This is a genomic window from Levilactobacillus angrenensis (genome assembly GCF_003946085.1).
Lineage (GTDB): Bacteria > Bacillota > Bacilli > Lactobacillales > Lactobacillaceae > Levilactobacillus > Levilactobacillus angrenensis.
Window position 1 is genome coordinate 1 of the sequence record NZ_RHOB01000010.1, and the last position, 57,671, is coordinate 57,671.

Genomic DNA, 57,671 nt, shown 5'->3' on the forward strand with positions numbered 1-57,671 from the left:
AGTTTAATGCTTATAACGAGAAGTCTCTGAAGCGGATCCACCGAGGCTTTAAAGGACTCCAGGACACCTTGGAAGCATCATTTATTTGAGTTAGTTACATATTATATGTACGAAGGCATTTCATTTACACAAGATTCTTGACGCTACCTGTTTATGCAATGGTACACTAAACCTGCAATTTAAGAAACTAATTTGGAGGTGTCAAAATGGCTCAAGGAATGAATAAGGAGCAAAAAACGGCGTTGGCTACAAGCGCAACTGGATTGTTTTCTCAGTCTACCAGCACAATGCTATTATCCTTTGTTCTGGCATCAATGATTGCGAGCTTTCATATCAGTGGAGCAGCGGGTGGATTTATTTCTACGATTACTAATATCGGGATGCTAGTTGGTGGTTTGACATTCGGACCAATGGCGGATCGAAGTGGTCGTGTCAAGGTTTATGCTATTACTACGATTATTTATGCACTGGCAACAGGGTTAATGGCATTTGCGACGAATATTTGGATTGTTTACATTTTGCGGTTTTTGGTCGGCGTCGGTGGCGGCGGTGTGTACGGAGTCATCATGTCAATGGTTGCTGATGTGTTCAGTAGTAAGCAGAGAGGCCGAATTAATTCGTATGTAACTGTTTCGGGTCAGCTGGGAAGTATTGTTGCAGCGATTGCTGCGGCAATTTTGATTCCAATGGCTGGCTGGCGAAGTTTGTTTATTTTTGGTGCCTTGCCAATCTTACTGGGGATATTCGTTTACTTCAAAGTGCCAGAATCTTCAGAATGGAAGGCAGCTAAAGAAGTCGAAACACAGATGGAACAGATTACTTTACTAGATTTGTTTAAAAATGGAAACGCATCCAATACAATCAAGCTGACAATTATGGCCATTGTTCAAGTTGCCGGATACTTTGGTTTAATGAATTGGTTGCCGTCTATTTTACAACAAAAATCTGGATTGTCAGTGTCAGGTTCTTCCATCTGGATGATAGCGACTATTGTGGGAATGTCATTAGGAATGCTAGTTTTTGGCCAAATTATGGATAAAATTGGGAGTAAAGTAGCTTACTCAATTTTTCTTATCGCATCAGCGGTCTCAGTGTTCTTATACGCATTTGCGCAAACTAATGTCACATTACTAATCGGTGGTGCTATAGTAGGATTCTTTGCAAATGGTATGAATGCAGGTTACGGTGCTATTGTAGGGAATCTTTACGAGACAAAAATTAGAGCATCGGCTAATAACCTGATTTTTAATATTGGTAGAGCAGTTGGTGGATTTTCGGCTGTGGTAATTGGATTCTTATTGGATCATTCAACGATGGTTGTCACAATGGGTTTTCTTTCGGTGCTATATATCGTTTCATTCTTAACTGTATTGACTCTAAAAGAAAATAAAAAGGTGATTAATAATGAGTAGTGAACATTTAACGCATATTCAGAAAGGTGACCTAGGAGAAGTAACCCTAATCGTTGGGGATCCAGCGCGAGTTGATTTGATTTCAGAAGATTGGGATAAGAGAAGAAAGCTCGAGGATAGTCGAGAATTTGTATTGGTAGTTGGTGAATTTAAAGGCCATCAAGTTTCAATTTGCTCAACTGGGATGGGTGTAGGTTCGACAGAAATATGTATTATCGAGTTACTTGAGAATGATGCTAAGATGATTGTCAGATGCGGTGGATGTGGCTCATGGGATGAAAATATTCATCCAGGAGATATTATTGTCAATCGAGCGATGGTAAGGACTAAAGGACTTTTAGGAGAATATGTACCTGATGAGTATCCAGCGGTTGCTGACCCATTACTGGTTGATAAGATTTATCATGGTGCGGTTGCTGGCGGGTTTAAAACGTTTACAGGAATCGGCTTGACAACTGAAACCTACTTTTTTGGGCAATATCGACAGCCTGAAATTTCTGGAAGTAGTTTGAAAGTTGATGGCACTAAGATGGATTATTGGAAGAGCAGGGGTGTCATTAATGCGGAGATGGAATCAGCAGTTTTATTCTTGCTGGGTTCGATCTATCGAGTTCCTGTTGCTAATTGTTTAGTTGTTCATTTAAGTCGAGATACTTATACCTGGGAAGAGCCAGCCGATTACAATCGTATTCACAAGGCATCTGCAGAGACGGTTTTAAAATCAATTCTGGCATAAAGAATCGGAGGCTTAATGGGGATGGAAGAACAAAAATCATATCAAAGAAAGGTTCTGGCCTCTTCAATGTTGGGGCTGGGACTAGAGGGAATGGATGTTTTACTACTATCTTTTGCCCTCAGTTCAATCATTAGTGAATTTCACATTTCTTCTGCTGCAGGTGGGATGCTTCCGTCCATCACCAATATTGGTATGCTTTTAGGCGGTGTGTTATTTGGGTACATGGCTGACAAACATGGTCGAATCAAAACTTTTACGTACACTATTTTCATTTTTGCTATTGCCACGCTACTCATGGCCTTTGCTCACAGTATTGTAGAAATTTATATTCTTCGATTTATTGTTGGATTGGGTGCTGGTGGTGAATACGGTATTGGAATGGCGCTAGTAGCTGAGGTGTTTCCTAAGAGTCGTCGAGGACAGATGTCTTCGTGGATTACGGTGGGAGGTCAGATGGGAACGCTATTGGCAGCTGTTATTGCAGCGACAATAATTCCGCTTGCTGGCTGGCGTGGAACATTTGTTTTCGGAGTGTTGCCGGTAATACTAGCTTATTTTGTTAGAAGGCATTTACCGGAAACTAAAGCTTGGCAATCGACTCATAAGAAAGAACAAGAAACACATCAACATCCGCGTCTTAAGATTCTAGTCAAAGATCCTAAGACAACGGGGATTACATTAGGATTAATCGTGATGTCAACGGTTCAAATCGCTGGATATTACGGCTTGATGAATTGGCTGCCATCGTTACTGGAAAAACAACAAGGATTGACGGTTTCTGGATCATCAGTGTGGATGATTTCTACTATTATCGGAATGTCGATTGGAATGCTGTGCTTCGGTAAATTGTTAGATAGGTTTGGATCTAAGATAACGTACTCTACGTTTTTAATTATGGCTGCAGCTTCTATTTCGCTGTATTCCTTAGTTCACAATTCGTTGTTAATGCTAATAGTTGGAATGATTGTCGGATTCTTTGCGAATGGTATGAATGCTGGTTATGGTGCCTTAATTAGTAGCTTTTACCCAACTGAAATTCGAAGTTTTGCCAATAATGTAATTTTTAATACTGGTCGTGCAATTGGAGGATTATCACCAATTTTGATTGGTTATCTAATTGATAAGAGCGGATTTTCGGCGGCTTTACTATTTCTTGGATCGCTATATTTAATTTCGTTAATTGTTGTTAATTTGATTCCAAATCCTCTGGGAAAGAATCAAGTAAGTGATTGATAAGAAAGCAGATGTGGGCTATGAGAAGATTTGGCAGGGTAATCTTAATAGTCCTAGACTCAGTAGGAATTGGGGCTGCACCGGATGCGAAGCAGTTTGGCGATGTGGGGGCTGATACTCTAGGTCACATTAGTCAGTGTTTTCCTAATGGACTACAAATACCTGAGATGACGAGGTTAGGACTGGGAAATATTCGGACAGACAACCCTTTAAGAGGGATTCCAGTACAAAAAGAATTGATTAGTGTAGTTGGAAAGATGAAGGAAGTCTCAGCAGGAAAAGATAGTATTAATGGACATTGGGAGTTAATGGGAGTTCCGATTAGTAGACCATTAAATACTTTTCCAAATGGTTTTCCGACAAGCTTAATTGACCAAATCGAGCATTTCTCAAATAGAAAAGTTATTTTAAATCAGGTGTCTTCTGGTATGAAAGCAATCCAGGACTTTGGTGAACGGCAGAAGGCAGAGGGAAGCTTGATTATTTATACTACTGGAGACTCTGTGCTACAGATTGCAGCACATGAAGATTCGGTACCTGTGGAAGAGTTATACCGAATTTGTCGTTTCATCAGAACAATAGTGGATCAAAGTGAACTAACTGTTGGTAGAATTATTGCCCGTCCTTTCATCGGAAGAAATCGAAATAATTTTGAACGAAGTAATAATAGAAAAGATTTCTCAATGGTTTCCACTGAAGAAACGGTTTTAGATTTATTGACAGCTAATGGCATCTCAGTAACAGGTATTGGTAAAGTTAATGATATATTTTCCTCGCGAGGAATTGAACGAGAGATTCATACAAGTAGTAATTTAGAGGGAATGGATGAAACGATTCATGCAATGAGAATTACTTCTCAGGGATTTGTATTCGTTAACTTAGTCGATTTCGATTCTAAGTTTGGTCATTGTCGTGATGCCCAAGGATATGGTGAAGAACTGGCTAGAGTTGATAATAAACTAAAAGAGGTTCTGCAATTAATTACTGATAATGATTTATTGATTATAACAGCTGATCATGGAAATGATCCAACGTTTAAGGGAACAGATCATACTCGCGAATTTGTACCAATCATTGCTTATTCTAAAGAAGTTGTTGGTAAAAATATTGGTGTACGCAATACTTATAGTGATGTGGGTGCAACTATTTTAGATAACTTTAGAATTGACAACAAGGGATATGGAGAGAGTTTTTTAAATCAATTAAGTTTATAAATTATTCGATAAGCCGCCTATTGGTAACAGCTTTTGGTGTAAAGTTAGGATTTGAAAGTATAATTGGATTGAACGCTTGATAATTATCAATTTATTTATTCACTGAGCAGACTATACTTAATGATGTTGTGAGCGTGCTAGGCCAGCGGGTCCGGCCAGCCGAGTCACCGTTAGGGATTGACCGACGCAATTATGCTAGACTTTAAACGGCGCTGAACTCACCCAGAAAGGAAGTTTTACCCATGCCAATGATGCGCATTGATATGTTTCGCGGTCGGAGCAAGAAAGAAATCAAGAATATTTTAGACATTTCGTACCAGGTCGCCACCGAGGAACTCCATTTGTTGCCGCGCGACCGGTACCAAATCGTGACGCAACACGATTCTGAGGAAATGATCATCGAAGACGTGGGTCTGGGGTTCAACCGGACTAACAAGTTTCTGATGTTCAGCCTGACCTCGAGTCCACGCAAGGAAGCGGACAAGCAGCGTTTCTACGCGCGGCTAGTCAAGGAACTCCAGGAACACGCCGACGTCGAACCGGCAGACGTGATGATCAACATCGTCAGCAACACCAAGGCGGATTGGAGCTTTGGCAACGGTGAGGCCCAATTCTTGAACGGTAAATTAGATTAACAGCTAGTCAAAAACGGACGGTGGTCGCGGCAAGAAGTCGCGGTCATCGCCCGTTTGGTTTCGGAATAACTAAAGATTGAAGGTAACATCAACGCGGTAGTTTCCAGAACGACAGTGTTTTGTCCACGAAAATTAGTGAAACCAGGGCCTGCGTCAGTCAGGGTTCCGCCTGCTCTGGGGAACACCGCCAGGACTTCGTCACACAACGAGTAACCGCCACCGCATTTTCAAAAACGTACGTTCCCATTCCGTCTGAACTATGCTAAACTAAAAGAACGCGATTTTACAGAGAGGATGGAGAAGATGGCAACCACGATTTTGACGCCGGCGGAGAACCGGTTCTTACAACTGAGTCAACAGGCCTTGGCCTTGCCGGCGTTGACCCGGTTGATGCCGCTGTTGCGCGACCATCCGACAATCAAGGATAGCAGTGATTTTTTGCCACGGTCGGCACGCGAAGCCTTGCTGGAACAGCGAGTTGATTGGCTGAAATTAAGCAGCAGCGCCTGGAAATTGTTGGCGGACTCGCCCTACGTCATCAATCCCAGCAATCAGCGGTTGGACTGGCGACACTGTGCCTTGTGCCACAAGCCGGTGCGCTACGAATACCACGTGGTGTTGCGGGCCAACGGTCATAAGATCATCGTCGGCTCAGAATGCGTGAAGAAGTTCATGAGTGACGAAATGCAATACCTGATGACCATCACCACCGAAGACAACATTCACGCGGTCGCTCAGTACGATGACCTGACCGAACATTACCCGCAGGTCCCCGAAATTTTGTGGGACCCGACGGCCTTGCCGCATTTGCCAGCCACGCATCACCGGCGCCAGCGTTGGGTCCACAACGGAACGGCCCAGACAGTGACTGGGTATTTGCAACATCGGCAGACGACCCTACCCGAAACGCAGCTCCGGCCGTACCTCAGTGAATACGATACTCTGACCACCTTGAACCGCGAGGCGGCGATTGCGGCCGAACAAGCTGCCCAGCGGCGGGTCGACCGGGAACGCCAACTGGCCGAAGAAGAAGCCCAGGCGGCCTGGGACCATGCACAGCACCAAGAAAGTGCGGCCGTCCAAGCCTTACGCGCTGCCGCACCGTACCAAACGTATTTGCGACGAGTAGCCAATCTCATGGCCGAACACCTGCCGTTAGCGGCGTTCAAGGCGCAATTGGCCGCCGTGACCATGCCAGCGCAGTTGCAGAAGTTGGTCAACTCCTACCAATTAGGGGTGATGGCCACGGAATTTTCCCGCAACGGTCAGATCACGGCCGCGCGCCTGCAAATCGTGCCCCGCTACCTGGTGGCCGACTTGAATCGCTTGACCCAGCGCCGGGCGCGGCAACGCCAACGCGACTGGTACGATGATCTGTTCAACGCCGCCATCGGGTTTGACCTGACCGCACCAGACCGGCAACAACGGTTGGCCCAGCTCCAACAGCCGTGGGAAGGTCAGCAGGTGCCCGCGCAGGTCTATCAAGACTGTCAGACGTTGCGCGACCAACTAACGGCCGGCCAGTCGTTGCCGCGCACCTGGCCCAATGCCGTGCGGCAGGCATTTACGCAACGGTTGGCCCAACAGCCTACAACTGGCTGGGTGCCCGCCAAAAAGAATCACGTGACCCCGCCGCAATTACGTCAACTCGTCGCGGGTAAGGCGGACTTTTCAGCAGTGGCTACGGCCTACCATCGGCTGTACGCTTTGCCAGCCGAGGCTGAAGCAACCACGTTGTCGGCCCTGCAGCAGTATTATTTGCTGCTAGCGGATAAGCGGGCCGAACGGGAAAGTGTGACACATGCATTGGTCCAGAAATTGTTAGAGGATTAGTGAAAAGCCAGTGACGGCGGGGATGCCGGGTCGCTGGCTTTTTTAATTGTTCTAAAATTAGCATCACGCTGCCGAGTTTATCCGTTATTTTTTAAAGTGGATAGTGCTTAATAGTTTAGTGGGTGTTTTCGGTCATTGTGTACAGTGTTAATGGTTGTCCGCTACTCACTAGGACGACATATACTGCCACAATAGGCGTTATCGTGATAATAACGAATAGCGTCGTTTGTTAGACAAACTAAAAAATCTGTTGTCCAATTATTTTATTGTAAGTTCATTCACATTAATTTATAACCGCTATCAATCCCGAAATACCGGTGCTAAAGGGATTTTAAGTTTTATTTTAAAAAGTTAATGATTTTATTCGGAAAAGGGTTTACATATTGATTGCTTAGTCATATAATAATGATGTTACATAGTCAGGAAGATGTAACAGATAGTTAAAGCGTTGCATTTATTGCTGTTACACCATCTAAGCTGTGAGTTATTTGAAAGCCGCAACTGAGATAGCCGATAACCACAACTATCGTAGAATACTTGAAGGCTTGGAAACCTGTAGAATAATTAATACAAGAGGGGTGCTTTCTTTATGAAGAAGTCTATTAGCAGTATTTTGTTAGCAAGTGCATTGTTGTTAGGGACCATCGCACCAGTTGTTGCTAATGCGGATACAACTGGCGATACATCGGATGGTATTACTTTCAATCTGCCGAAGGAACCAGTTAACCCAGTTGATCCTACAGATCCTGGTACTGATGTTCCTGGTGGCGGTGGTGGTACTGACCCTTCCAAAGTCGGAAACCTAAAGTTCTTGTTCCTATCAAATAGTATGGATTTTGGTAAGTACGATGCTGAAGTTACGGCTGATGCAGCTAAAGCAAAGACTTATACGGTACAAACCATCGATAACTCAAACGGTAATTCTACAACCGATGCTATTAATGGTAGCAAGAATTTAATTACCGAAGTTTCTGATACGCGTGAGAGTAATGCCGGTTGGGATGTTACTGTAACTTCTGGTTCATTGAAGAATGGTGATAATACTTTAGATGGAGCTGAGATTAACTTCGATGGTACTGGTGTAACCACCAAGAGTACTTCAAACACAGAATCTGGTATTTCTGGTAACGCAATTAAACTACAAACTGATGCAGGATCAGATGTGCTGTATACAGCTCAGAAAGGTAGTGGGATGTTAACAACGGCCTTTCAACTGAATCCTGATGCGATTACGTTGACTTCGGTTCCTGCTAACGTTGCTTCTGGGACTTACACCGGTAATATCAATTGGACTTTGAATTCCACCCCTAAATCATCTGTTACCGAATAATATTTAATTAGAAAGGTGTTCATTGGGGAAATAATGAGCACCTTTTTATATACATAGAGCAGTGCAGTATAATAAAAGTAGATGTAAATTCACTGGGTAGAGGTGCGAGTATGCAAAAGTTGAAGAAGTTTTGTAGCATTGTTTTATTGACTATTGGGTTAATTATTTGTGGCACGTCAGTATTGGCAAGTGCTGCAACCCCGGGGAATGATGTTGGTTTTAGTGTTAAGGCGTTGTTGCCCAAGAATCAAATTGAAAAGAAGGATTCATTTTTCAATTTAAGGATGAAGTCTCAGCAGGATGAGCGATTACAAGTTAGAGTGTATAACACGACTAACCAAGATATTAAGGTGAAAAATGCAATTCATACGGCTTGGACTAGTTCTGCAGGGGCAATTGAGTATGTGAAGACAACTAAGGATTTCGACACTTCCTTACGTTACAAGATGAGTGATATTAGCAAGCTACAGGGGAAGCAGATCATTACGATCCCAGCTGGTGGTTCCAAACTAGTTACAGCTAAGGTTAAGATTCCTAGGACGGAATTTCAGGGAACAATCTTAGGTGGTTGGTATTTTAAGCGTGCTGATAGTAAGGTCATTAGCAATGTAAAGGGCGCTAGTAACATGCATAATCAGTATTCGTATGTCATTGGGATGATGTATACGATGGGTAAGAATCCCAGCCCAGTTATGCGCCTGGGAACGGTCCAAGCAGGACTAGCAAACTATCATCGAGGCGTAATCGCTAATTTACGCAATACGACAGCAGTTATTATTCCTAATCTGAAAATGAATACAACGATTACAAATCGTGATGGTGGTAGTGTTGTTAAACACCTTAAGCAAGATAATGTCCAAATGGCACCGAACACAACATTTAAGTATGGCATGCTGTACGGTGATCAACAATTGAAAGCAGGACATTACCATCTCCATATGGTTGTTAAAAATAGGGTTAATGAGTGGGTTTTTGATAGGAACTTTACGATTACGCAGGCTCAGGCCAACAAGTACAATAAAGCAGCGGTAGAAAGCTCAGGATTGAGTTTCTGGTTAATCTTAGCTTTGGGTGCTTTAGCCATGTTAATTTTAATTTTGTTGATTCTGTTGATTATTTACTTGATTCGGCGAAAAAAGAAACAGGATGAAGCGGACACTGAACGGAGTAAGTAGCCAGTGAAAGGAAAGGTAGGCGTTGAAAATGAGGAAATTTTACATGCAACTGTTGTTGGCGTTTACGCTAATGCTGGGGTTAAGCATGACAATTTCGACGCTTGTACAAGCAGATAGTACTGGTAACTCTAAAGTAGGTATTACAATCGTTAACAATCAAGTAACCACAATTAAAGGACATGCTGGTGATACAGAGATGCAGAATATTCCCGATGGCAAATCACCAACTCGTTCGTCTACTAGCTTACGAACGAGTCACGATGGTGATACGGCTTCTGGTCAGAGGGCAACTGGACAATCTCAAGTTGCACCTAGAAAGACGAAAAGATCTGCGATTCATGAAGTGGCTACAGCTATTGCGACGGGGCGGCTCCCACAGACTAGTGAGGTACAATCGCTATTAACTAATCTTGTTGGCATATTATTATTAATTGTGTTGGTTCTAGCAATGATTGTCTATCACCAGGCGCGACTATTACGTGAGAAGGGGTGAGTCAAGATGAAATTAAGTAAATTTTTGTTGCGGCTTGGCTTACTCGTCATTAGTTTGATAGCCATGGTGAATGTGAGGACTTGCAGAGCTAGTGCTGCTGTGAGCATTCCGGCTGGTAGTACGTCGATTGTGGGTAAGAGTGCAACGTATATTTCGAGCAAAGGTGAAGTGGTACCGGGTACAGAGTTAGCTGCGTATGCAACGGCTACATTTCCGACGATTCAGGATATTAGAGCAAATAATGTTTCCGCTGATGGACGTTTAACGACTAAAACAACTAAGATTTATTTGCTGATGTCTGGGACTATTGGAATGGATATGTATGGCATGTACCAGTATAAAACAGCGTATGGAGATGTTGTCACCGCTGGAGGAAAGACCTTGCGAAGCAATCCTAATGTAACCCCAACTAATTGGGTAAAAACACAAGGTTTCTCTTTCACGGTTCCGAGTAATGCGTATCAGGAAATTGATGTGAATCTGACGGATTTGAAAGATGAGTTGCCAATCTATATTGGTTTTGGATATACAATTAATTCATCAGTCGTAAAAACGTTACCTAAGTACTATTTTGCCAAAATTGTGACTGACCCTACAAAGTCGATGAAAGACATTACACTTGATGATATTTATAATAGTGATTCAACGATTAGTGGGGAAGGGGAGCCTAACGCAACAATGTCAGTGCCGATTAAGGGAACTGATGGCACGACGAAGACATACAGTGCTACGGCTGATAGTACTGGTAAGTTTACGATAGATTTGGGTGAAAAGTTGAAAGATATTGGCAATCCGGATTCAGTTACGGTGACAGAGGCAAACGATATGGGAGATACTAAGTCAGCCACCGGAAAAGTTCAGCAGCCTAAATTTCAAATTAAGAACGGTTCGCCAGTGACGATTTATCCAGACGATTTGGAGAATCATGTTTCTGGGAAGACTGATCAAGAGGTGTTACAGTGGTTGATTGACCAATCTGGTATGACAATTGTTGACGAAGCCAGTCCAGATACACCGTTGGATGAGAATGATTTTAAATTTTCTTCGACAGCAGCTGACTTGGCGTCTAAGATTAAGGCACTTGCAAGTGGTCAACTGACGAGTTTTGATGTAACTGCTCAGGACAGTAGCGGGGCTGGTACGTTGAATACGGGAACGCTGGATGTAGTTAGATATGATCCAGTATTTAACGTGGCAGGAAGTGATCTTAATTTTGGGGATGGTGTAGATGTACCGACTAAGCAGACATGGTTTGCACCGTCATCGATTAATGTGACAACTACAAATACACAGGCCTCCGGAACCAATTGGTACATTACTGCGAATGCTTCCGTCTTAAAAGATGAATCGGGTAATGAATTGAATGGCAAGTTGGTTTATGAAGACGGTAGTGGTAATGAAGAATCCCTAATGGATAATGCAGGAGTCATTGCCAGTGGAACCACGGGTACGACAGATTTGAAGGCGCACAATGTTGCAACGAAATGGGCAACGAATGAGGCATATACTAGCCAACCAGACAAACAAGGTATCTTCTTAAAGGTAGCCGCTAATCCATACACAGCGGGCGCTGAAAAAACGACATATTCAGGGTCCGTGACATGGGCAATCACAAATGCGCCAGGAAGTAATTCAAATTCTACGCAGAAATCTAGTAGTACAGTTGTTTCGGAACAGTAACACTAATACTAGTATCATGCCATGCATGTTACTCTGACGGTTGGCTTAGTTGGCGCAGACATCGACGACAAGGCCTCCTAAATAATTAAATAGCTTAGCGTGTGACGCTAAAAATGGCGGATCCGCTCATCAATTTAAGATGAGTGGGGCCGTCATTTTTGATGAGATGTCCAGTCAGTAAGATTGGAAAAAAGCGGTGATTTGAGAAAAACAACGTGCCAATCAGTCGAAATCAGTCTCACTTTTAGCTAGTTTGGCGTTTGAGGATTATTGTCGGCAAATCCGCCGCTACAACCAGTGGGACTAGATGATTAATGGCCTATCGTAATCTTTAAAGTCGTTAGATAACCACTGGTAACGGTCGTTATATAAACGAAAAGCGCTATAAATTATACTAGTGTAGGTCGATAAACGTTGATAAAATAGGCTAACAAACGCTTACAAGAAAAGCTTAGTGATTTCACTGTTTTTCTGTAAAATATATTTACAACCCTACCTATCGGCCCTATACTAACGTTGTTACATACTTAAAGAAGCGTAACAACCATCAAGGGGCGTTGCAATTCTTGAGGTGATCTAAATGATTGAGGTGCTTAGTCATGTGGGCTAGGTAATTTAGATGACGAGGTATTGTTTGTCACAGTGTTTTGGGAATCACAAATCAAAGGAGTGCGTTACATCATGATGAAGAAGACAGTAAGCAGTATTTTATTAGCTAGTGCATTATTGTTGGGGACGGTTGCACCTGTTGCGGCGAATGCGGCGGAGACTGATCCAACTTCTACTGGGAAAACGGACACACACGTTACGATGACGGCACCTAAAGACCAAACTAATCCAGTCGACCCAACTAATCCAAGTAAAGGTACTGATACCGATGGAACTGGGACGACGGATCCTGGTAATACTAATAATAACGGTGCCACAGTTTCTGGGCCATTAACCTTCTTGTACGTCACTAAAGACATGACCTTTAAGCCCGCTCAATCAGTTATCAGTGGGACGCAATCGATGGATGTTGATTCGATTCAAAAGAGTACCTTTATGAAGAATGGGACGCCTAATGAGAACTTCGTCACTGAAATCGGTGACTCTCGTGGGACGAACGAAGGCTGGTCAGTCAACGTTTCCAGCTCTCAAATGAAGACAGATGCTGGCGATGTCTTAGCTGGTGCCACGGTCGACTTTGACGGTGCGGGTAGCAATACCCAAATCACCAATTCCGCGACGGCTGATGGAATTAGTGCCAACAATGTTAGTTTGGACACGGCAACCAATGATCCAGCAACCATCTACAGTGCCGCTAAGGGTGCTGGTGCCGGTGCAACGGCCTTTCAACTAGGGACGGACAATATCCACCTGAGTAACGTTAAGGCTAACGCGACTGCTGGGACTTACAATGGGAGTTTGACCTGGACGCTGAGCAACACGCCAGCAAGTTCTGATGCAACTAACAACTAATTTTCAATTTGCGAGTGAAGGTGTCCATTAGGCTGAAAATGAACACCTTTTTCGCCTACATAGCGGGTGCCGTGAAATGAGCATCCCAGTAAAATTCTAACTAGGGTAGGATGTGTAAGCATGTCTGGATTGAAGAAGCTTCAACTCATAGTATTGATCATTGTTGGGGGGATTATCGGGTTACTGGCGCCAGTCGTGTCACAAGCGGCAGTGAACAATGACATTGGGTTTAATGTGGCACCCAAGATTCCCAAGAATCAAATTGATAAGAAAAAGACGTTTTTCGACTTGGCGATGAAGTCTGGTCAGACTGAGACACTGCAGACGCGAATCTACAATCTCACGGCACAAGACATTCGGGTCAAGTCGGTGGTCAATACGGCTTGGACGGGCTCGTCGGGGGCTATCAATTACGTCAATGCGGCGAAAAAATATGACCCGTCATTGCGCTACAAGATGGGCGACCTCAGTAAAGTTCAAGGGCCCGAAGTCGTAACGGTTCCAGCTAAGGGGTCGAAATTAGTAACGGTCAAAGTCAAGATTCCGCAGACTGATTTCAACGGCAATATTTTAGGTGGCTGGTATTTCGAACGGGTCGATCATAAGGTCACTGGTAATGTTAAGGGTGCCGGTAATATCACGAATAAGTATGCCTACGTGGTCGGGATGTCCTACACGATGGGACAGTTACCTAATCCTGATTTGAAATTAGGCAAGGTTGCCGCTGGGCTGAGTAATTACCATCACGGCGTCATCGCCAATCTGCGGAATCCTACGGCCATCATCGTGCCCAACCTAAAAATGAATACAACCATTTCCAATCGGGATGGCGGTAAGACGGTGCTTCACATGAAGAAAGACAACGTCCAAATGGCGCCCAATACCGTTTTCAGTTATCCGATGTTGTACGGCAAAACCAAGTTAGTTGCCGGTCATTACCGCTTACATATGGTGGTAAAAAACACGGATCGCACCTGGGTCTTTGACCGGAACTTCACGGTAACCAAGGCTCAAGCCAATAAGTATAATGCGGATTCCGTTGATAATTCCGGCATCAGCATCTGGCTATTGATTGGCTTAGGTGCACTGGGCATGTTGATTTTGATTTTATTGATTCTTTTGATTATTTACCTGATTCGGCGGCGTCGACGGGATGCTGCAGAAGCGGAAGATTAAGGTATGTCACGCGAAAGGGGGCGCTGACGGTGAGGAAAATACTTTGGGGATTAGTGATGGCGTTTACGTTAGCGGTTGGTATTGGTACTGGAACGTCAGCGCTGGCAACAACGGTTGGCGGAACCGGCGGCACGACCCAGACCAGTGTCACAATCAAGGCCAATCCCAATGCGACCAGGTCACAATCACCGACTGGCGAGGTTGGTGATGAGGGCGACGCAGGGGCTACGGTGATTCCAAACGGGAAAAAACTAACTGCGAAAAATCAAGGTCAGGCTGATTCGGCGGTAGCCAATAATCAACCAACCAAGCAGAAGTCGGCACCCGGCGCCGTGGTCACCATGGTCAAGGCAGGGTCAGCGGATCTGATGGCCGGCCGTTTGCCACAGACCAGTGAATCGCGAATCTTTTTGATGAGTGTCTTTGGCTTGCTGTTGTTAATCGTCTTGATCTTATCGACAATTGTCTATCACCAAGCGCGGCTACTGAAGGAGAGGGAGTGAGCCGAGATGAAGTTAAAGAAAATTTTACGACAGCTTGGCTTATTGCTGGCCTTTGTGGGGCTGGGGATTGGTATGGGCATAACGACTGGGTATGCGGCCCAACCGGGGACTGATCTGATGGGAGCAAAGGGGTCATACGAACAAAACCCCAACTTTATTGACGACGACAGTAAGAACTTCCGGGCAACATATCCTAGCCTTGAAAGTGTCACCGCTGATGGTGTCGTTGATGGGCGAATTACCAGTGCAACGAAGCATATTTATGTTTCGTTTTCTGGAAATGCTACAATCAAAACAACCTACTATGCTGATTCTCAGTTTACTAAGTTTTACGCGGATGTCACCACCTATGATGGGTCAACTGTTAGCACGGTAAATACCGGCTCTCCCAAACTGTGGTCATTGAGTTCTGGCAATACGGTTGCGCAGGCACCGTCTAGCTACATTACGATTCCGGTTGACTTTAGTAAGTTAGGGATTAGTCCGAGCTTGCCGATCTATATCGGGTTTACCTTTGGTGCTAAGAGTGACTTGTTTGGTGTTAATGTCATGGATTACTACAAAGCAATCACGTTGACAGCCAATAGCACGGCTACGGATGCAATGGCAGGTGTGACGATTAATGATGGGAATGATGTACCATCATCGAGTACCACAGTCAAAGGGACTGGCGACGCTGGCTTAACCGCCGTTCTAACGGGTGGCAACATTACAGCGGGTGATTACACGACAACGATCGGATCCGATGGCACGTACAAGTTTGACCTGGGTGGTAAGACCTTGAAGAGCTTGGGCGATCCGAGCACCATCAAGGTCACCGAGTACAACCAATTCGGTGATGCCAAATCCGCTACTGCCAACGTGGTCGATACGGTGCCGCTGACTATTTCGCCAGCGACAACCAGTCTGACGATTGACCCGGACGATTGGGCGGCCCACATTGCGGGCAAGTCGTCCACAGAGATTGCAACGTGGTTGGCTAGTCAAACCAACTTACAAGTCACCAAGCAAGGTGGCACCACACCGTTGACACAGGCCGACGATGGGTTGGCGTTTAGCACGGGAGATGACCTGTCGACGCTGACGGCTGGTGGCACGCAGACGGTCAATCTGAATGCCGCCGACAGCAATGGCGACAAGAGTACCACTCCCGCTGCGATTTCCGTGACCCGGGGCTTGGGAAAGCTACAGTTCGGCGATTTGAGCGAGCTGGTCTTCGGTGCTGGGGCGACGCTGGCGGTACCAGCGCAGTCAACGTTATTTGCACCGGGAAATTATCAGATCAACATTTCTGACTCCCGAGCAACTGGCTCCCCGTGGTATTTGAGTGCTTCGGCCTCGGCTATGACAGATAGTAGTGGGCACACGCTGAGTGGCGACGTGGTCTACGAAGACGGCCAGGGCACGACGACCAAATTAGACGCCGGCAATGCGGTGCCTGTCGCATCCGGCACGCGGTCCGGCAATTCGACTGACGTTGCGAAGGACTGGGCGCATGATGGCAATGCCTACACGAGTGACGAGCCCGCCGGCATTTACCTTGATGCCAAGCCTAATATCTATACCGGTGGCAGTGCAGCCAACGCCTATTCTGGGACCATCACGTGGTACCTGAATGATGTGCCGGGAAATGAATAGGGAAACTGAAGGTTGAGCGTTTGCAAACACGCCCCAGTCCCCAGCTGGCCAGACTTATCACCATTAAGCAAGCCATTAACACCACCTGCGGCAGCCAGAGATTCCGGCGCTGTGGGGACCGCCTGCGGCCTGAGAAACGGTCCTCCGGCTCGGTTTGAAGCCTAACAGAATTCGCCAGTCTCCAAACACGTCTCGCGCTGTAAGCTGACTCAAAACGTCAGCTAACACCGCTGTCACGGCTACCTCCGGTTACGATGGTTGGAAACCACTGAATGTGCGGTGATGTCGCTGGTGTGGTAATGTTTGGCCAGCTTAATTGGATATCCGACAGGTAGCCGTGAGTGAGTCAAATTTGGTCTCAGCCGTGGGATTTTCCAAGGGTTCTGTCTTGGGAAATGGCGTCTTTCCCACCGCGATCCAGACCAAATTTGGCGAACGGTAAGGCGGCCAGCACGCGACTACCCTATTATAGCGGTCATTATCCTTGTCACACTGAGGTTTTTTGCTATTTTCTAGCCTTTAACTGAGTAACTGAACAAATTATGAAAACGAGATCATCCGACAGGAGGCCTCGTTTTTTAGACAGCTTAGAGTTAAACCTTGGTCACGCCAACTGGTTTACGCGTAAAATTCCCCGGTGTCTGCGGATCGGCCATGTACACTGACGGATGAGAAGCGTATCCTTGCGAGTGGTGCTTTGACACTTAGACTGAATTGGTGTGTGCAAATCTAATGGATAAAAAATTATTTCAGGTTCATTTTGGCTCTCGTTTGGGAGTATCTTTTTGCGGATTCTGGGGGTTGTTTACCTCATACCGTGGCGCAGGCGCTGTTTAACACGGCGTATACGCCCTACGCGTTGTTCATTGCGCTGGGGACGGCGGGTGGCCTTCTTTAATGGGGAAGATAGTTTCATTAATTCCAAACACATTGCGTTTGCCGGCTTCGGCTTCATGAATGGTGGGATTCGCAACCCCTTTTGCAACCGTGACGGGCGCAACTTGCTCGGGCAAAGTGCCAGTTGTTTGGTGCTGTTCGCTAGTATGCCCGCGAGGCTTGGGGTATGATTAAGCCAAGCTAAGGGGGATGATCACGATGGAAAATGTTTTCAAACAACAACTCGTTAAGCTACGACAGCAAAATTTATCACAAGAACAGTTGGCCCACGAGCTCTTTGTCTCGCGGCAATCTATTTCAAAGTGGGAGCAGGGTGAAACCGCGCCTGATTTGGATACTGTCGTCAAGTTGGCCAATCTCCTGCAGGTCGATCTCAACGAATTGGTCGGTGGGCAGCCCGCCGCAGATGATTCGCAACCCGCCAAGTCGCGTAGCGTGTTACCGGAAGGCCAGCGCCCCATGAATGGCTGGGAGTTCTTTTCTAAAAATTGGTGGATGATCTTTCCACTACTGGCTGCTTTGGCATGGGTAGTGGCCATGTTTCAACATTAAATTTAATTATGATGCGATAGATTTTAAGTTGTCCGCTACAAGAAGATGAAATGTTAAAGGAGCAATACGTATGCCAACTAATGGAGAAGTTTGTCGGGAATTGAAGAAAACAGAGGTTGGACTCTCGTTACCAGATACAGAAGGGCACCGGCGAATGCTGCATTTGTCAGATTGTGGGTCGATTGTTTCTTTTAACCTTCAGTAAGGAAACTAATAAAGGAGTTGTGACCGCGGCCACGACTCCTTTTAACTTAACTTATTTTTGAAATAACTGTTCGCCAGCGCCAATGACCATGCCGATGGCCATGCCCCACATGGCGAGCATATCCTGATGGGTGGCGACGAGAATCAAGACCACCGCGTAGTACAGGGTGGCGACTGCCGCTTTTGCCCGGCGCCGCGACATTAGAGCGCCACAATCTTGCCGACCGCGATTGGCAAGGTGACGTGCGTAGAGTAATGGCCGACCGCGCCTTCAACCGTGTCTGGCAAGGTGACATCGTCGGTGACCCCGTGAATGTAGATGACCCGCTTGTCGAGTTCGAGCTCGCTATCGTTGAAGGTTTCCTTGAACTTCTTGTCCAAAGCAGCTAGTGGCACGACCTTGGTGTAGGCGAAGTAGCCGTTGGCGTCAGCGACGGGGTATTCGTCGTTGGGAATGTCCATTTCGTGCGGCGCGTCATTGAAGGGCACCATGGTGGTCCCAGACACGGCACCGGTTTCGGGGAGGTCCACGAAGCCATCGTGGTTCACGTCCTGGGCGCTGGTCGCGATTTCAGCAGCTTTGCCATCTGGAAATCCGTGGAAATGTTCCCAGTGTTGTAAGTTGGCTGGGGTGTCAAACATTTCGATGTTGATGGTCAGGCTGTCGCCGTTGATGGTGAACAGCGCGGTCCCATGAGCAGCGGTCCCAATTGCCTGTTCGTTAAGTGGCACGATGTTTGCTTGATAGATTTTCATAAGAAAAAACCTCCTCGAATTGATAGACTTAGTGTACAATGATTTTAGCAAATAAAAATTGATAATTATCAAGAAATGATGAAAGAAGGAAAAAAAGATGACGCATTCGCCATTTAAATGTGTGCAAGGGGCCCCAATCTTCAAGGGCCTGAACGACGCGGCCATTGCCGAGCTGGTCAAAATTTCCGTGCACCAACAGGCCGTCAAGAAGGGCACGGTGCTGTATGACCCGACGACCCAGCTGGACCGGATGATGATCGTGGATTCCGGGCGGGTCAAGGTCTACCAGCTCAATGAAAATGGCAAGGAGAAGGTCCTGTACATGTTGCGCAGCGGGGCCATCGACAGTGAGGCGGCGCTCTTTGCCAAACGCAAGCACTACAACTATGCCGAGGCCGTCGAGGATACCAAGATCTGCTCGATTGGTCGCGCGGACTTCCAGGCGTTGTTGCGGCGCGAACCAGAAGTAGCCTTCAACCTCTTAAATATCTTAGGTGACCGTCTGACCGAGTTGGAGTCCGTCAGCGCGTTGACGGGCAACCTGAAGTCCAAGAACCGCGTCTTGGCCTACCTTCAGCAGATTGGCCAGGAAAAGCAGACGACCGAATTTGACCTGCCAGTCAAGAAAAAAGAACTGGCCAGTTTCTTGGGCATCACGCCCGAAACGCTGAGCCGGCAACTCAGCCAGCTGGTCAGTGACGGTCTGTTGGCCATCGCTGGCAAGCACATCACTCTGCTGTGAAAAAGTTTGTGAAATTTCACAAGCTCATCATAGCACGCTTTCATGTTGGCCTTAATCAATTAGCTCAACTTTTCATCTTTCAACCTTCAGTTCCTTACGGTAAATTTCTCATGGGTTGCGGTAGGATGCTTAGACTATAAGTCCGTACCGTTTTCCAATCGGCTAGAACATATTAATTAGTTAGTTCGGTATATCTAACGATGCTTAAGATTAGTGTAGCCAACGGATTTGTCGGGAACACCCCCTCAGTACGTTTGGGCGCTCCGTGAAGAAACCAGGGCGCGCTAGATCGTTCAACTAATAGACTAAAGGTTGAAATTAGCATTAACGCAGCAGCTCCCGGAACGACAGTGTTTTGTCCACTAAAATTAGTGAAACCAGAAGCCTGCGTCAGCCAGAGATTCCGCCTGCTCTGGAGAACATCTCCAGCCTGAGGAGTGGATTTAGCGCAATACAAAGGGTCTGGGACAAAACATCCTAGACCCCTTTTGCGACAACTTTAAATGGCCGAAACGTGCGCCAAAAGGCAGCCGGTTCCGCTTAAAACTGATAACCAAACAATCCAAGCCCGGGATTATTCGGTTATCAGCCTTAATGCTCGCCGGCTAACCGCCTTTTGTCCACTCTCTTTATATTGCTAGATCATTTAACATTGATAATCAGGCGCTTATTCGCCGAGACGTACCGGCCGTTGGGCAACTGATACCGCGTGGTCAGCTTGTGCTTGACCAGCTTGGTGACGCGGATGACTTGGTTCTTGCGGTAGTGGTGCTTCTTGCCGGTCAGAGCCGCGGTGCGGTAGCTATTCAGGCCACGCAAGACCTTGATCTTTTTCGCGGGGGCGTGGTAGTAGGCGTTGCCAATCAAGGCCGCATTGGCCGTAATGTAGCCGGTTTGACCATTGGTCTTAGCACCAGGTGTGATGTCTTTCACATGATATCGTAAAGCACCAGATTTGGCATAGGCGACCCCGAGGATCTGAAACATCGGCCGCTGTGTCCGGGACGTTTGCGTGTACCAGTGGAGCCGCTGCTTAGCGGAAAAGGTTGGCGACTGGTAGAGGCCAATCTTATGAGTAGCAGTGATGATTTTGGCAGGCGCCTTGGCATGGTCAGCTGCTGGTTTGGCCGTCGGTTTGGGCGTAGTGGACTCGGCTGTGGCAGCTGACGCATTGGTCGTCTGACTACCAGAATTGTTAGCAGTTACCGTGTTCAGTGGCAGCGTATAGTTTTGCGTGAAAATCGCGTGGTCGCCACTATCATTTCGATCCAGTGACTGTGTGATAATCTGAAAAGAGAGGTCTTTGGTGGTTAACGGGACATGGGTCACCGTCAAGTTGTCATAGTCAGCTGGTGGACTAGCAACAGCACCCGTGTCGATGAACGACTGAAAATCGGTTTTTGATAAAAGCGCATTTAGATAGCCCGATTGACTGTCAAGGGTATTGAATAGGCTGAAATCCACTTTATCATCAGCGGTCATTTTCATCTGGTTGGGATTAGTGTTGGCGTTGAGGATGCTATGGAATTCGTTGGTGATGACCCCTAGTGCATCGAATTGATCGTGGTCAATTAGTGACTGACTAACGGTTGGGGAAAAATTGATTAAGACGATATTTTCAAAATCGGTTGAAGAATTTGGGAATGCGGTTGAGTAGTCTTCAAAACCAGCCAGTGGTAATTTGACCGTGGTGCCGGTGCGTTTTACCGTAGGCAGCTGCAGAGAAGCCGACGTCTGCTGGAACGGTGCATTCAGCACGGAAATGGGACTGGTTTCGCCTAAGTCGCGCTTGTACTGTACCCAAGCGGAGAAGTCGCTGATTTGATTGTCGTAGAGATTCAAGTAGCCAACCGATGTGGGGTGATCGCGAGAGACGGTTAAGATGCTAGACAAGTCATCATTCGTGAGTTGGTCGTTGAGCAGGGAGATGCGCCCCAGCGAGCTGTCCCGATTCTCCAGGAGGTCCTGCATGACTGATTGTAAATTCGTGCCGGATAAATTGGTCTGGTTTTCTAAGGTGAGTCCTCCCAGAACAGGCGCAACCCGCGCGAGTGGGGCGTAGTCGGTGAGCGGTTGATCAACGTCCAAGTAAACCCCTTTGAGATCAGCGAGCGTCGTGTCATCGGTTAGAGACGTTTTGCCAGTGAGTTTATCTTCCCAAATTTTTGCCAGTGCTGACCGGACGATTTGCGTATTCTTATCGGACGAATTGCTGGGAAACAGCTGGCCGATGGTTTGGTTTAAATCAACTGAATCTGCGCGGGCAGTGAGTGCGGCTTGACCACACCAGAGTGAAAAGATTAATGTACATAACAGAACGAAAAATTTTAAGTACTTGTTTCTCATCAGATACAACTCCCCTCCATAGTTTTGTCGCCTCAATTATAGTGGGTCTTCAGTGATTTTGTTAGCATTTAGTGTTAGTTAAAGCAATTAACATGCCTTACTGGAGGGTGAGCAAAAAAGGGCTAGCCATCAACGACTAACCCCGTGGTTCATGTAAAATATTTCCCAGTGAAATTCCTAATGAAGCCAGCGTTAACGGCCAGCTCAACGTGCAGGTGTACAGCCAAAAGTGGGTGGCATCGCTGGGTTTGAAGAAGGACAAAATCGACAGGCCAGCGCTGGCACTAACGGCGATAATTAAACCGAACATGACCAGTTGGCACAGTAGGCCGCCGTAAGTGGAGAAGCGGTATTTGTGAATGATGGCCGTGTCGTGGTCGATGTCGGGGGCACCATACAGCGTGGCGTTGATGGTCGGATTGTCGTAGCCGATGTAAAGCGTCACCAGCAACAGCCCCAGCACGTAGCTGTATTTCCACGGTATCAAGAGCAAGACGTGACCCGCCAGTAGACTCAGCTGACTGAGACGCAGTGCCCGGGTGGCGTCACCGTGGGCCAGTTTACCAAAGACCAGGTAGCCGCCTTCAAAGCCGATGAGGTACAGCGCAAATACCACGTACATCCCCGCCGTCCCAAAGTAAAAGTAGGCGAAGAAACCGTTGAACAGTAGCACTAAGCTCATCAAGAAGCCCCGGTTCAGCAAGCGGACCTTGTAGTTGGGTAGGACGTGGCGGTCGTTGTACAGTTCAATGGCAAAGACTACTAGGGCCACGCCAATCGTCGCCAGCAATAGCCAATTGGGCCAATTCAACTGCGTCTTACGCAGCGTGGTCAACACGGCGATGGCCGCAAAGCCCACCAGCGACAGGACCCACCGCCAACCTTGGTGCAGACCGTGGGGCTGGGCGGGGCGTTGCTGGTAAAAGTCGTTGGCAAAATTTTCCAACAACAGGCCACCAGGCAACGCGGCAAGATACAGCGCTGCCAGCACGCTAAACGTCAGCGTGTAGCTCCAGCCGGCCACCAGATCCACGGCCAGCATGACGCCCAGCCCCAGGAAAATGACCCAGTACAGGCGTTTCATTTTAAAATCCGTCAGCTGAGACAGGTGTAGCTTGACTGTCAAAAAGTAGGGCCAAATCGTGGCGGCGCTGTAGCCCCACAGTAGACTGCCGACGATGAGCCAGCCCACCGCATGGGTCATCGCAAACGTCAGACTACCCACGGCGCCCAACACTAGGCAAGCAATCAGGTAAGTGGTCGAGCGCAGGTGCAGGCGTTTGGTGTAAAAGATGCTGGCCGCCCGCGAAATGTAGAAGGCCACCAGGGCAATCAGGTACGTCTCGCTTTGGGTCTGTTGGTACTTCAGGAGCATTAAAATGTAAGGCAACATCAGGCCGATGTTCGCCAGAAAGTTTAGGGTACCGATTGAAAAGTCGATACCAGCTTGGCGGAGTCTTGGCACGCAATCATCTCCTTAATGGTTTTTTGAAATTGGATTATATGCTTACCTGAAAGTTGAAAGTCGCATTTATGTGGTAATTCCCGGAACGTTCTGTCCACCAAAACTTGTAAAAACAGGGCCTGCGTCAGCCAGGATTCCGCCTGCTCTGGGGAACACCTCCAGCCTGAGGAGCGGGCTTCCGGTTCGCTTTGAAGCCTGACAAAATCAGCCAGTCTCCAAAGTCGTCCCACGCTGTAGGCTGAGACAAAACCTCAGCCAACACCGTCGACACAGCTGGCTCCACCCTGGCTGCCTCCGGCGAAGAGTGGCGATTATCAGCAATACTGTGTTAGTCAGAGACTAGTTGCGAAATCAACTGCTAAATGGGGCTAAGTCAACCATTACTAGCACGCACACTTGTAGCCGAGAGTCCGCCCACCGCGTTCCAACCCATATTTGGCGGACGGTAGGCGGCCAGTCCTCACTAGGATGCTGTGAACGACTAATTTTTACGCCATGAGGCACGTGGTGACAATGTTTCTAGCTGATTTTCATCTGTCAACCTTTAGTTCTTTTACATAGTATAGCATTAATTCCCTGGCTGGCCGGTGATAACCACTGCTTGAGTGTGTGCCATTGAGACTAAGTTGGAGACACGGGTTGCCGGCGCCCTCAGCGTGCCAACTCATCTCTAGCGAACGGTAAGGCGGCCAGCATTTCAGGACCAACAACTAAAAACCGCCAGTCACGCAAGCGAGGAGCAAACGTGACTGGCGGTTTTACTTAATTTAAGGTAGGACTGTTACTTTTCCGAAGACGTCTTTGGCGTCAGACGTTTTTCGATGAAGGACAGGACCAAATCGGTGATGATCGCCATCAACGCGGTTGGCAACGCCCCGGCGAGGATGATAGCCCCACCGTCCGTGGCGTTGGTCCCACGCACGATGATGTCACCCAAACCACCAGAACCGATGAACGACCCAATGACGGTGATCCCAATCCCGATCACGAGGGCGTTACGGATACCGGCAATAATCACGGATAACGAGAGGGGAACCCGAATCGTCATCATGATTTGAAACCGGGTCATCCCCATCCCTTTACCAGCGTCCAGCACGTCGCTATCGACGCTAAGCATGCCAGTGTAGGTGTTTTTGATGATGGGTAGCAGTGAGTACAAGAAGACGGTCACGATGACCGTGGTTTGCCCCAGCCCTAAGCCTAACATCAGAATCGACAACATCGCCAGTGACGGAATCGTTTGGATCACGTTGGCAATCCCGATGATCACGGGTGACAGCCGCCGGTACTGCGAAATCCAGATGCCCAGCGGAATGCCGACGATGGCGCCCAACAAGACCCCATAGATGGAGACCAGGAATGTTTGATTGAACTGACTCAAGACGTACATCCCGTTATGACTAAAGTAATAAACGAGCTGACTCAATAGGCCCATGTCTTTCATTACTGGTTCCCCCCTTCAAAGTAGTGGTTTTTCTTCAGGAAATTGTTGGCGACCGTCTGGGGTTCTTCCAGTTGGTCATCGACTTGGTAGTTCAACTCCTGCATGGTCCGCAGTGAGATCTTGCCAACCAAGCGATTCAAGACACTTCGGAGTTGCGGATGCTCTTTTAAGATGGCGTCCGTGGCGACCGCGCTCCCATCATAAGGTGGGAAGAAGTTCTTGTCGTCTTTCAACAGTTTCAAATTGTAACTGGCGACCCGGCCGTCGGTGGAGTAGCCCAGGATGGCATCCATCTTGTCAGCGGACAGGGCGTCATATAACAACCCGGTTTGCATCGGCAGAACCGTGCCAAAGCTGTAGCCATAAGTTTTCTGAAAGGCCGGATACCCGTCGCCTTGACGGTTTTGCCAAATTTGGTCGATACCGACTTTCATCTTCGGTGCCAGCTTCTTCAAGTCACTCACCGTTTTGAGATGGTGCTTCTTGGCGAAGGCTGGCTTGACCATCCACGCGTACGTATCCGCGAAGCCGTAAGATTTGAAATAGGTCATTTGGTAACGTTTCTGAAATTCATTGACGACGATCTTGTTGACCTTGGCAGGATCCCGTTGGAATTTTTCATTTAAAATCGTGGTCAAATCCGTCCCGTTGAACCGGATGGAGGAGATGTCCGCCTGGTTGTTTTTCAGGGCGTTGAAGCTCACGTTCCCGGAACCCAAGTTGTTGATGATGGTGGTCTGTAAGTTCGTATAGTGACCAATCATTCCGGCGATGACGTAAGCCATGATTTGTTGCTCAGTCGTGTTCTGTGACGCGATGCGCACGGTGTTGTTGCCCGATCCGGCCAGTCCCGGTAGTGCACAGCCGCCCAAGGGCAGGAGTACGACCGCGACCAAGAAGCCGGCGAGCCATTTACGTAACTTTTTTAGCATAGCGGGCCTCCTATCGTAATTGCCGTGGCGTGACTGCCATTTCCACTTTACCCAATAAATAGTCGACGATTAACGCCAACAGGATAACGGGGATGGAGCCACCCAAGATCAGGTCAGAACGGTACAGGTTCAGCCCGTTGAAGATGAAATCCCCCAGGCCACCGGCACCGATGTAAGACGCCAGCGTTGCCCAGGCAATCACGTAGGTGGCGGACAGGCGAATGCCGGCCATGATGACCGGTGCCGCTAAAGGAATCTCGGCTTGAATCATCATTTGCCACCAGGTCATGCCCATGCCTTTAGCCGCGTCTCGCACAGTGGGCGACACGCCTTGCATTCCCAGATACGTGTTCCGCAAGATGGGCAACAATGAGTAAATGAATAATGCCACAATGGCGGGCGTCGACCCAATCCCAAAAATCGGAATCATGATTGCCAGTAAGGCCATGGCCGGAATCGTTTGGAGCACCCCGGCTAAGGTAATCACAAAGTTGGCCCCGTGCTTCATCCGCGTCAGCAAGATGCCCAGCGGTACGGCCACAATCACGCCGAGCGCTAAGGCCGCCGCCGAGATGTAAAGGTGTTGGCCGGTCTTACTGATCAGTTGTGTTCCGTAAGTCGCTAGAAAATGCATCATTGTTGCGAGTCGCCCCCTTCATCGTGGGTCGCGGCGGCATGGATGTCCGCGTTGATTGGTGAAGCCGGTGTTTCGTCAGCTTCTGGCGCGCCCCGTAAGGCATCATAGACGATATCGACTAAGGCCGTCCGGGTCACGATGCCGACCAAGTGCTTGTCTTTGTCGACCACGGGCACGTTTTTGACCCCTTGCTTCAAGATCCGGTCAACGGTGTCCCCAATCAGCGAATCGGCCTTCACGAAGAAGACTTGCCGGTTGGTGAAGTCACTGACGGTCGTGTGGGCGTCGGTGATCCGGTTGATGTCTTCCAAATCAACGTAGCCTTGCAGCGTGTCATCGTCGTCGGTGACCAGCAGTGTATCAACTCGCCGGTCATGCATCAGGTCAATGGCGTCATCGACCGTCTTGTCGGGGGTGATGGATACAGGGTTCTTCAGCATGATTTGGCTGACGGACAAAATGTTTGGTTGGGCCCGGATCAAGCGTTCCTCACCAATCAAGTTTGTGACGAATTCGTTGGCAGGGTGGCGCAAGATGTTTTCCGGCGTGTCGACTTGGACCTGTTTGCCTTGGCTCATGATGACGACCTTGGTCGCCAGGTGCAGGGCTTCATCCATATCGTGGGTCACGAAGATAAAGGTCTTGCCCAAGTCTTCCTGTAAATGCTTGACCAAGTCTTGCAACGATTCACGGGTGATGGGGTCCAACGCCCCAAAGGGTTCATCCATTAAAATGATCTCTTGATCGGCGGCTAAGGCCCGCACGACCCCGATCCGTTGCTGTTGCCCACCAGAAAGCTCGCCGGGATAGCGTTTCAGCATCTCGTCGGGCAGTTGGGCCAATTCGATCATCTTGTGGGCTTGTTCAGCCCGCTTTTCCTTGGACCAGCCGAGCAGCTTGGGTACCAGTTCGATGTTTTCTTGAATCGTCATGTGGGGCATTAACCCGATATTTTGGATGACGTAGCCGATGGAGCGCCGGAGCTTGACCGGGTCCATTTTAGAAATATCTTTATCGTTGATCTTGATGGTGCCAGATGTTTGCTTTAACATGCGATTAATCATCCGCATGGTCGTGGTCTTTCCCGAGCCAGAGGTCCCGATAAAGGCAATAAATTCGCCGCGACCGACTTGTAAGTTAAAGTCGTCAACGGCTACTTTACCATTGGGATATTCCTTACGTAGATGTTCCATTGATAGTAGCATAGATTAACCTCCTGTATAGTGGTGTTACACAACTGCGGTGGTGTCCCCGCAGAATAAAAATAACGATCGGTGTGCCGGGAGCACACAGCAAGATGGGCAGCCTGGAGACCGGTCGTATTTGAATTTTGTTTGGCAGTTACTCTTATTGTACACGAAAGCGCGGGGTTTACCAAAAGATAACTATTCCTTCTGTTGATAATCAGCTAGTATAAACGAATTTGTCAGCTGATGATATGCCCGGCATGCTAAGGGCGCGTAGGTATTTCGTTACGTTAACATATGAAAATGAGTTTTTAATAAGTAATTTCTTATTCATTTACACAGAAAACGTTGTAGATGGTGGATGGCCGTTGCCTGACGCGGGGGTGAAATTTTCTGAAAAAAGAGGTTGCCTTCGACCTACTAGAACCCTTTATAATCTTATTCATCATCAAAAGTGAAAGGAAGTTACGACCTTGAAACGACTCTTACTTGCTGGTGCCATCGATAGTGCCAGCCAACGACTCATCCAACAGCTGAGCGAAAATCCCCAGTTGGCGGTGACCGTTTACACTGCCAGTCAAGTAGACCTGCCCGATACGGTGACGGCTTTGACTGAAGAGGTGTTGGATGAAGGCGGCTTGAGCGCAGCCATGCTGGACCAGGACTTGGTCGTGGCGTTGGTGCCCACGATTCATTTGGCCCAAACGGCGCAAACCTTAGCCACGGCAGTACGTGCAACCGGCAATCCACAATTGCTCATCACGAAAACGGACGATATCGACGACCTCCCGCTGGCCGAACGTCAGGCCCGCCAAACATTAATGGCGGCCGGCGTCGCCTTTGACCTGGTGGAAGGGCTCGGCAGTGTCGGTAGCTTGCTGGGCATTCAACCCACTAGTGCACCGGTTTTTGGGCCGGATGAAGTGGGGCCTTTGGAACGGTTCGCGGAGTAGCTGCCTGGCCCTCTATAGATACTAACGAAATCCGGTGGCAATTTGTGACCGGTGGCGGGATGGTCTTAAATAATTCTTATGATTTGTGCCTGCCTGTTACTTACGAGAATACACACAAAAAGCCCCGCCGACCAGTCCATACAGACTAGCCAGCGGGGCTTTGAACGCTTATTTTAAGTGGGTGACCTAGGCCGTTTTTACCCGAGCTTTACGAATCTCAGGGACCAACCACCAGATCAGGCCCAGGTTGATCAACATCAGTAACGCCGTTGAGAAGAAGACCGCGTTGTAGTTGAAGACCCCGGCAATCCAGCCGCCCAGTAGCGAGCCCATCATATTACCGATGGCTTGGAAGGATTGGTTCCAACTGAAGACGGTTGAAGTCAGTTCGACCGGTGAGTTTTTGGTCAACAGCGTTTGAATTTCGGGGAACAGAGCCCCGTCGGAAATCCCGATCATGAAACGGAGAATCCCGAGCATCCAGACGCTGGTGACGAACCCTTGTGGTAGATACATCAGAAAGGCAAAGACATAGCCGAAAATCAAGACCTTACCAGAGCCGTGCTGGTCCCCGTAACGTCCCAGACGCGGGGAAGCAAAGATGTTTGAAATCCCTGGTAAAGCCGCGATAATCCCGGCGACCACGGTGATGGGGCCGACATTGTGCATCAGTTCCTTGACGTACAGACTGATGATGGGGGAAATCGAAATGTTCCCGAACTGTACGATCAGTGTGGAGGACAGCAGTACTAAGATCAGCTTGGGGTTGGGGAAGGCGGCCAAGGGATTGTGACTCTTGGGTCCGTCGGCTTTTTTGGTGACCGGCTTGAATTTTTCTTCAACCAATACCCAACTCATGATGAACGTCAAGAACAGTAGGCCCGCGGTGATGAAGAAGGTCAGGCGAATCGAGAAGACTTGCGCCAAGACCCCACCGATGACTGGCCCCAGTAACATCCCACTCGTGACCCCGGTCATCAGGGTGCTGAGTGAGGCACCACTGTGCTTTCGGGGCGTCTGAGAAGCGACCAGTGCTTGGGCGTTGGAAATGAATCCCGCGAAGACCCCTTGTAAGGCCCGCAACGCGACTAACTGCCAGACGCTGGTGGCAAATCCCATCAACGCCATGGCTGCTGCAGTCCCCAACGAGGAGCGCAACAGCATGAGTTTACGACCCTTACGATCGGCGACCATGCCCCACAGTGGCGAGGCAATGGCACTCACGAAGAAGTCGGCCGCGTAGACCAGCCCACTGTACATGGTGACCTGCGACTTGGTGTAGTCGCCCAGACTGCTAATGTATAACGATAGAAATGGCATGATTTCGCTAAAAGCCATGCCGGCAACAAACGTACAAAACCAGAGAACCCGTAAATTACGGCGCCATGGCCCGGACTCTCTTTCAGCTTCGTCCAAAATGGTTCAACTCCTTATAACCTGAAATGATTGGTGAGATTACCTAAAATAACGCAAACCAATCGTGATTTATTCGTTATGGTAACCCCACTAAGATACGCCCTTAACCCCGGAAGGTCAACATTGGCGACTTAATTGTATGCGCTCGCAAGTGTTTTAAATTCAGATGTGACAAGCGATTGAAAAATTTCTGTGATAAACAAACAGGCGTCGTCGGCACAACTGCCGCGACGCCTGTTTTCAGTAATCAAGTTAGATAAATGGTCAAGCTAATCTTGCGGGAAGTAATCGCCATCCGCAATCTTTTCCAGCAACCGTCGAGACGGGATGAAGAAGGCGGCGCCGGTGATTGGCGTACTGAAGTCTAGCAGCCGGTCGCTTTGGGTGAACATGTTGGTCAGCATGCGCTGGGTCACGGTAAAGTGCCGGGCGTAGCCGATGAAGTAGGTGCCGACGATGCCCTTGCCTGGTTCAGCAAACGGCACGTTCATCCGCACGATTTTATGTTCAACGCCGCCCTCATTGTCTTGCGAGGCGATGTTGTGGGCGTTGGGTAGCTTTTCGTCGTCTTCCAGTTCGCGGTCACTAAACTTGTGGCGACCGATGGCTTTTTCTTGGCCGTCGGTATTCAGTGATTTCCAGGCGTCCATGTTGTGCAGGTACTTCTGCGCAAAGGCGTAGGAGCCGTTGATGAACTCGGGGTCTTCTTCACCAATCAGCGCGTATTGCGTAGCGTCGGGGCCGGCTGGATTTTCCGTACCGTCGATGAAGCCGATGATGGCGCGCCCCTCAAAGTAGCGGAATCCCGGCGTTTCGTCGACGACGGTCGTCCAGCCGCGTAAAAATTCACGGGCCTGGTCCATCACTTCGTAAACGACCGCGGTATCCTTGGCGCGCACGTGCATGAACAGGTCGCCCGGCGTGGCGGGAGCCGTGTATTTCGGTCCCTTGACGGCTTGAAAGTCCACGAGTTCCTTGGGCACGTTGGCCGTTGGGAACAGCAGCTTCCAGGCCGTGGCACCAAAGCCAAAGGCGACCCGCAGATTCGCTTCAGGCGAACGAATCGCCATACTGCGCTCGATGGCCGCTAGCCGGTCGGCGAACTCGGCCAGGGCATCGCGGTCCTGGTCGAGGTGGTCGCGGTCAATGGTGTAAGTGGTAAACATGATATTATCGCCGGCGTCGCGGTAGACGTCTTGGGCATCAGCTGGGTTGATTGGCATGATGAAGTCCTCCTCTGTATTTTCAAGTGAAAACGTTATCAAAAATAGTATAGCACGGCGGCTAATCAGAAGGGTACCAAAAACTGTTATCGGTTGATAATTATTGACCAATAAAAATGACCGACCGTTAAGTGAATTAACAGTCGGTCAGGTGATTATTTCGTTTGAAAGGCGTGAATCCCTTGAACCAAGCGGTCGAGGCCGTCTTGGAGGCGCTGAGCGGGGCAAGCCACGTTGATGCGGACGAAGTCGTGACCGTCGCCACCGTAAACCGCGCCGGCAGTGATGAAGAGGCCAGTCTGTTGGCGAATGAAGTCACAGAGAGCCTGCGTGTCGTGGGTCACGGCGCGGCAGTCGATCCAGACCAAATAGGTGGCGTGACCGGCAATCACGTGGAGTTCCGGCAGATTTTGCTGGATAAAGGTCGTCAGAGTGTGCTTGTTAGCCGTGATGGTGGCGTTCAGCTCATGGACCCATTCGGCGCCTTGGGTGTAGGCCGCAATACTGCCAGGAATCGCAAAGGCGTTGGGTTCCGCCAACTCTTCACTGTTGATACCGCGGTCGACGCTGTTGCGTAGATTTTCGTCGGGGATGATCAATGTGGCAGCGTGCAGTGCGGCCACGTTGAAGGTCTTGCTGGGCGATACCGCCGTGATGCTGTGATTGGCTGCGGTGTCGCTGACTGAGGCGAAGGGCGTATAGCCGTGGCCTGCGTCGGTGATGTCACCGTGAATCTCATCGGAGAAGACCGTGACGTGGTTGGCCGCCGCTAGGTCCGCCAGGCGACTGAGTTCAGCGGGTTGCCAAACTTTGCCCACGGGGTTGTGCGGATTGCAAAGAATCATCATGGTGGTCAACGGATCGGCTAGTTTTGCCGCCAGGTCGTCCCAATCCACGTGATAGGTGCCGTCCGCAAACTGCAGGTCGTTGCACAAGACGTGCCGGCCGTTGTTGACGATGGAATTATAGAAAATGTTGTAGACGGGCGCTTGAACCAAGACGTTGTCGCCCACGTGGCTGACGCGGCGCACCGCGGAAGAAATCGCGGGAACGACCCCCGTGACGAAACGCATCCAGTCGGTGTTGGGTGACCAGTTGTGTTCAGTCGCATACCAGTGTTGTACCGCTTCAAAGTAGGCAGTTGGCACTTCTTCATAGCCAAAGATACCGGTGTCTGCTTTGCGTTTGATAGCGTCCACGATGGCTGGGGCTGTGCGGAAATCCATGTCAGCCACCCACATTGGGAGCTCGTTATCCTTCACGTCCCACTTCACAGAGTTGGTGTGGCGCCGGTCAATCATTTCTGAAAAGTCATAACTCATTGTTGCAAGGCCTCCTTGGTCGTGGTAATGGTCGTCCGTTTAGCATCAATCGCCGGGTCATCGAAAATGATTTGGCCGATAGCTGGCGCGGTAATCTGGCCGTTGACCGGGTTCTTGACGCTATCAATGGCCGTGTTGATGGTGGCGTCGATGTCCGTGCAATATTCAAAGGCCAAATCGGTGTTGATCAGTGAACAGTTCTTCATGGTCAGGTGGTCAACGTAACACAGCCCCTGATCACTTTCCAGCCAACAGTTGACGAAGGTAATGTTCTTGGTGTTCCAAGCCAGGTACTCGCCGATGATAGTGGAATCGTAGATGGTCACGTTGTCGCAGTTCCAAAAGGCATCATGGGTGATGAACGTGGAATTGTGGACCTCGACGTTCTTACTGCCATCAAAGGCGTAATTGCCCGAGATCTTTAAATTGTTGGCGACGACGTTTTCGCTGTTCATGCCAAAGTAGTCGCCGGTCGCCGTGACGTTGTCGAGTTGGATGTCTTGGCACCACCACAGGGTTTCCCCGGCGTTGGCAAAGGTTACGTCGTCAAGCTTCAGGTGACTGGCGTGACGGAACGTCTTGGTCGCGCGGACCAGACTGTGAGTCATCGTCAAGTCGTCGGTGTACCAGATGCCGGCGTGGGCGTCCGGTTGCCAAGTCGTGTGGGTCAGGTTAGCGTGATGCGTGTACCACAGCGGGTATTTCCATTTGAAAATGGTGTGGTCAATGGCCACGTTTTGGCTGTGTTTCAACGGGGATTCCCCGTCGACGAAGGTACTATTCGTAATGTGCAAATCGTGCCCCTGAAAGAGGGCCCGTTCGCCGGTTAAAGTTTGTTGGTTAATTTCTTGAGTCACGTAAATGTCTCCTTTTGGACCGATGAGGGCATAGAATTCGGGGCAGTTGGCCCTATAGTGAACATTCTAGACCCTTCGAGTGGCTTGAAGGCAAGCGATTTTGTTAAAAAGCTTAAATTCGTCGCCGGTACCAGTAGAAACGGTCGATGACCAGTAAACCGCTGAGCCACATGGCTCCAAACAAAAGCCAGAACTTACCATTAGACAGCACCGGTGCGATACTGCGCTGGGTGATCTCAAAGCTCAGGTATTGGTGGGGATGCTGTTGAATGGCCTGCGGCAACAATGGGTAGGTGGCGGGCGCCGTTTGGAGCGCGAGCGGACGTTTCCCCTGATTGGTCACGGTCAGCTGATAGTTTCCAGCGGATTGCAACGGGATGGTGCGGGCCATGGCGCTACGCTTGCCCGTGGATTGCCAGACCGTTTTACCCTGGGCGTTGGTCAAAGTCACTTTTCCGGTGAGTCGCTGGCCCGTGCCAACCGTGAATTGGTCAAAGGGCAGGGGGGCCGTAAACGGTTGGGTCAGTGATTGGCCGGCGTTGAGGTGGAGCCGGTGGTTTTGGTAGTAGTGACCTTCATTTTGACTGACGACGCTGACGGGTTCGCTATTGGAATGGACCATCAGGTTGGTGTTTTGCCAAGCCGCCAGGCCCAAGATGCCGGTAAAGGCGAGGGCCATGCCCAGAGGTAGCCAGCTGGAACGTTCCGAGTAGCGCAAGATGTTCAGGGGTTGTCGGTAGCCGGCCGCCGTGCCCGCCAGCAATAGGAAGAAGATGGGTAAGGCGTAGCGTTCTTCCGTTTCCCAGAAAATGACGTGGAAGCAGGTCAGGCCAATAAAGAATAGGCCGCCCAGTAGATAGGCCGAGGTCAGGTGGTAGCGTCGAATCTGCTGGATGCCCCACCCCAAGTTGACCAGAATCAGGGCTAAATAGCTCAGCTGACACCAGATAGCCAAGAACCAGTCGCTGGTGGCACGATGTTGTCGGTACCAGTTAGGGGCGCGGTCGTAGGCGTGATTGATCTGAAAGCTATCGAAGGTCCCGTTGGCCAGAAATAAACGGGTCTTGCGGAATAAGTGATTGGCGATGCCGCTGGGGCCCAACGTGTGCAAGTAATTCGTGAGGTCAGCCTTGGCCTGAGCCTGCTTGGCTGCTTTGGTCGGTTGATCGCGAATTTGCGTCACGTTGGCCAAGTGATATTGGCCATAGGTCGCAGGATTCCAACTCATAGCGACCCAGCTCATGGCGGGCAGGGCCTGGTTGGGGTCCGTCGTGTAGCCATTGGCCCGGGCGGATTTTTTCGCCAAGCCACCACCTACGACCAGTGTCGCTAATAAGACCAGCGTCAAGAGGCTGCGCGTGAAGCCGGGGTGCGGCGAGTGATTAGGCCGGACCCACAGCGTGATGACGGCCGCAATCAACAGGACGATGAAGTTGGCCTTGATCAGGTAGGCCGCCACCAATAGGACACTTAAGATGATGCTACGCAGGGTGATTTGTTCCCAAGTCGTGGCGTGTTGGAGGTGGCGAAAAGCCGCAATCGCCAGCAACGCCAAAGGCAAGACGTACGTGTCGCTGTAGGTGTTGAGGGCATAGGCGTAAAATGGGACCGCCGTCATGATGAGCACCATGAATAAATTGGCGCGCGCCGGATTGTGGCGACGCAACTGGTGCCAAATGGCCAACAGCCCGACGTCTAGCCAGGCAAATTGCACGACGTTGAGCCAGACACCGGAGTCACTGCCGACTAGCCAGCGGCCCGCTTGTAAGATGCCACTAAGCAACAAAGTAAAGTTGACATTATTGGGGTAGGTGTAGAAATAGGCGTTCCAGTGCTGACTACCATTGAGCAGGTTGAGGGCCTGCTGATGAACGAAGTACAGGTCAGCGCGTGGTGCAGCCACCCAAGCGGTCGCGACCCACACCTGAATGAGCAGGAAAAGTCCCCACAGCCCCCAAGTCAGCCAGCGACTGGTGCGGGGGGTGATCCGATGCAAAAAGCGAAATAACAACCCGACACCGCCCAGATATAGGGCGCTGGCCAGTAGTAAGGCCAGGGGTTTGAGCCAGTCATGGTCGACACGAATCGTCACTGGCCACAGTGCTAACCCGAAAGTCAGTAGTAACCCTAAGCTAATGATGCCGCCTAACGTGACGGTAATGTTGTGTCGAATTTTCATGAGTGGCCTCCTGATTTCAGTACGTGATGCTTGCGGTAAAAGGCGACAGTGTCGGTTGGTTGCGACTGCTGACGCGCAAAGCTAGATGTGTAGGTATCTGTCTGGATGATGAACCGCGGCCGGTGTTTGACCTCCGTGAAGGTCCGGCCAACGTATTCGCCGATGATGCTGATGGCGATCAGTTGAAAGCCGCCCAGGAACCACAGCGAGGCCATGATAGAACTCCACCCCGTGACCACGGTGCCCCGCAAGTGTTGCACCAAAATCCAGAGTAGCATGACCAACGCCCCAGTACAGATGACCAGTCCAGCATACAGGACGGCGCGAATGGGTGCAATGGAAAATGATAAAATGCCGTCCAGTGCGAACCGCAACATTTTCCGCAGTGGGTACTTGGAAACGCCAGCTTGGCGGGGCTGGCGTTTGTAATACAGCTTGGTGGCGGGAAATCCTAGTTGCGGGATGATACCCCGAATGAAGGGCTTGCGTTCTTGGCAGTCCATCAATGCGGATACGACCGGCTGGGTCAATAGCCGAAAGTCCGAGTGGTTGGGAATCAAATCGACGCCGAGCTTGCCCATGACCCAGTAGAAGCCTTCAGCAGAAGTCCGTTTGAACCAGGAATCAGTCGACCGGTCGTTGCGGACGCCGTAGACCACGTCATAGCCGGCGTGCGCCTGGGCCACCATGTCGGGAATCAGCCGTGGGTCGTCTTGGAGGTCCGCGTCAATGGTGATGATCATGTCCGAATAGGCACTGGCCGTCTGCATGCCGCCCATCAAGGCCGCTTCTTGGCCGTAATTACGACTGAACTTGAGGCCGGTAAAAATCCGGTCTTCTTGGGTGTATTTGGCGATCAGGGGCCAAGTTTGGTCCTGACTGCCGTCGTCGACAAATAAAATCTTACTATCCGTGGCCACGGCTCGTTCGTGCATGAGTCGCGTCAACAGGTCCGCCAGCACGGGCGCCGTGGTTGGTAAGACGGGCGCTTCATTGTTGCACGGGACCACAATGGTCAGCCGTGGTGTGTGTGTGAATTTCATGATTAGTCGTCCCCCCGAAAAATCTAGATGATGAATCCCCTACGTGCTTCCATCATAAGACTTTCTAGTGATTATGAAGAATGAAGTGCCTGGAATTGCGGTGTTTTTTAAGGGCGATTAACTTTTCGGGGTAGGCATTTAATTAGCGGCTGATAAGTAAATTCGGTATAATAGTTTTTGTAAACGATATCACTAAACGGAGGCGTTCAATGATGGGAAAACTAGATGGTAAAGTCGCAATCATTACCGGTGCAGCGCAAGGCATGGGTGCATCGCATGCCAAGTTGTTTGTCAGTGAAGGTGCAAAAGTCGTGATTACCGATGTCAAGGAAGCTGAAGGCACACAGTTGGCGCAAGAACTGGGCGATTCGGCGATCTTCATCAAGCATGATGTGGCCAGCGAAAGTGATTGGCAAAACGTCGTGGATCAAACCAAGGCTAAGTTTGGGCGAATCGACATTCTGGTTAACAATGCCGGTATTACGTTTGCCAAGGGACTTCAGGACATTAGCGAAGCGGACTACATAAAGATCTTCAAAATCAACCAGTTGGGGACCTTCCTGGGCGTCAAGGCCGTGGCTAAGGAAATGGTCGCGCAACACGCGGGGTCCATCGTTAACATCTCGTCACTGAATGGTCTTGTCGGTGGTGCCGTGGGTTACACGGATACCAAATTTGCCGTTCGGGGGATGACCAAGGCCGCCGCTTTGGAATTGGCCCCAGCCGGGGTGCGGGTCAACTCGGTCCATCCAGGTGTGATTGAAACCCCAATGATCTCACAACCAGGGACGGAAGAAGCCGTTAAGCAATTCGCCAAGGCCATTCCGCTCCGGCGCATTGCCAAACCAGAAGAAGTCTCGAAACTAGTCTTGTTCGTGGCCTCAGATGACGCCAGTTACGCCACTGGTTCTGAGTTTGTGGTCGATGGTGGGATGTCAGCGCAATAAAGATTTTTGATGCTGATTGCTTCAGCGAAGCCGGTCTCGTGACTTAAACTGAATTAAAAGAGGAATCTGAAGTGTAGGTCAATTTCAGATTCTTTTTTCATGTAGAATTAAATTGGGCTATATCACTTTTAAAAAGCGTGTTGTAAGAGTTGATAGCATACATCGCATCATTTTGAACAATATATGCCATAATTAAGACATGGAAAAGCCTGAATTTGAGTTCTATACGCGACCAAATGGTCATACTGAATTTGTTGAATTTTTGGAAAAATTACCTAAAAAAATAGGGAAAAGATGCTGGCAACGATTGATAACGTTCAATCAAAAGGACTGTTAGTGGCTCAGCGCATGCAGTGGATTAAAAAAATCGATAATGATTTTTTTGAATTAAGCGCGAAAACAGGACGTAATATTCAGAGGGGATTATACTTCCATGCAAGTGGTAATCATATGGTGATTACTCATGGATTTACTAAAAAAACGCAGAAAACACCAGTAAATCAAATTAAGCATGCACATGATATCCTGCGGGAATACAGGGAAGAGTTACAATGACAACCATTAAATTTAATGATTATTTGAGAAAACAGCTAGAAGATCCGAAATTTAAAGCAGGATTCGAGTTGGAAAGTGCAAAGTTAGCTAGCGCTGTAGCGACAATGGCAGCACGTGAAGCAGCTGGTTTAACACAACGAGAACTGGCTAAGAAAGCCAATGTCCCACAATCGACTATCGCTAGAATTGAGCGTGGTGATAACACCAGCATTGACACGATGTCCAAAATTGCATTTGCGCTGGTGGCACGGTTAACCATTGGTTTTAGCAAGTAAATGTTAGATACGAGAAGAGTCTGGGCGTTTGTGACGTGCCCAGACTCTTTAATATTAGGTTAAATTAGTGACGGAAGTGGCGGTTACCCGTGAAGATCAGGGCGACGCCGAGTTTATCGGCCATGGCGATGGAATCCTTGTCACGAATACTACCACCTGGTTCGGCAATGGCCGGGATGCCGTGTTCGGCGGCGTAGGCCACACAATCATCCATGGGGAAGAAGGCATCGGAGACTAAGACGCCTTGGTCATAGTTGGGCTTGGTCTCGGCCTTGCCGACCGCAATCTTGACCGCGTCGATGCGGTTCATTTGGCCGGGACCGACTCCCAGTGTTTGGTCCGCCGTATTGATCAGGATGGCGTTACTCTTAACGAACTTGATGGCCTTTAAGCCAAAGCTAATGGCGGCCAGTTGATCTGCGGTGGGCTGGGCGTGGCTGACGACTTGGAAATCAGCCGGGTCGTCAAGCACGTTGTCGCGCTCCTGGCGTAGCAGGCCACCCCGTACACTGACGAGTTCGTCGGGTTCGGGGTCTTGGGCCGCGGAGAAGTCGACCGTCAGAAGGCGTAGATTTTTCTTCTTGGCCAGGACGTCGTAGGCATCGTCGTCAAAGGCTGGTGCGATGATGATTTCCAAGAATAACTTGTGCATCTTGGTTGCCGTGGCCAGGTCGACCGGCCGATTCAAGACGATGATGCCGCCGAAGATGGAAATATTATCGGCGGCGTAGCACTTGTCCCAAGCCGTGGATAAGTCCACAGCCGAGCCGATACCACAAGGATTCATGTGCTTGAGGGCGACAACGGTCGGTTCACTGAATTCCCGAATCAATCCGAGGGCGGCGTCGGCATCCTTAATGTTGTTGAAGGAGAGCGGCTTACCGTGAAGTTGGTTTGCGGCGGCAATGGAGAACGGTGCCGGCCGGTAATCTTGATAGAAAGTGGCCGTCTGCTGCGGGTTTTCACCGTAGCGGAGGGCTTGTTTGCGTTTGTAAGTGAGTGTCAAGGTGTCTGGCTTGGCGTCGTCGGTCAGGTAGGTGGCGATGACCGCGTCGTAGTGCGCCGTGTGGTGGAAGACTTTGGCCGCTAAATGTTTGCGGAAACGCAGGTCATCCGTGTGTTCGGCAAGGGCGTGGCCCACCTGGTCGTAATCGGCAGGATCACAGACCACTAAGACGTCGCGGTAGTTCTTGGCCGCCGCCCGAATCAGGGAAGGCCCACCAATGTCGATCTGTTCTACGGCCGCAGCCAAGGTCACGTCGGGCTGGGCGATCGTTTCGGCAAAGGGATAGAGGTTGACGCAGACTAAGTCGATGGGCGTAATAGCGTGGTCCACCAAGGTTTGCTGGTGTTCCGGGTTGTCCCGCCGAGCTAAGATACCACCGAAGACCAGTGGGTTGAGCGTCTTGACTCGGCCGTCTAGCATTTCAGGAAAATGGGTCACGTCTTCGATGGGCGTGACGGCCACGCCAGCCGCAGCCAGGGCTGCTTGCGTTCCGCCGGTGGAGACAATTTCAAAGTCTTGAGCAAGTAACGTTTGGGCAAATTCAACGAGTCCCGTTTTATCGGAAACACTTAACAAAGCACGGCGCATGAGGCGGCCTCCTAGGTAGTTTTTTTGAAGTACCCCCATCATACGTGATTTTGTCTGAACAATCAACGGGAACAAAATATAAATATTCGTATATTTACAAACTGGCTAACATGAATTACCTAGCAAATGAATATAAAACAAATTATATGCGAACAATGAAGATCATCACCCTAACATTGGCCAGCTTCCCTCGGCTACCCGCTTCGGTCTTGAACAATCGGTTACAAGCCGCGGGCCGCCGCGCAAAAAACAGTGCCAATTACTAACCTTCTGTTAGGCAGATTATTACGACTATCGTTGGTTTAACAGTACTCCTGTAATAAACATAATTGTAAAATGCGGTAACTGAACTGCAATCCCCCTGTTATGGAATGCACATTTAAGTTCGCTATGGTTAGAGGTGAAGTGAGGTGGTGCCCTCAGGGGAACCGTGGCGTGCGGGGAACAAGGCCACGAGGAGTCAGCGAGATTAATTTTAAATAGGGAAGTGCCAAACATATGTCGAATAAACAAGCATGGGCCAAACGGCTGGCGCAAACGCTGATAGCGGCGGGTGCCTTGGTGGGCATCGCGTGGGGCGGTCAGAGCGTTGCCCATGCCAGTACGTTAGCCATTCCGGATATTTCTGAGTGGCAGGGAAAATTAACTTCGTCACAAGTTGCCAATCTAAAGAGTCAAGTCTCATTTGTCATTAACCGGCGGCAATACGGGTCGTCTTACAAGGACTTGTACGCTACCAACAACACGGCGCTGTACGTAAAGTATGGCATTCCGTTTGGGGAATACGATTACGCGCGGTTCACCAGCGCGGCGAGTGCCAAGCAAGAAGCCAAGGATTTTTATAATCGCTCCAATAAAAACGCGCAGTTCTACGTCTTGGATTTTGAAGAAAATGACGTGACCTCGGGAACGACCAATGCCGCCGTCAAGGCCTGGTACGACGAGATGAGTGCATTGACGAATAAGAAATTGATTTTCTATTCTTACCAATCATTTGCCACCAGCTACGCCAACACGGCCCGGCAAAATTTTGACGCGCAATGGATCGCTAACTATTCGTCGACGCCAACGATTGCCCACGCCTTGTGGCAGTATACGGACCACAACTATTTGTCCGCGCTGGGTGAGTACACCGATAACAGTAAGGCTGTGACCTCGGTCCACCCGGTTTCTTGGTGGACGGACGCCACGACGACTGCGCTGGCCCACACGACCTACGCTTACAGCAGTTACAAGAAGGGCCAACACATCTACCTACATAAAGGGGCAACTAAGGATGCGGATGGCACGGCGATTGCGGCCAGTGACCGGCAGAAATTTTACAAGATCAGCAAGGTGAAGAGCGTCACGTCCGACAACTCCAAGCAAGCGCTGTATTTGAGCGGCTTGAATCAGTGGGTCTTGTCGCAGGACGCGACCGGCTACTGGGTCGGCCAACACGGTTCCTTCACGTTGAAGCATAAATTGAATCTTTATACAGATTCAGGCCTCACCAAGAAGACCGGTGGTTACTATGTGTCCGGCGATACGGTGGCCGGTAAAATCGTGAAGGCCCCAAGTGGTAAGTCGTACCGAATCAAGACGAAACTGGGATATTTGTCAGCTAATACGAAGTACTCGAACCACGCTTACTACGAATCACTCGGGTCAAGCAAGACGATTACGACCAAAAAGAAAATCTATGAGTACGGCAAGGCATCATTTGCCAAGAGCAGTCGGAAAAAAGCCGTCAAGAAGGGCACCAAGCTCACGGTCACTGGCGTTAAGAAGCGCTCGACCGGTTCACGGTACTTCGTCTTGAGCAATGGTCGCTACGTCACGGCACTGCAGAGTTACGTGCAGAAATAATAGAAGGAAGTTGAATAGTTATGCAACGAAAAACGAAAATAATCACGACCGTCACGGCGGCCTTGGCTGTTTTGGCCTTGGGCTCGGGCACAGCGCTTCAAATTCACGCGGCTAATGATGTCAGTTCGGTGGGCCAGACCACGGCGCCGGCTAAAGCCACGGCCGATGGCACCAAGCTGCAGGCCGACAGTGCCAGTGGGACCAAGCAAAATTATCAAGTCGATTACTCGGCGAATAACGACCAGTCGGCGACCTACCAGAAGACCACGTACGGCAGCACCAGCACTGCCAAAGACCAAGTCGATTACGTCGGGCAGTCTGACGGCGCGACGGTGAAGCTAAACGGCGGTACCAAGGCCGTTGCCCAGGGAACCATGGGGCATACCTACGTTCACTGGACGAAGGGGGATTGGTCGGTGACCGCGGTCACTAGTAACGCCGATGCCACGGGCACGCCCGAGCAATTTGCTAAGCAGGTCAACCGGCAACTGGACAAGGCCAGTCTGCCAAAGAAGGTCGACACCGGCGCCATCACGGTCTACAGTCAAGATGAAGACAACGAGACCAATTCGGTGACCTGGCAGAAGGGCAAGCAAGTCTACAAGGTCAGCGGTACGGCGGCCGATGCCACGGTCAAGGTGGCCCAGAACGCAGATGATTAGTTGGTGACAAATGTGTCGCAAGGACTGGCCGCCTACCGTCCGCCAACTATGGGTTGGAACGCGGTGGGCGGACCGGACCGAGCCTGAGAAACGGTCTCGGCCTCGCTTTGAGCCGAAGCCCACGTCTCAAAGACGCCAGTTTGCTAAGCGGTGAGAACCGTACCGCTAAGTAAACTCCCACGGCTGAACCCATATTTGGCGGACTCTCGGCTTCAAGTGTGTGTGCTAGTAACGATTGGTTTAGCCCCAGCCAGCAGTTGATTTAGCAACTAGTCTTGAACTAACACAATATTGCTGATAATCGTCACTCTTCGCCGGAGGCAGCCAGGGTGGAGCCAGCTGTGACAACGGTGTTGGCTGAGGTTTTGTCTCAGCCTACAGCGTGGGACGACTTGGGAGACTGGCGGGTTTTGCCAGGCTTCAAAGCGAACCGGAAACCTGCCTCTCAGGCTGGAGGTGTTCCCCATAGCAGGCGGAATCCTGGCTGACGCAGGCTCTGGTTTCACTAGTTCTGGTGGACAAAACGCTGTCGCTCCGGGAGTCAAGACATTAATTCAACTTTCAACCTTTAGTTATCAGTTTTAAGCGGAACCGGCTGCCTTTTGGCGCACGTTTCGGCCATTTAAAGTTGGCGCAAAATGGGTCTGGGGATGTTTTGTCCCAGACCCTTTTTGTCCGCCGCAATGGTGACCGGAAAAATAATTCAAAAAAATCTAGTAACCAACGTTCCTGAGCCTTAAACTAGAGCTATGGAAATCAACGGGAGGGGTTGCTCTTGAAAAATCCGCGTCAATCAGAGTCGGGATTTTCCTGGTTCTATCAACGTTTTTTAAATAATCATATTACAATTTTACTGTTAAACGTTTTTCTCTTGTTGCTGGTCTTAAACGAATTGATGCAAAACGCCTGGATCTTGACGCCGGTGTGGAAATTTATTGGCATCACCATGCCAGCCATTGTGGTGGCGGGGATTCTCTTCTATGTGCTTGACCCGTTCGTCCACTTCATGGAACGGCGGCTACATTTGCGCACCGGACTGGCCATCGCGATTGCCATGTTGTTGACGGTGGGCATCATCGTGGCGATTTTCTTCAAACTGATTCCGTTTCTGACTAAACAGACTAGCGGGATCATCGGGGCGTTGCCGCAGTTTACCAACGACGTGCTCCACAACATCAATCACCTAAACCAGGAGCACCATTGGCTATCTAATAGCAATCTGGCCGACATCAATCAACGGGTCTCGACTTACTTTTCAAAACGAGGCTTGAACCTGCTGACCGGGACGTTAAGCTCGCTAGGTAACGTGGTCACGACCGTGAGTGACTGGATCATTACGATCATCACGGCGCCGCTGGTCTTGTTCTTCATGCTCAAGGACGGCTCGCGGTTCCCCCATTACATCAGCCAAGTCGTGCCCACAGCCTACCGGAGCCGCTTTGTGACCATGCTGGACCAAATGAATGTCAAAGTCAGTTCCTACGTGCGGGGGCAACTGACCGTGGCGTTGTGCGTGCTGATCATTTTCACGACCGGCTACTCGATCATCGGCCTGCGATACGCGCTACTGATTGGCTTGCTGGCGGGGCCGTTGAACCTGATTCCGTACTTCGGGTCGGCTATCGCGTTAGTGCCGGCGCTCATCATTGGCGTCGTCACCAGCCCGTCCATGTTGCTGGGCGTGGTCATCGTGTACTTGATCGAATGGGTCTTGGAAACGCAAGTCCTGTCGCCGCTGATTATGGGTAACAGCCTGGCCATGCATCCCATCACCATCGTCTTCGTCCTGTTGGCTGGGGGCAAAATGTTCGGCTTGGTCGGCGTCATTTTCGGGGTGCCGGGCTTTGCCGTGCTCAAGGTGCTGGCCACGACGGCCTTTCAATGGTACCAAGAATACTCGGCGCTCTACCCAGACGTGTTGCCGCCTGATGAGTTGGAACCTTAACGTTTGATTAATCTGACAATTTTTGCTAAATAACGGCGAAAACGGCGTGGCCAGTGCGGTCCCGCCGTTTTTTACTGGCCGCGGGTCACGTAACTGCCGGGCAACTTTAAGCTTGGGCAAAGCCGGCTTTGGGATACTCGGAACATGTTACGAAATGGAGGCGACCCAAATGAACTTTTTCAAACGGGCCTGGTTAAATGTGTGGGCGAAGAAGGGCCGGTCAGTCTTACTGATCCTGGTCTCATCGGCCATCTTAATGTTTGTCCTGGCCGGATTATTGATTCGCAGTGCGGCGGTGAAGGCCACCGACCAAGCGAAGGCTGATGTTGGGGCGACGGTCACGTTGTCGGCCAACCGCCAAGCGGCGTTTAAGAAGATGCAAAACAGCAGTACGACCAGTAAGTCTAGTCGACCCAAGATGACGTTGACGCCGGTCAAGCTCAGTGACGCGACGAAAATCTCGCAGCTCAGCAACGTCAAGAGCACGAACGTGACCAGCAGTACCACGGTCAACGCCAAGTCCTACGATGTGGTCTCGACGAGTAGCGGGATGGGCAGTAGTGGCGGTGGTCCCGGTGGGATGAAAGGCAAGACCAGTAGCGGCGACACCCAGATCGATGGGGTGACTGCCACGAGTCTGACAACTGATTTTAGCAACAGTCAAAGTAAAATCACCAAGGGCCGGGGCATCACCGCTGCCGACAAGAATACCAACCACGTGGTCATCGAGAAGAATTTGGCCAGTCAAAACGACTTGAGCGTGGGTGACACGGTGACCGTGAAAAAAACGACTGGGAAGAAGGCCACGGTCAAGTTGAAGGTCGTGGGCATTTACCGCGCCAGCTCGACGAGTTCCAGCAACGCCGGACCAATGAGCACGGACCCTAGCAACACCATGTACACGTCCTACACGCTAGCCAACAGCCTCAAGGGCAGCAAGTACGCCGGCACTGCGGATTCCGTGACGTTTACCGTCAGCAATCCCGCCAAGGTCAGCAGCGTCAAGGCCGCGGGCAAGAAGCTGATCAACACCAGCAGCTACTCGCTGAGCACGGATGACGCCAGTTACCAAACGGTCAAGGCTTCGATGGCGACTATTGAAGGCTTTGCCAACAAAATTGTGTGGCTGGTCGCCATTGCCGGTACCATTATCTTGGCCTTGATCGTCATCTTGATGATTCGTGAACGGCGCTTTGAAATCGGCGTGCTCCTGTCCCTAGGGGAAGCACGTTGGAAAATCGTTGCCCAGTTCTTCACAGAAATGTTGATGGTCATCGTGGTGGCCGTCGCGATTGCGGGCGCTGGCGGTAAATTTGTCGGCGACCAGCTGGGGGCCCAACTGGTGGAACAGAGCACTACGAATCAAACGGTTTCGTCGAGCGTCAGCGGTCAGGCTGGTGGTCAACCAGGTGGCGGCATGAAGGGCGGTAACGGTGGTCCCGGGATGCAACAAACGACGAATACGAAGAAGGCTGCGGATACCAATCTTGACATTCAAGTGAGTGCCGTGAACTTAGCGGAACTGGGCGGCTTCGGCTTAGCCATCACGTTCTTGTCGATCATGATTGCTTCCGGCGGCATTTTACGACTGGAACCGAAGAAAGTCTTGATTTCCTAAGGAGGACGATGATAGATGTTAAAAACAACTGGATTAGGCTACTGGTACCAAGATGAAACAAATCCCTTGTTTCAAGACATTGATTTAACGTTTGAAGACGGCCAATCCTACGCCATTCTCGGCCATTCTGGAACAGGGAAGACCACGTTTCTGTCGCTGGTCGCCGGGTTGGACAAGCCCAAAGCCGGGGATATTTGGCTGGGCGAACGGTCACTGAAACAGATCGGCCTGACCAACTACCGGCGCCACAACGTTTCCATCGTGTTTCAGGCCTACAACCTGTTCACTTACATGTCGCCGCTGAACAATCTCTTGACGGCCATGGCCATCACGGGCGCGGAACATGCGGGGGACAAGTATTTTGCCAAACGAACGCTCAATGCGCTGGGAATTGGCGAAGACCTGGTCGAGCGCAACGTTCAACACCTCTCAGGGGGCCAGCAACAGCGAGTGGCGATTGCCCGGGCAATGGCTTGCGATGCGCCGTTAGTGGTGGCAGACGAGCCTACAGGGAACCTAGACGAGGACAATACCAAAGAGGTCATCGACCAGTTCCAGCAGCTGGCGCATCAGCAAAATAAATGCGTGATCATCGTGACCCACGAACCAGACGTGGCGGCTCGGTGTGACCACCAGTATCGCTTGGAAAACAAGCAGTTCGTGAAATTGGCGTAAACTAGCGCTGTCGACAAGTGATAGTCATCAATGAAACTGTGTTGAATCAGCTTTGACAGAACAGGCCACTGATTCTGTGGACTACGCCTGCCATCACTGGTAAGCACTATAGCGGACGGTAGGCGACTAGTAGCCACAACGTTACTGAGACAATCTGTGTGCTGACCTGGAACCATCCCCGTTTCACGCTGAAACATGGTGGAACGGGGATGGCTTTGGTGTGATTAGTCGTAAGCGATAGATTAAACCTGTATTTTTTAAAATTACGTGTTACACTGATCACTGTTGAATACTAATCAAAGAAGGTCGATGACATGACAGTTTTTAGTGCTTACGCTGATGAAGACATCACAGCGTTCCTGAAAGAACAAGTCAAGGACGGTACCGTGGCGACAGACGAGCAGACGTTGAAGAAGCAATCCTTCAATCCCAATGCTTCTGGCGGGGAAAGCGGGCTGGCCCGAGCATTCGTTGAAGTGGCCAGTGTGGCTGACATCCAAGGAGTCTTGCGCACGGCGCGGAAATTTCACATCGCCGTGGTGCCGCAAACCACGTTTAGCAGTACGGTGATTGGCTCTGACGGTATTGCCGGCGCCATTATCTTGTCGACGCGGAAGATGAATCAGATTTTGGAAATCAACAAGGAAGATTCCGTGGCGGTCGTCCAACCCGGCGTGGTGAACGGCGATTTGGACCAAGCAGCCCGGAAACAAGGGTTGTTCTACGCACCAGATCCTGGTTCTAAGCCATTTTCGTCCATTGGCGGCAATGTCTCGACCAATGCCGGCGGGATGAGCACCGTGCGTTTCGGCGCCACCAAGGATAATGTGTTGGGACTGAAGGCTGTGTTGGCAGATGGCCGCACGATTACGCTGGGTGGCCGGACACTGAAACAAGCCTTTGGCTATGACCTCACGCAACTGTTCGTGGGCTCTGAAGGCACTCTGGGCATCATTTACGAGGTCACGGTCAAATTGATGCCAATTCCGCTAGGCAAGTCCGTCATGGGCGTGGCCTTCTTCAAGGACATGGGCGCCTTGGCCGGCGGGGTGACAGCTATCCGCATGTCTGGGGTCTACCCGACGATGCTGGAAGCCTTGGATGGCAACACAGTCAAGGCCTTGGACCGTTACGAACACACGCACTACGCCGATAACAGCGGCTCGATGCTGATTTTCCGATTAGACGGTAGTAGTGACGAAAGTGTGGGCGTCTTGAACGATCTGCTGGCAAAGCACGATGCGCAAAACGTTCAGGTCACCACGGACCCAACCGAACAAGCCGGACTGGAAAAGTTGCGGCAAGACATGTTGCCAGCCGTCTTCGCGGGGAACAATCACCTGATGGAAGACATGGCTATGCCGCTGTCCAAGCTGGCACCGATGATGGACTTCTTACAAGACCTCGGCAAGAAGCTGGGGATTACGATCTATACGGCCGGCCATGCTGGTGACGGCAACGTGCACCCGACCTACACCTGGTCAGCGGATGAAGACGAAGTGCCCGCAGTAATCATCGAAGCCCTACGGCAAACGTTCTGGAAGACGCTGGAAATGGGCGGCACGATTTCTGGGGAACACGCCGTCGGGATGGTCAAGAATCAATGGAACAACCCCGAATTAGGCGAAACAGTCGACCTGTTGCAGCACCAAATCAAGACGCTGTTTGACCCCATGAACCTCTTGAACCCGAAACGCAAGATTGATTAAAATAACGCTGTGTTCGACACAACGGAAGCGCTAAGCCTACTGGTGAAAGCCAGGGGTCTGGCGCTTTTTTTATGAAACAAGCGGTTGTTTCAATCGCCACGCAATTGTTTCACTGGAAAATAGCTACGGTCCGCTGAGCATAAAGTTTGCGAAATCAGCCGACAAAATAGATAATTATTGTTACAATTGGAGCCGGATACAATCCCGGAAGATGACTGATCACAACCGGTTACAATTTAGCAGTGAAAGGAAGACAGCAATGGCTGACGCACAGTGGTGGCAACACGCGGTGGGGTATGAAATTTACCCGCAAAGTTTCTTTGATAGCAACCATGATGGTGTGGGCGATTTGCCCGGCATCCAAACAAAAATCTCTTACTTAACCTCCCTGGGTGTCGACTTTGTTTGGCTGTCCGCATTTTACCCCTCCGGTCAGGTGGACAGTGGTTATGACGTGACGGATTACCGCGGCATTGACCCCCAATACGGCACCTTGGCGGACTTTACCGCGCTGGTCACGGCGTTTCACGCGGCCAATATCAAAGTGGTGATCGACTTGGCGTTGAACCATACGTCCAGTCAACACCCGTGGTTCCAGGCTGCTGTCCAGGATCCGGCCAGCCCTTATCATGATTACTACGTCTGGCGGCCAGCGACGGCCACGACGGTTCCTAACAATTGGGAATCCATTTTCGGCGGGTCAGCCTGGACCTATGTGCCCGCCGTGGACGCGGCCTATCTGCATACCTTTGCGGAAGACCAACCCGATTTGAACTGGGAAAACTCGGCCGTTCGTCGTGAAATGGCAGCCACGATTCAGTGGTGGGCTGACCGGGGAATCGATGGGGTGCGATTAGATGGCGTCACGCATTTGAAAAAGCGCCAGGACTTCGCTAACGTCGGGCATCCGCGGATGGACTACTATCAAGATGTGGCGGGAACAGACGTGTTCTTAGCCGCACTCAAGCCGGTGCTGACCCGTAACCAGTTGTTCGTGATCGGCGAAGCGGGTGGCATTGATATGCCCACCGCGCAACGCTGGCTCGACCCGCAACAAGGGTTCTTCGACCTCCTGCTAGAATTTGATCACGTGCACTTCTGGGAAAAGGCTGAACCGAAGCTACCAGTTGCAGCGTTACGCGCGACCCTCTCCAAGTGGCAATTTGGCTTGGAAAAGAGTGGTGGCTGGAACGCTTTGTTCATTGAAAATCATGATTTACCACGTGCTGTTTCATACTATGGCAACGCGACCGATTACCGTCGCCGTTCCGCTAAGGCATTGGCGTTGTGGTATCTGTTGATGAAGGGAACCCCGTTTATTTATCAAGGACAAGAACTAGGGTTGCCGAATGCTGGCTTCACGCAAATCAGTCAGTATCGCGACCTGGATAGTCGCCTGTATTACCAGCAACAACGTGCTGCTGGAGTACCGGCCAAACAGGTTCTGGCGCAACTGGCCATGGGTAGCCGGGACAACGCCCGGACGCCCATGCCGTGGACCCATCAACAGTACGGGGGCTTTTCCGACCACGAACCGTGGATCCAATTGGCCCCCGGCACGGACCAAATCAATGTGGAACGTGAAAGTCACGACCCACATTCCGTGCTGACGTTTTACCAGCAGCTGATTCGGCTGAAAAAGTCTGTTCCAGCCTTGGAACAAGGGCGGTATGAATTGATCGATACGCGCGATGACCAGCTATACGTTTACCGGCGGACTTTGAACGGGGACAACTGGCTAGTCGTTGTGAATATGAGCAATCAGGTCGCGACGACGCAGGAATTTGATTTGACGACGAGTGAACTCATTTTCACCAACACCGAAGTGGACGCGGACTCGGATGACTTGGAAATTCATCCTTGGGAGGCCCGGTTGTATCACTTACGAAAATTAGAGTAGGTTGAAAAAACAAGTGAAACACGCGGAACCGAATGCAACTCCTCGGTTCCCTTTTTACATGGTAAACTTTTTTATTAAATTGTGGTTTTCTGCTTGCATTTCAGCAAGTTGTTCTTTATTATTAAATGTATAGATATTTCTATGGGGTCAACCATTTTGCGTATTGCTAGTCGTGTTAACTATCTAACCGGTTAGCAAAGTGAAGATAAGGATATGATAATACTATGAAGAGTAAGGTCGTTCATGCGGAAAGTTTCTTTGAATCTTTCATGGAGTTGAAACGTGAATTAGAAAAAGCAGCAACCCGATTCCAACGAACCATGGGGATTTCAGTGGATCAATATGCGATTTTACACCATATTTTGGAGAACCCAGGGAAGCTGACCTCTGCCACTGTCGCTGATAGTCGCGGCATTTCGCGGGCAGCCGTTTCCCGGGGGATTTCCCAGCTGATTCGTCGGGGCTATGTGGTCCAGAGCTACCAAAGTTCTGACCGGCGAGTTCGCCCACTGTCGTTAACGGCAAGTGGTGAACAGTTGGAAATCAAGTGTCACGAGGCGTTGAACACCGCCGCTGACACCATGAGCCAAGTCACATTGGATGACAGTGGCAGTCAATACACAGTTGGTCAGTTGACCAAGATGTTAAGTGCGTTGACAGCCAAGGAAGCTCCTGAGGACCAGAAAGAGTAAAACGATTTATAGTTTAATGCCAGAGAATTAGTCGAACGCGACTAATTCTCTTTTTTTAGCCAGATTAAAAAAGGTGTGAGAATCGTATTTTGACGGCTTTTTCCGTTTAAATTGACGATGATTAACCACTCAAAAATTCCGCCGCTTTTTTAAAAGGACGTGGTACACTGGACGTAACGATGGCAGAGAAGAGGAAATCCCATGATTGTCGAGAGAAAAATTGGAACGGGTGAGCAAAATCTAGTCTGGGTCATGGCCATGATCGAAGACGACAGTGACAAGGACGCCCTGCAGGTCACGTACGGATTGACCGATGAAATTTTGACTTACGTGACCGACGTGAACGAGCGGTCCCACTATGACCGCGATGAGTACTTGAATACGCAACTGTTCGTGTTGCACGTGCCGGTCGTGGTCGACCAGGTGTCGCAACGCTATATCACGCGGCCCGTGACCTTTTTGTTGAAGGGCAATCAGGTCTTTTCCATCACTACCAAACGGACCCAGTGGGTGAATCAGACGCTGAGTGAGCGGATGAAACTGAAACAAATTTCAGATACCAATGAATTCATGTTGATTGGGCTGTTCATTTTGTTCGACCAGTTCATTCCCCCGATTCGTAAGATCAATGCGGAACAAAATCGCTTGGACAAGCAACTGAATCAGTCTCCCGACAACAAGGACCTGATTGCGTTGTCCAACTTACAACAGAGTCTGGCCTACTTCGTGAGTGCCACCCGCAACAACGCGATGATGGTGGTCAACCTGAGCAGTACGCCCTTTGGCAAGCAACTGTCGGATAAGAATGCGGAACACCTCGCCGACGCCGTAATCGAAGCGCGACAAACCTCTGAAATGACGGCGATTGAGGCGGATGTTGTTGACCGTATTTCGAATACGTTTAATAATGTGTTGAACAATAACCTGAACGACACCATGAAGTTCTTGACGATTTGGTCGCTGGTCTTGACGATTCCCACGATTATCACCGGATTCTACGGGATGAACGTGAAACTACCATTTGCCAACGACGCCATTTCGTGGATCTTCACGGTGGCGATGATGCTGGGCATCATGGGTGTGGTGGCATTGATGCTGCGGCACCGGCATTTCTGGTAGAAACAGGCATGAAACTGAAGGTTGAAAGATGAAAATCAGCTAGAAGTATTGTCACCACGCGGCTCGTGGCGTAGAAAATAGTCGTTTACAGCTTCGTAGTTTGAGCTGGCCGCCTGCCGTCCGCCAACTATGGGTTGGAACGCGGTGGGCGGACCGGACCGAGCCTGAAAAGCGGTCTCGGCCTCGCTTTGAGCCGGAAACCCGCGTCTCAAAGACGCCAGTTGCCTAAGCGGCATGAACCGCGCCGCTTAGGCAACTCCCACGGCGGAACCCTGGCTGACGCAGGCCCTGGTTTCACTAGTTTCTGGTGGACAAAACGCTGTTGCTCCGGGAGTCAGGACATTAATTCAATTTTCAACTTTTAGCATGAAACAAAATAACTTTTGTAGAGCTTGGGCCCAACTGCCTAGGCTCTTTTTTTCACGTTAATGTGACGTTCAACCCTAATGCTCACCAGCTAATCGTATTTGTTTCAAAGCTCCCAATGCCAGGCCAGACAAGTAACCGCTAACAAGTGCAATAAATCACTTACTAAAAGTAAGTCAAATTACTGGTCTTTTCGATGATGGGGGACTATGATGTTACCAATCAATGATTTCGGGGTGTTCGACCACGAGTGGCGGCCGCCATCCTTACCACAAAGGAGCGCGATTCATATGTCAAAAATGATTGCTGGACAAGCGTTAGTGAAGGTTCTGGAAGCCTGGGACGTTAACCATATCTACGGAATTCCAGGTGGCTCGATTAATCATACGGTTGAAGGATTGTACCTTGAAAAGGCCAATATCGATTATATTCAGGTGCGTCATGAAGAAGTCGGGGCTTTAGCCGCTGCTGCCGATGCAAAATTCACTGGTAAAGTTGGCGTTGCCTTTGGTTCTGCCGGCCCCGGCGCGACCCACTTGTTTAACGGTCTGTACGACGCCAAGATGGACCACGTCCCGATGTTAGCGTTGGTCGGCCAAGTGCCACAAGCCACGATGAACACGAACTATTTCCAAGAAATGGATGAAACACCAATGTTTAGCGACGTGGCTGTGTACAACCGGACGGCTACCACGGCGGCCCAATTGCCTTACGTTGTGAACCAGGCGATTCGTGAGGCATATCGCGAGAAGGGGCCAGCGGTCGTCATCATTCCCGAAAACTTAGCGGCTGAAGAGATCGACTACGAACCTGTGAAGACGCCGAACGTGGTCTCCAATTCCTTTACGCAACAGATTGACCCTACCGCCATTCAGGAAACGTTGAAGCTGTTGAAGGCGGCTAAGCACCCGCTGGTCTACGCCGGCCGGGGCTTACTCGGTGCCCGCGACGAACTGGTCAAATTCAGTGAACAGTTCAATATCCCCGTGCTAAACACGGTTCCTGCTACCGGGGTTATCCCAACGAATCATCCGAATGCCATCGGGACCTTTGGCCGACTCGGGTCGAAGTCTGGGTTTGAAGCCTTGCAACACACCGACCTGATTTTGTTCTTAGGGTCCGAGTTCCCATTTGCGCAATTCTGGCCACAGAATATTAAAATTGTTCAAGTCAACAATAATTCCTTTGATATTGGCAAGATGGTTCCCGTGGACTACGCCGTGTTGAGCGATGCCAAGAGCTTCCTGCAAGCCATGAACGCTACGGGTGAAACATTACCAGAAACGGCTTGGTTGACCGCTAACCGGGAAAATAAGCAAAACTGGAACCACTGGCTGGATCAATTGGCGAGTGACGATAGCAATGGCCTGGCACCCGAAGCCGTCACCAAGAAGATTGCATCGATGGTGGGCCCCAAGGATACGTATGGGGTCGACACCGGTAACGTTTCCGAATGGGCGGTCCGGGGCTTACCAATGGATCAACAGCAGCGCTTCGCCTTATCTGGGTTGTTCGCCACGATGGGCTACGGCCTGCCAGCCGGGTTAGCCGGGGCCTTGAGTGTGCCGGATGGTCAGGCTTGGTCGCTGTCTGGTGATGGTGGTTTTGCGATGGTCGCGCCTGACATCATTACCGAAGCCCGTTACGGCTTGCCGGTCATCAACGTGGTCTTTAGCAACCGGCGTTTCGGCTTCATTTACCGTGAACAAATCGACACCAAGCAACACCTGTATGGGGTCGATCTGACCGATGCCGATTGGGCTAAGGTCGCTGAAGGGCTGGGAGGTCTTGGCTTTACGGTCACCAACAATGCCGAGGTCGACCAAGTCTTTGATCAAATCAAGGACTTGCAAGCTAAGGGTAACCGCAAGCCAATCGTAGTCAACGCCGTCATCAAAGACGATGACCCAATTGGCACGGCCTTCATGCCGCTTGATCCCAAGCTCTACGGTCAAGACGCCGTTGACGAATACGCCCAGGCCAACCACATTGACACAGCGCAACAACCTTCCTTAGGGGAACTGCTGCGGGCCAAGGGTGACAATCTTTAATGAAATCATGAAACGAGGGTCCCTGACGATGGTCGGGGGCCTTTTTGGTGTCAGTGAAAATTAACACTTGCAAGTTCGGCACTAGTCGCTTAAAATTGTTAGCTGACTAACAAAAAGGAGCGCGAAAACATGACTGAACGACGATTAGGGGCTTGGTTACGGGATGCTGAGCACCAAATGAATCAGGAAATGAACGATTTTGCCCGGCAGTACGGGCTGACAGGCATGCAGCTTTCTTTGATTGATTTTTTGAGCCGCAACACCACGACCACGGTGTTTCAAGTTGACCTGGAACACGAATTTCACGTGCAACGGTCGACGGCCTCATTACTAGTGAAACGCATGGTGGAACGGGATCTGGTCACCCGAGTGGTGGCAACTAGCGATAGTCGCAAACGCCAATTGCGGTTGACGGCTAAGGGGCAACGGTTGGTCCCCATCGTGCAACAACATCTGGAACAGCAGGATGCCAAGATGGTGGCGGACCTGTCCGCTAGCGAGGCACGGGCCTTTCAACACGCTTTGAGAAACATTAGTCACTGGCACACAACAAAGGAGTAAACCTATATGGCAAAAGAAAAAATTGAACCACGCGTCGTGGGAGCAGTCCTAGCGACGGGGCTGATGTCGCTGAGTGGGGTCATCGTGGAGACCGCGATGAACATTACGTTTCCCACGCTGATGAAACAGTTTCACGTGACCACCGGGACGGTCCAGTGGATGACCACGCTGTACCTCTTGATTGTGGCGTGTATCGTACCAGTTTCATCGTATCTGAAACGCCGCTTCAAACTGAAACAACTTTTTGTGGTGGCCAATCTGTTATTCATCATTGGCTTGGTCACCGATGCCTGTGCGACCAGCTTTCCGTGGTTATTGGCCGGCCGGGCCATCCAAGGGGTGGGAACGGGAATCGCGTTGCCGTTGATGTTTAACATCATCTTGGAACAGGTGCCACTGAGCCGCATTGGGATGATGACCGGCGTCGGTACCTTGGTAACGGCGATTGGGCCCGCTATTGGCCCGACGTACGGTGGACTACTGGTCACCAATCTAAACTGGCGCTACATTTTCTGGATCTTACTGCCATTTTTGATCGTGTCATTTTTCGTGGGGATCAAGACGATTCGTCAAGTATCACCGACGCAGGCCGAACGCTTTGACTTTTGGAGCATGCTGGGCATCGTGGTCACCTTTGCCGGGTTGATCTTTGGGTTCAGTTCGCTGAGCGGCCAACCGTTTTTGAGTTGGTCGGTGGGGGGCGCGCTGTTGCTGGGGATGTGCGGTCTGGTTTTCTTCGTCCGTCGCTCTCAGCACCAAGCACATCCCTTGATTCAGCTACAAGTGCTGGCCAATTCGGCGTTTGCTTGGCACCTGTTGGCCTTTTTCCTCCTGCAGATCACGGCGTTGGGCCTGTCGTTCGTTCTGCCCAACTACCTACAACTGGTCGATCACCAGTCGGCCTTTATCGCGGGGTTGGTGGTCTTGCCGGGCGCGGTCATTGGGGCCGCTTTCTCACCGATTGGCGGCAATATTTTAGACCGGTTTGGCGCTAAACGGCCGATTCTGCTGGGATTGGGCCTAGTGGTCGTGATGCTGCTGGTGATGACCGTGGGTGCCCGCGGCTTGTCCGCCTGGGCCATTTTGGGCCTGTATGTGGGCTACATGGTCGGGGTTGGTTCATCATTCGGTAACATCATGACGGACGGCTTAAAACAGCTCTCAGGGCCGCTCAAGGCAGATGGCAACGCCTTGATGAACGCCATGCAACAGTTTGCGGGCGCCATGGGAACCGCCATCGTTTCCGCCATGATTGCGGCTAGTCAGGCGGGTGCAACGGGAAGTACGGCGGTCAAAACGGCGGCCGGTTCCCAGTGGGCCTTGTGGGTCTTAACGATTGCCGGGCTGGGGGCATTTTTAAGCATGCTCATCGCGCTGAAACGTAACCAGCACTAGGCTTTAGACAATTTTAAATGACCGTGGACATCACGTTGGTAACGCTACTATCCTAACCATTGGGAGTGGCGTTATTTTTATTTAAGCGTAGCCATGCTACAATTCAGAACCAATAAAGCCAACCGGCTGAAAAAAGTGAGGCGATTTAAATGAAGTTTGATTGGCGATACGCGTTCCATTCCTTTTGGTTTCTGATGGCGCTGATGGTCCTCTTGAGCTTAGCCACCGCCGTTGATCGGGTTCACGGCGTGCGGATTGCGATTGGGGTGATCTTTGGTTTCTTACTGGTCGACGGTCTGTGGACTTGGCAATACCCTTACTTTAATCGGCTAGGGCGGCAGGGCGCTACGGCGGTGATCAACCTGGTTTTATTTGTGATCATCGCCGCCTTCGCACTGGCTTTCAAGCAAGAATGGTCAGCCAGCGTCTGGGGATTCATGAGCTTCTGGCTCGCTAGCATCGGCGGTACGATTGATGGCTACTTAGCCCGGCCCACCAAGATTTTGGTGAACCAGACCCGCGGTGATTTGCGGAAAAAAGCGGAGATCTTGCAGAACTCCTCACGGTTGTAATAGTAGTGGCAGTTAAATGATGGTGTGCACAAAAGTCTGGGCGAGCGTCCGGGCTTTTTTCGTGGGTCAATGGGTGCCCCTACTGGTACTAACGAAATTCGGCGGGAATTTGTTACCCGTTGCGTGAAGAGTTTATAAAATTCTTAATTAACTTGAAAGACAAAAATCTGCAGGAATCATTATCATCATGGCCTCATGACGTTAAGACTGGTTGTTTACGGCTTCGTCGTTCGCACTGGCCGCCTACCGTCCGCCAACTATGGGTTGGAACGCGGTGGGCGGACCGGACCGAGCCTAGGGAACGGTCTCGGCCTCGCTTTGAGCCGGAAATCGCGTCTCAAAGACGCCAGTTGTCTAAGCGGCATGAACCGCGCCACTAAGGCAACTCCCACGGCTGAACCCATACTTGGCGGACTCTCGGCTACAAAAGTGTTTGCCAGTAAAAGTCGGCTTAGCCCCAGGTGGCGGCTGATCTAGCGACTAGTCTTCACAATGGTGCCGATAAACATCACC

At 50.2% G+C, this 57,671-nt stretch carries 47 protein-coding genes and 1 pseudogene; 33 read left to right on the forward strand and 15 right to left on the reverse strand.

The features are described from left to right. The first annotated feature begins 206 nt into the window (after nucleotides 1–206). The 15 genes from EKM83_RS07370 to EKM83_RS07445 all read left to right on the forward strand — a co-directional run bounded on the left by EKM83_RS07370 (nucleotide 207) and on the right by EKM83_RS07445 (nucleotide 17,968). Nucleotides 207–1,412, forward strand: coding sequence for an MFS transporter (locus tag EKM83_RS07370; protein ID WP_125575992.1), 1,206 nt, complete (start codon nucleotides 207–209; stop codon nucleotides 1,410–1,412). Beyond that, on the forward strand, nucleotides 1,405–2,148 hold the full coding sequence (locus EKM83_RS07375) for a nucleoside phosphorylase (RefSeq protein ID WP_125575993.1): 744 nt from the start codon (nucleotides 1,405–1,407) through the stop codon (nucleotides 2,146–2,148). Before EKM83_RS07370 ends, EKM83_RS07375 begins: the two co-directional genes overlap by 8 nt. 21 nt (nucleotides 2,149–2,169) lie before the next feature. Further along, entirely contained in the window at nucleotides 2,170–3,381 is a 1,212-nt protein-coding gene (locus tag EKM83_RS07380) for an MFS transporter (protein ID WP_125575994.1), read from the forward strand. Between the two features lie 20 nt (nucleotides 3,382–3,401). Beyond that, nucleotides 3,402–4,595, forward strand: a complete 1,194-nt coding sequence (locus tag EKM83_RS07385; RefSeq protein ID WP_125575995.1) for a phosphopentomutase — start codon at nucleotides 3,402–3,404, stop codon at nucleotides 4,593–4,595. Between the two features lie 242 nt (nucleotides 4,596–4,837). Next, nucleotides 4,838–5,230, forward strand: a complete 393-nt coding sequence (locus tag EKM83_RS07390; RefSeq protein WP_125575996.1) for a tautomerase family protein — start codon at nucleotides 4,838–4,840, stop codon at nucleotides 5,228–5,230. Between the two features lie 303 nt (nucleotides 5,231–5,533). Further along, the gene (locus EKM83_RS07395; RefSeq protein ID WP_125575997.1) at nucleotides 5,534–7,063 is read left to right on the forward strand and encodes a hypothetical protein; all 1,530 of its coding nucleotides are present in this window, start codon (nucleotides 5,534–5,536) and stop codon (nucleotides 7,061–7,063) included. Nucleotides 7,064–7,652: 589 nt separating this feature from the next. Then, nucleotides 7,653–8,393 (forward strand): WxL domain-containing protein, encoded by a 741-nt coding sequence (locus EKM83_RS07400; protein WP_125575998.1) that lies wholly within the window; start codon nucleotides 7,653–7,655, stop codon nucleotides 8,391–8,393. A gap of 110 nt (nucleotides 8,394–8,503) precedes the next feature. Beyond that, complete coding sequence (locus EKM83_RS07405; RefSeq protein ID WP_125575999.1) at nucleotides 8,504–9,568, forward strand: DUF916 and DUF3324 domain-containing protein; 1,065 nt, start codon at nucleotides 8,504–8,506, stop codon at nucleotides 9,566–9,568. A gap of 43 nt (nucleotides 9,569–9,611) precedes the next feature. After that, nucleotides 9,612–10,061, forward strand: coding sequence for a hypothetical protein (locus tag EKM83_RS07410; protein ID WP_125576000.1), 450 nt, complete (start codon nucleotides 9,612–9,614; stop codon nucleotides 10,059–10,061). 6 nt (nucleotides 10,062–10,067) lie between these two features. Next, nucleotides 10,068–11,741, forward strand: coding sequence for an Ig-like domain-containing protein (locus EKM83_RS07415; RefSeq protein ID WP_125576001.1), 1,674 nt, complete (start codon nucleotides 10,068–10,070; stop codon nucleotides 11,739–11,741). A 681-nt stretch (nucleotides 11,742–12,422) separates the two neighbouring features. After that, entirely contained in the window at nucleotides 12,423–13,202 is a 780-nt protein-coding gene (locus EKM83_RS07420) for a WxL domain-containing protein (RefSeq protein WP_125576004.1), read from the forward strand. A 120-nt stretch (nucleotides 13,203–13,322) separates the two neighbouring features. Continuing rightward, a complete protein-coding gene (locus EKM83_RS07425) occupies nucleotides 13,323–14,378 on the forward strand; it encodes a DUF916 and DUF3324 domain-containing protein (protein WP_125576006.1) in 1,056 nt (351 codons plus the stop codon). A 29-nt stretch (nucleotides 14,379–14,407) separates the two neighbouring features. Continuing rightward, the gene (locus EKM83_RS07430) at nucleotides 14,408–14,881 is read left to right on the forward strand and encodes a hypothetical protein (protein WP_125576008.1); all 474 of its coding nucleotides are present in this window, start codon (nucleotides 14,408–14,410) and stop codon (nucleotides 14,879–14,881) included. Between the two features lie 6 nt (nucleotides 14,882–14,887). Then, nucleotides 14,888–16,519 carry a WxL domain-containing protein gene (locus EKM83_RS07435; RefSeq protein ID WP_125576010.1) on the forward strand — a complete coding sequence of 544 codons (1,632 nt, stop codon included), beginning with the start codon at nucleotides 14,888–14,890 and terminating at the stop codon, nucleotides 16,517–16,519. A 1,095-nt stretch (nucleotides 16,520–17,614) separates the two neighbouring features. Next, nucleotides 17,615–17,968, forward strand: a complete 354-nt coding sequence (locus EKM83_RS07445; protein ID WP_125576012.1) for a helix-turn-helix domain-containing protein — start codon at nucleotides 17,615–17,617, stop codon at nucleotides 17,966–17,968. Nucleotides 17,969–18,224: 256 nt separating this feature from the next. Here EKM83_RS07445 and EKM83_RS13340 read toward each other — a convergent pair whose 3' ends face one another. Then, nucleotides 18,225–18,374, reverse strand: a complete 150-nt coding sequence (locus EKM83_RS13340) for a hypothetical protein (RefSeq protein WP_164505623.1) — start codon at nucleotides 18,372–18,374, stop codon at nucleotides 18,225–18,227. Continuing rightward, the gene (locus tag EKM83_RS07450) at nucleotides 18,374–18,928 is read right to left on the reverse strand and encodes a hypothetical protein (protein WP_125576014.1); all 555 of its coding nucleotides are present in this window, start codon (nucleotides 18,926–18,928) and stop codon (nucleotides 18,374–18,376) included. The genes EKM83_RS13340 and EKM83_RS07450 overlap by 1 nt, the downstream gene beginning before the upstream one ends. A gap of 97 nt (nucleotides 18,929–19,025) precedes the next feature. Between EKM83_RS07450 and EKM83_RS07455 the strand changes: the two genes are divergently transcribed. Continuing rightward, a complete protein-coding gene (locus EKM83_RS07455) occupies nucleotides 19,026–19,670 on the forward strand; it encodes a Crp/Fnr family transcriptional regulator (RefSeq protein WP_125576017.1) in 645 nt (214 codons plus the stop codon). Nucleotides 19,671–20,312: 642 nt separating this feature from the next. On the opposite strand, the gene EKM83_RS07460 is transcribed toward EKM83_RS07455, so the two are convergent. The 6 genes from EKM83_RS07460 to EKM83_RS07485 all read right to left on the reverse strand — a co-directional run bounded on the left by EKM83_RS07460 (nucleotide 20,313) and on the right by EKM83_RS07485 (nucleotide 27,699). Beyond that, nucleotides 20,313–22,016: a DUF5776 domain-containing protein gene (locus tag EKM83_RS07460; protein WP_125576019.1), complete on the reverse strand. Its 1,704-nt coding sequence runs from the start codon at nucleotides 22,014–22,016 to the stop codon at nucleotides 20,313–20,315. Between the two features lie 136 nt (nucleotides 22,017–22,152). Next, nucleotides 22,153–23,481 (reverse strand): hypothetical protein, encoded by a 1,329-nt coding sequence (locus EKM83_RS07465; RefSeq protein ID WP_125576021.1) that lies wholly within the window; start codon nucleotides 23,479–23,481, stop codon nucleotides 22,153–22,155. 781 nt (nucleotides 23,482–24,262) lie between these two features. Beyond that, a complete protein-coding gene (locus tag EKM83_RS07470) occupies nucleotides 24,263–24,925 on the reverse strand; it encodes an ABC transporter permease (protein ID WP_125576023.1) in 663 nt (220 codons plus the stop codon). Continuing rightward, nucleotides 24,925–25,857: an osmoprotectant ABC transporter substrate-binding protein gene (locus EKM83_RS07475; RefSeq protein WP_125576025.1), complete on the reverse strand. Its 933-nt coding sequence runs from the start codon at nucleotides 25,855–25,857 to the stop codon at nucleotides 24,925–24,927. The genes EKM83_RS07470 and EKM83_RS07475 overlap by 1 nt, the downstream gene beginning before the upstream one ends. A gap of 10 nt (nucleotides 25,858–25,867) precedes the next feature. After that, nucleotides 25,868–26,494 (reverse strand): ABC transporter permease, encoded by a 627-nt coding sequence (locus EKM83_RS07480; protein WP_125576027.1) that lies wholly within the window; start codon nucleotides 26,492–26,494, stop codon nucleotides 25,868–25,870. Further along, on the reverse strand, nucleotides 26,491–27,699 hold the full coding sequence (locus EKM83_RS07485) for a betaine/proline/choline family ABC transporter ATP-binding protein (protein ID WP_125576029.1): 1,209 nt from the start codon (nucleotides 27,697–27,699) through the stop codon (nucleotides 26,491–26,493). Before EKM83_RS07485 ends, EKM83_RS07480 begins: the two co-directional genes overlap by 4 nt. Nucleotides 27,700–28,154: 455 nt before the next feature. On the opposite strand from EKM83_RS07485, the gene EKM83_RS07490 reads away from it, so the two are divergent. Beyond that, nucleotides 28,155–28,634 carry a Rossmann-fold NAD(P)-binding domain-containing protein gene (locus tag EKM83_RS07490; RefSeq protein ID WP_125576031.1) on the forward strand — a complete coding sequence of 160 codons (480 nt, stop codon included), beginning with the start codon at nucleotides 28,155–28,157 and terminating at the stop codon, nucleotides 28,632–28,634. A 186-nt stretch (nucleotides 28,635–28,820) separates the two neighbouring features. On the opposite strand, the gene EKM83_RS07495 is transcribed toward EKM83_RS07490, so the two are convergent. From EKM83_RS07495 to EKM83_RS07520, 6 genes are all read right to left on the reverse strand, one after another. Next, nucleotides 28,821–30,050: an MFS transporter gene (locus EKM83_RS07495; RefSeq protein ID WP_125576033.1), complete on the reverse strand. Its 1,230-nt coding sequence runs from the start codon at nucleotides 30,048–30,050 to the stop codon at nucleotides 28,821–28,823. Nucleotides 30,051–30,319: 269 nt separating this feature from the next. Continuing rightward, a complete protein-coding gene (locus EKM83_RS07500; RefSeq protein WP_125576035.1) occupies nucleotides 30,320–31,273 on the reverse strand; it encodes a Dyp-type peroxidase in 954 nt (317 codons plus the stop codon). 155 nt (nucleotides 31,274–31,428) lie between these two features. After that, nucleotides 31,429–32,595 carry a MalY/PatB family protein gene (locus EKM83_RS07505; protein ID WP_125576037.1) on the reverse strand — a complete coding sequence of 389 codons (1,167 nt, stop codon included), beginning with the start codon at nucleotides 32,593–32,595 and terminating at the stop codon, nucleotides 31,429–31,431. Then, complete coding sequence (locus tag EKM83_RS07510; protein ID WP_125576040.1) at nucleotides 32,592–33,452, reverse strand: DUF3737 family protein; 861 nt, start codon at nucleotides 33,450–33,452, stop codon at nucleotides 32,592–32,594. The genes EKM83_RS07505 and EKM83_RS07510 overlap by 4 nt, the downstream gene beginning before the upstream one ends. A gap of 112 nt (nucleotides 33,453–33,564) precedes the next feature. Continuing rightward, the gene (locus tag EKM83_RS07515) at nucleotides 33,565–35,631 is read right to left on the reverse strand and encodes a hypothetical protein (RefSeq protein ID WP_125576042.1); all 2,067 of its coding nucleotides are present in this window, start codon (nucleotides 35,629–35,631) and stop codon (nucleotides 33,565–33,567) included. Next, the gene (locus EKM83_RS07520) at nucleotides 35,628–36,674 is read right to left on the reverse strand and encodes a glycosyltransferase family 2 protein (RefSeq protein WP_125576044.1); all 1,047 of its coding nucleotides are present in this window, start codon (nucleotides 36,672–36,674) and stop codon (nucleotides 35,628–35,630) included. The genes EKM83_RS07515 and EKM83_RS07520 overlap by 4 nt, the downstream gene beginning before the upstream one ends. Nucleotides 36,675–36,886: 212 nt before the next feature. On the opposite strand from EKM83_RS07520, the gene EKM83_RS07525 reads away from it, so the two are divergent. The 3 genes and pseudogenes from EKM83_RS07525 to EKM83_RS07535 all read left to right on the forward strand — a co-directional run bounded on the left by EKM83_RS07525 (nucleotide 36,887) and on the right by EKM83_RS07535 (nucleotide 38,451). After that, a complete protein-coding gene (locus EKM83_RS07525) occupies nucleotides 36,887–37,621 on the forward strand; it encodes an SDR family NAD(P)-dependent oxidoreductase (protein WP_125576191.1) in 735 nt (244 codons plus the stop codon). Nucleotides 37,622–37,820: 199 nt separating this feature from the next. Continuing rightward, nucleotides 37,821–38,176: pseudogene (locus EKM83_RS07530) on the forward strand (type II toxin-antitoxin system RelE/ParE family toxin). Beyond that, nucleotides 38,173–38,451 (forward strand): helix-turn-helix domain-containing protein, encoded by a 279-nt coding sequence (locus EKM83_RS07535; protein ID WP_125576046.1) that lies wholly within the window; start codon nucleotides 38,173–38,175, stop codon nucleotides 38,449–38,451. Before EKM83_RS07530 ends, EKM83_RS07535 begins: the two are co-directional and overlap by 4 nt. A gap of 64 nt (nucleotides 38,452–38,515) precedes the next feature. Here the strand turns inward: EKM83_RS07535 and purH are convergent, their stop codons facing one another. Further along, complete coding sequence (gene purH, locus EKM83_RS07540) at nucleotides 38,516–40,045, reverse strand: bifunctional phosphoribosylaminoimidazolecarboxamide formyltransferase/IMP cyclohydrolase (RefSeq protein ID WP_125576048.1); 1,530 nt, start codon at nucleotides 40,043–40,045, stop codon at nucleotides 38,516–38,518. Nucleotides 40,046–40,543: 498 nt separating this feature from the next. On the opposite strand from purH, the gene EKM83_RS07545 reads away from it, so the two are divergent. The 13 genes from EKM83_RS07545 to EKM83_RS07605 all read left to right on the forward strand — a co-directional run bounded on the left by EKM83_RS07545 (nucleotide 40,544) and on the right by EKM83_RS07605 (nucleotide 57,158). Beyond that, complete coding sequence (locus tag EKM83_RS07545) at nucleotides 40,544–41,893, forward strand: GH25 family lysozyme (protein ID WP_125576050.1); 1,350 nt, start codon at nucleotides 40,544–40,546, stop codon at nucleotides 41,891–41,893. Between the two features lie 20 nt (nucleotides 41,894–41,913). Continuing rightward, nucleotides 41,914–42,555: a hypothetical protein gene (locus EKM83_RS07550; RefSeq protein WP_125576052.1), complete on the forward strand. Its 642-nt coding sequence runs from the start codon at nucleotides 41,914–41,916 to the stop codon at nucleotides 42,553–42,555. A 775-nt stretch (nucleotides 42,556–43,330) separates the two neighbouring features. Continuing rightward, nucleotides 43,331–44,500: an AI-2E family transporter gene (locus EKM83_RS07555; RefSeq protein ID WP_125576054.1), complete on the forward strand. Its 1,170-nt coding sequence runs from the start codon at nucleotides 43,331–43,333 to the stop codon at nucleotides 44,498–44,500. Between the two features lie 169 nt (nucleotides 44,501–44,669). Next, a complete protein-coding gene (locus EKM83_RS07560) occupies nucleotides 44,670–46,118 on the forward strand; it encodes an ABC transporter permease (protein WP_125576056.1) in 1,449 nt (482 codons plus the stop codon). A gap of 15 nt (nucleotides 46,119–46,133) precedes the next feature. Then, nucleotides 46,134–46,793 (forward strand): ABC transporter ATP-binding protein, encoded by a 660-nt coding sequence (locus EKM83_RS07565; protein ID WP_125576058.1) that lies wholly within the window; start codon nucleotides 46,134–46,136, stop codon nucleotides 46,791–46,793. 314 nt (nucleotides 46,794–47,107) lie between these two features. Further along, on the forward strand, nucleotides 47,108–48,502 hold the full coding sequence (locus EKM83_RS07570; protein ID WP_125576061.1) for an FAD-binding oxidoreductase: 1,395 nt from the start codon (nucleotides 47,108–47,110) through the stop codon (nucleotides 48,500–48,502). Between the two features lie 259 nt (nucleotides 48,503–48,761). Continuing rightward, entirely contained in the window at nucleotides 48,762–50,402 is a 1,641-nt protein-coding gene (locus EKM83_RS07575) for an alpha-glucosidase (RefSeq protein WP_125576063.1), read from the forward strand. A gap of 224 nt (nucleotides 50,403–50,626) precedes the next feature. Then, a complete protein-coding gene (locus EKM83_RS07580) occupies nucleotides 50,627–51,094 on the forward strand; it encodes a MarR family winged helix-turn-helix transcriptional regulator (protein ID WP_225418645.1) in 468 nt (155 codons plus the stop codon). A 201-nt stretch (nucleotides 51,095–51,295) separates the two neighbouring features. Further along, nucleotides 51,296–52,213 (forward strand): magnesium transporter CorA family protein, encoded by a 918-nt coding sequence (locus EKM83_RS07585; protein WP_125576065.1) that lies wholly within the window; start codon nucleotides 51,296–51,298, stop codon nucleotides 52,211–52,213. 656 nt (nucleotides 52,214–52,869) lie between these two features. After that, a complete protein-coding gene (gene spxB / locus EKM83_RS07590) occupies nucleotides 52,870–54,630 on the forward strand; it encodes a pyruvate oxidase (protein ID WP_125576067.1) in 1,761 nt (586 codons plus the stop codon). 129 nt (nucleotides 54,631–54,759) lie between these two features. After that, nucleotides 54,760–55,191: a MarR family winged helix-turn-helix transcriptional regulator gene (locus EKM83_RS07595; protein WP_125576069.1), complete on the forward strand. Its 432-nt coding sequence runs from the start codon at nucleotides 54,760–54,762 to the stop codon at nucleotides 55,189–55,191. Between the two features lie 6 nt (nucleotides 55,192–55,197). Next, on the forward strand, nucleotides 55,198–56,586 hold the full coding sequence (locus tag EKM83_RS07600) for an MFS transporter (RefSeq protein WP_125576072.1): 1,389 nt from the start codon (nucleotides 55,198–55,200) through the stop codon (nucleotides 56,584–56,586). Between the two features lie 149 nt (nucleotides 56,587–56,735). After that, a complete protein-coding gene (locus tag EKM83_RS07605) occupies nucleotides 56,736–57,158 on the forward strand; it encodes a hypothetical protein (RefSeq protein ID WP_125576074.1) in 423 nt (140 codons plus the stop codon). The last annotated feature ends 513 nt before the right edge of the window (nucleotides 57,159–57,671 follow it).

What these genes read in the sequence shown, in the direction of transcription:
- EKM83_RS07485 (WP_125576029.1), bottom strand. Translation starts at nt 27,699, where the DNA reads ATGCTACTATCAATGGAACATCTACGTAAGGAATATCCCAATGGTAAA.
- EKM83_RS07480 (WP_125576027.1), bottom strand. Translation starts at nt 26,494, where the DNA reads ATGATGCATTTTCTAGCGACTTACGGAACACAACTGATCAGTAAGACC.
- EKM83_RS07535 (WP_125576046.1), top strand. Translation starts at nt 38,173, where the DNA reads ATGACAACCATTAAATTTAATGATTATTTGAGAAAACAGCTAGAAGAT.
- EKM83_RS07370 (WP_125575992.1), top strand. Translation starts at nt 207, where the DNA reads ATGGCTCAAGGAATGAATAAGGAGCAAAAAACGGCGTTGGCTACAAGC.
- EKM83_RS07460 (WP_125576019.1), bottom strand. Translation starts at nt 22,016, where the DNA reads ATGAGAAACAAGTACTTAAAATTTTTCGTTCTGTTATGTACATTAATC.
- EKM83_RS07390 (WP_125575996.1), top strand. Translation starts at nt 4,838, where the DNA reads ATGCCAATGATGCGCATTGATATGTTTCGCGGTCGGAGCAAGAAAGAA.
- EKM83_RS07500 (WP_125576035.1), bottom strand. Translation starts at nt 31,273, where the DNA reads ATGCCAATCAACCCAGCTGATGCCCAAGACGTCTACCGCGACGCCGGC.
- EKM83_RS07525 (WP_125576191.1), top strand. Translation starts at nt 36,887, where the DNA reads ATGGGAAAACTAGATGGTAAAGTCGCAATCATTACCGGTGCAGCGCAA.
- EKM83_RS07550 (WP_125576052.1), top strand. Translation starts at nt 41,914, where the DNA reads ATGCAACGAAAAACGAAAATAATCACGACCGTCACGGCGGCCTTGGCT.
- EKM83_RS07575 (WP_125576063.1), top strand. Translation starts at nt 48,762, where the DNA reads ATGGCTGACGCACAGTGGTGGCAACACGCGGTGGGGTATGAAATTTAC.
- EKM83_RS07580 (WP_225418645.1), top strand. Translation starts at nt 50,627, where the DNA reads ATGAAGAGTAAGGTCGTTCATGCGGAAAGTTTCTTTGAATCTTTCATG.
- EKM83_RS07545 (WP_125576050.1), top strand. Translation starts at nt 40,544, where the DNA reads ATGTCGAATAAACAAGCATGGGCCAAACGGCTGGCGCAAACGCTGATA.
- EKM83_RS07425 (WP_125576006.1), top strand. Translation starts at nt 13,323, where the DNA reads ATGTCTGGATTGAAGAAGCTTCAACTCATAGTATTGATCATTGTTGGG.
- EKM83_RS07380 (WP_125575994.1), top strand. Translation starts at nt 2,170, where the DNA reads ATGGAAGAACAAAAATCATATCAAAGAAAGGTTCTGGCCTCTTCAATG.
- EKM83_RS07410 (WP_125576000.1), top strand. Translation starts at nt 9,612, where the DNA reads ATGCAACTGTTGTTGGCGTTTACGCTAATGCTGGGGTTAAGCATGACA.
- EKM83_RS07595 (WP_125576069.1), top strand. Translation starts at nt 54,760, where the DNA reads ATGACTGAACGACGATTAGGGGCTTGGTTACGGGATGCTGAGCACCAA.
- EKM83_RS07560 (WP_125576056.1), top strand. Translation starts at nt 44,670, where the DNA reads ATGAACTTTTTCAAACGGGCCTGGTTAAATGTGTGGGCGAAGAAGGGC.
- EKM83_RS07470 (WP_125576023.1), bottom strand. Translation starts at nt 24,925, where the DNA reads ATGAAAGACATGGGCCTATTGAGTCAGCTCGTTTATTACTTTAGTCAT.
- spxB (WP_125576067.1), top strand. Translation starts at nt 52,870, where the DNA reads ATGTCAAAAATGATTGCTGGACAAGCGTTAGTGAAGGTTCTGGAAGCC.
- EKM83_RS07605 (WP_125576074.1), top strand. Translation starts at nt 56,736, where the DNA reads ATGAAGTTTGATTGGCGATACGCGTTCCATTCCTTTTGGTTTCTGATG.
- EKM83_RS07395 (WP_125575997.1), top strand. Translation starts at nt 5,534, where the DNA reads ATGGCAACCACGATTTTGACGCCGGCGGAGAACCGGTTCTTACAACTG.
- EKM83_RS07415 (WP_125576001.1), top strand. Translation starts at nt 10,068, where the DNA reads ATGAAATTAAGTAAATTTTTGTTGCGGCTTGGCTTACTCGTCATTAGT.
- EKM83_RS07400 (WP_125575998.1), top strand. Translation starts at nt 7,653, where the DNA reads ATGAAGAAGTCTATTAGCAGTATTTTGTTAGCAAGTGCATTGTTGTTA.
- EKM83_RS07420 (WP_125576004.1), top strand. Translation starts at nt 12,423, where the DNA reads ATGATGAAGAAGACAGTAAGCAGTATTTTATTAGCTAGTGCATTATTG.
- EKM83_RS07455 (WP_125576017.1), top strand. Translation starts at nt 19,026, where the DNA reads ATGACGCATTCGCCATTTAAATGTGTGCAAGGGGCCCCAATCTTCAAG.
- purH (WP_125576048.1), bottom strand. Translation starts at nt 40,045, where the DNA reads ATGCGCCGTGCTTTGTTAAGTGTTTCCGATAAAACGGGACTCGTTGAA.
- EKM83_RS07570 (WP_125576061.1), top strand. Translation starts at nt 47,108, where the DNA reads ATGACAGTTTTTAGTGCTTACGCTGATGAAGACATCACAGCGTTCCTG.
- EKM83_RS07450 (WP_125576014.1), bottom strand. Translation starts at nt 18,928, where the DNA reads ATGAAAATCTATCAAGCAAACATCGTGCCACTTAACGAACAGGCAATT.
- EKM83_RS07385 (WP_125575995.1), top strand. Translation starts at nt 3,402, where the DNA reads ATGAGAAGATTTGGCAGGGTAATCTTAATAGTCCTAGACTCAGTAGGA.
- EKM83_RS07565 (WP_125576058.1), top strand. Translation starts at nt 46,134, where the DNA reads ATGTTAAAAACAACTGGATTAGGCTACTGGTACCAAGATGAAACAAAT.
- EKM83_RS13340 (WP_164505623.1), bottom strand. Translation starts at nt 18,374, where the DNA reads ATGTCGCGGCGCCGGGCAAAAGCGGCAGTCGCCACCCTGTACTACGCG.
- EKM83_RS07505 (WP_125576037.1), bottom strand. Translation starts at nt 32,595, where the DNA reads ATGAGTTATGACTTTTCAGAAATGATTGACCGGCGCCACACCAACTCT.
- EKM83_RS07515 (WP_125576042.1), bottom strand. Translation starts at nt 35,631, where the DNA reads ATGAAAATTCGACACAACATTACCGTCACGTTAGGCGGCATCATTAGC.
- EKM83_RS07600 (WP_125576072.1), top strand. Translation starts at nt 55,198, where the DNA reads ATGGCAAAAGAAAAAATTGAACCACGCGTCGTGGGAGCAGTCCTAGCG.
- EKM83_RS07445 (WP_125576012.1), top strand. Translation starts at nt 17,615, where the DNA reads ATGGAAAATGTTTTCAAACAACAACTCGTTAAGCTACGACAGCAAAAT.
- EKM83_RS07375 (WP_125575993.1), top strand. Translation starts at nt 1,405, where the DNA reads ATGAGTAGTGAACATTTAACGCATATTCAGAAAGGTGACCTAGGAGAA.
- EKM83_RS07475 (WP_125576025.1), bottom strand. Translation starts at nt 25,857, where the DNA reads ATGCTAAAAAAGTTACGTAAATGGCTCGCCGGCTTCTTGGTCGCGGTC.
- EKM83_RS07520 (WP_125576044.1), bottom strand. Translation starts at nt 36,674, where the DNA reads ATGAAATTCACACACACACCACGGCTGACCATTGTGGTCCCGTGCAAC.
- EKM83_RS07405 (WP_125575999.1), top strand. Translation starts at nt 8,504, where the DNA reads ATGCAAAAGTTGAAGAAGTTTTGTAGCATTGTTTTATTGACTATTGGG.
- EKM83_RS07435 (WP_125576010.1), top strand. Translation starts at nt 14,888, where the DNA reads ATGAAGTTAAAGAAAATTTTACGACAGCTTGGCTTATTGCTGGCCTTT.
- EKM83_RS07585 (WP_125576065.1), top strand. Translation starts at nt 51,296, where the DNA reads ATGATTGTCGAGAGAAAAATTGGAACGGGTGAGCAAAATCTAGTCTGG.